We start from the raw sequence: 48,178 nt of genomic DNA, 5'->3' as shown, positions 1-48,178 counted from the left end.
ACCGAGACCCGGCGGTACTTCACCCCGTTCGGCGGCACCCGCGGCACGGCGCCCGGCGCCTGGGCCGACAACCGGGCCTTCGTCAACCAGCCCGCCGACCCGGCCTCGAGCCTGGACCTGCTCGGCGCCCGCAACTACGACCCGCTCACCGGACGGTTCCTGCAGCGCGACCCGGTCTTCGAGGGCAACGACCTCAACCAGATCGGCGGCTACGGCTACGCCGGCAACGATCCGGTCAACGGCAGCGACCCGGCCGGCCTCTACAACGACCACGCTCCCACCGACTCGCCCGCGTTCGAGTACCCGTGCTCCCTCACGCACCTGGAGAACTGCGGCGCACCGCACTACGGCAAGGGGGGTACCGATCCCCGCAAGAAGGTCCCCAACAACAAGCCGGGCTGCGCAATCAGCGTGGAGGGCTGCGCCAGCTGGACCAACTCCGAGGTCCCCGACCCGGGAAGCCGCCCCACGGCCAGCGGGCCGCTGGTCATGCCGGCCAACCCGAATCCCGGCCCGCCGGACACGGGCAGCCGGCCGACGGCGAGCGGGCTGCTGATCATGCCCAAGGGCGTCGTCGTCGCCCCGGGTGACGGCTCCGAAGGGGTCGTCGTCGAGGTGGAGGGCGGATGTCTCGTCATCCACGGCACGGGGATGTACCAATGCCGTTCCGCCTCGGGCCCGGGGACGATGGGAATCTGCCTGGCTGGTGGCGCCGCGGCCTGGTTCGGCGTCAGCGGGTCCGTCTGCATCGGCATCGACTCGCACGGCTGGGGCATCTGGGCGACCGGCGGGACCAGCCAGGGGGTACAGGCCGGCGCGGGCGTGTCCATTCAAGGCGTCCTGTCGGACGGCGACATCGCCGATCAGGCGGGACACTTCGACACGGTCGAGGCCGGCGGTGGGCCGGTCGCCGGCAGCTATGCCTGGGGAAGCAACGACGCCAAGCAGCCGGTCCATACATTGATGGGCGGCGTGGGGTTGTCCGACAAGGTCGGTGTGAAGGTGCCCAGCAAGGGGAGCGGCCTGGCCAGCGGGGACAGCGGCACGGTGATCTTGTTCTACCACAACGGCAGGTAGCGTACGGGCATGCAGACTCGGCGAGATCGAGGGAACCGTCGGGCGGGCCGCGTCGTGCTGCTGGTGGCGGCGGTCGTGTTCCTGGCCGCCGGGGCGGCGGCCGCCGGGCAGGCGATCGACGATGCCCGCGGCGCGACCGTCGACGCCACCGTAGTCAAGATCATGACGAATGCGCCGGGCCGCCGGGTGTACGAGGTCACGTTCGTGGACGCGACCGGGCGGACCTGCGAGTCGCGGGTGGACACGGGCTCGAACCCGCCGGCACGCGAGATCAGCGTCGGCGGCCGCTCCCGTGTGCACTATTCGGCGTCGGACCCGTGCGGCAAGGTGCGGGAGTCGATCGTCGCGCCGCCGTGGTTCTTCGTGGTCATCGCGGGGGTCTTCGTGGTCGTCTGCTCGTTCGGAGTGTGGCGGCTACGGCCGCCGAAGGCGGGTCCGGGCGGAGTCCGCTGCGGGGGTCGGTGACCGGCTGCTGATCGAGCTCCCCGGTCCGGCGGATCCCGGGCCGGGGAGCTCCGCCCGACGCCGCTACGGCAGGCGGGCGAAGGCCCGCACCGTGAACGTGCCGAAATCCTCCACCGCCGGCGGCGCGGCCGTGAACCGCGCGCCGCGGGCGGGCAGGGCGGCCAGGTTCGTGAGGTGCTCTACGACGTGGACGCCGGCCCGCAGCAGGACGCTGTGCGCCGGGCGCTCCCCGCCGCTCTCGGCATCGTCGATGTTTACCGAGTCGATGCCGACCAGCACCGCGCCGGCCTCGACGAGGTACTCGGCCGCCTCACCGGTGAGGAACGGCGCCCCGCGCCCGTACTCCGGCGTGCCGAAGTGCCGGCTCCACCCGGTGTCGAGCAGCACCGCGGCGCCGCGCACGCCCCGATCGGCGAGGGTCGCGGCCCGGATGCCGCGCGCATCGGCGCCCCACGCGTCGTGCAGGTGAAACACCTCGGCGGGCAGGTCCACGAGCGTGGCGAGGTCGAGCCGCGCGAGATCGGCCCCGTCGGCGTACCGGTGGAACGGCGCGTCGAGGTACGTGCCGGTGTTGCCGATCATCGTGATGATGTCCATCGCGAACTCGGTGCCGGCCGCGTACCGGGCACGCGAGTCCTCGCGCGTGAGGTGCGGCGCGATCGTCGGCGCGGGTAGCCCCGGATAGGTGACGAGCCCGGCCCGGATGCGGTGACTCAGATCGACAACGCGCGCAGCGACAGGCGCCGTCTCGACTCCCCGGCTACCCCGGTGCGTCTCCTCGACGATTTCAAGATCCCGCAGGTGTACCGATCCAACGAGCGCGAGCCCGAGATGCCGCACGAGCAGCGCGCCGATGGCCGCCTCGGACAGGTCCGGCGCGGGCAGGTCGAGCCGGAACCCCTCACCGGCCAGCGAACCGCCGTTGGCAAATGCAATGTCGAAGCCGAAGTGGGCCCGGTACTCGGTCATGATCGCATTCTCGCACCGCCGCGCGCGCCGCTCTCCCCGATCTGCGTAGGACCCGCACGTCCGGCCCCGGCGGGCAGCTTTACAGGTCCGCGCGGGGCTACCTACCATGGCGGGACCGCGAGCGGAGGTACCACACATGCCGTCACCGGTGCCGTCTCGACCGCCGACCCTCGATGAGGTCGCCGAGCGCGCCCGTGTTTCCCGCACCGTCGCCTCCCGGGTCATCAACAACGGCCCCAACGTGAGCCGCGCCAAGCGGGACGCGGTCGAGAAGGCGATCCGGGAGCTCGGGTTCACCCCCAACCGCAGCGCGCGGGCGCTCGCCACCCGCCAGACCGGCGTCGTCGTGCTGGCGGTCTCCGGCGACGGGCCCGAGGTGTTCGGTGACCCGTTCTTCGCGCAGGTCATCGTCGGCGCGTCCGCCGCGCTGGAGAAGACCGACCTGCACCTCATGCTCAGCCTGGCCACGAACGACCACGGCCAGCGGCGGTTGCGGAACTTCCTGCAGACCCGCGGGGCCGACGGCGTGATGCTTGTCGCGACGCGCGGCGCCGACCCCCTGGTCGACATCGCCGCCAAGTCCGGCCTGCCGACGGTGTTCGTCGGCCTGCCGGTGCACGGGACGCCTCCCTACTACGTCGACGTCGACAACGCCGGCGGTTCACGGACGGCGACCGAGCACCTGATCCGCGGCGGCCGCCGCCGCATCGCGATGATCGCCGGGCCCGAGGACACCGCCGTGGGCCGGGAACGTCTTCGCGGCTATGCGGAGGCGCTGCTCCTGGCCGGCCTCGAGCCGTACGCCACCGCCCCCGGCGACTTCATGGAGGCCGGCGGGGTCGAGGCCATGCGCGCGCTGCTGGGCGCGCGACCGGACCTCGACGCCGTGGTCGCCGCCAACGACAACATGGCGGCCGGGGCCATGCGGGTGCTGCGCGACGCCGGCCGCACGGTCCCCGGCGACGTGGCCGTGGTGGGCTTCGACGACATGCCGATCGCGCTGCACACCGACCCGAAGCTCACCACCATGCACCAGCCGGTGCAGTCGCTGGGCCGCGAGGCCGCCCGCATGCTGGTCGAGCTGCTGGACGGCGCCCAACCGGCGTCGCTCATCCTGCCCACGCGGATCGTCGTGCGGGAATCGGCCTGACCGGGTTTCAGTAGCTGGTGTACCGCGCCCAGTCGTAGGTGGCGGTCAGCGCGTCGCTGGGCCCGGTGTAGGTGAAGAACGAGGTCACGGTGCCGGGGTTCTTGACGGCCTTCAGCCGCGTCTCGAAACGCCCGTAGGAGAACAGGTCGTTGCTGCGGTACTCGCCGGAGGCGTAGGGCTTGCCGGAGCAGCCGCTCGGGCACGACTGGTTGTCCAGGTACCTCCAGATTTGGAAGCGCTTCCAGTCGCCAATCCAGTGACGCCGATGAAGGGTGGGATGTCGGCGCCTGCGTGTCAAGGCCTCTTTACGTCGAGGGCATCGATCGTTTAGCTTGGGGACTGGAAGCGCTACCAATCGCCGCCGTCTATCGACGGACCGCCGGGAGAGCGCTCTCATCATCGACAAGGAGGCAACATGCGGATGCGAACGCTGCTGTGTGCGGCGGCCGCCGCCGTCGCGCTGGTGGTGTCCGGCACCGGCACCGCCGCCGCGGCCGGAGCCGGCCGGGACACGCCGCCGACGCGCTACCTGGGCATGTTCCGGGAGGAGGATCCCACCACGATCGCCGCCAATGTCAGAAGCCTCTACGGTGTCACCCCCGCCAGCGTGATGTGGTTCGACAGCTGGGGGAGCGGCCGCCCCTTCCCGGTGACGGAGGCCAAGACGCTCTGGCGCCACGGCATCATGCCGCACTACACCTGGGAACCGTGGGACACCGCCCTCGGCCCGAACGACCCCGGGCAGATCCACCTGCGGGACGTCATCGACGGCTCGTGGGACGGCTACATCACGGCCCGCGCCAGGGAGTTCGCCGCCGTGGGCATGCCGATCCTGGTCCGCTGGGGCCACGAGTTCAACGGCAACTGGTACCCGTGGGGCATCGCGAACAACAACGCCGACCCGACCCTGTACGTGCGGGCGTACCGCCACGTGCACGACCTCGTCGCCGCCGCCGGCGCGCGCAACGTGCAATGGGTGTGGGCCTTCAACAACGGCTCGTCACCGGACGCGCCCTACAACGACCCGGCGGCCGCCTACCCCGGCGACGCCTACGTCGACTGGGTTGGCATCGACGGGTACAACTGGGGATTCGGCCCTTCGTGGGACCCGGCGGTCGACCACTGGACAACCTTCGACCAGACCTTCGCCGCCGCCTACGCCAAGGCCCGCACCGTCGCGCCGAACCGCCCGGTGATGATCGGCGAGTTCGCGTCGACCGAGGACGGCGGCGACAAGGCCCAGTGGCTCAGGGACATGAACACGACGCTGCGGTCGGGCGCGTACCCCGAGCTCAAGCTGCTCACCTACTTCGACCTGACCAAGGAGGAGGCGTGGTCGCCGGGCTCGTCGCCGGCCGCGCTCGCCGCCTTCACGTGCTGGGCCCGGCAGCGGTACATGCACGGGCGGGGCGACGAGCTGGCCCGCATCGCCGCGCATCCGAGCTCCGCCGGTGGATAAGAGCGGGATAAGAATCGCCAATGCCAGGTGTACGCCAGGTCCGTGCCAGGACCCTGCCAGGAACGGTCCCGACTCTGTGATTTCGTGAGCGCGGGCAGTGAGCCGGCGCCGGGGATGGCGAGGAGTTCGGTATGTCGGTGAAGGCGATTCGGCGGGTTGGTCTGGCGGCGGCCGGGGTGGTGGGCGCGGGCGTGTTCGTGTTCGGGGCGGCGTCGCTGGCCAGTGCGGAGACGGCCGCCCCGGCGCCGAGCGCCTCGGCGAGCACCGGATCGGGCGGCCACGGTCGCGGCGGCGGGGCGGCCGACACGGCGGTGACCGGCGACGAGCTGGCGAAGGTGACCGCGGCGATGAAGGCCAAGGATTCGGCGGTCACGGTGACGGCCGTGCGCAAGGACCCGGACGGCTCGTACGACGTGCTGGGCACGAAGGACGGCGCGAAGGTGTTCTACGACGTCAGCGCCGACCTGAAGACCGTCACCCAGGCCGCGGGCGGGCGGGGCGGCCGCGGCGGCCACGACATGGGCACGGCGGTGACCGGCGACGAGCTCGCGAAGGTGACCGCGGCGATGAAGACCAAGGACGCGGCGGTCACCGTGGACAGCGTCCGGAAGGGCGCCGACGGCACGTATCACGTGCTCGGCACGAAGGACGGCGCCCGGGTCGTCTACCACGCCCCGGCCGACCTGCAGACGTTCACGCTCGACACGCACGGCCCGACGAAGTAAGGACGAGGGGTGCGGGTGTGCGCCCGGCTCGAGGCGCACACCGCACCGGTTCTTGCAGGGGCAGGGTCACCGGTACCTGAGCAGCTCCTGCAGTTCCGGAAGCCGGCCGAACAGGACGGGGAGGCCGCGCACGCCGTTGCGTGCGGACTCGTGCGACAGCGCGAGGTCAGGGCCGGTGCCCGCCTCGACACCGGCGAGGCAGCGCAGGATGTTCCACCTCGTGTGCCCCAGCCAGCCATCGATCATGAACACGAACCAGCTCGGACCCCACGGCGGCGGCGCTCCGCCCCCTGCGACGTAGCCGTCGAGGACCGAGCGGAAGACGGCGGGCCGAATGTCGTCGAAGCCCGGCCCCTTCGCGAGGCTCAGCGCGGTCGAGCCGAGCTCACCGGACAGGTCGAGCATCCCCGAGAGCTCCCAGTCCAGCACCACCGGCCGGCCCTCATGGGCGAGCAGGTTCCACGGTTGGATGTCCTTGTGGGTCAGCACGACCGGGCCCGGTCGCTCGCAGGTGTCGACGAAGTGGGCGATCGCGAGGAACGTCTCGACCTGGGCGGTGAGTTCGGCGGCCCAGGGCTGTCCGGTCGCCGTCGCCCGCTCGGCGAGCTCGGGCCAGTCCCGTGACGCCGGGTCCTCGGTCGAGTCGTCGGTCCACTCCACGTCGAGCGCGTGGATGCGCGCGAGAATCTCACCGATCTCGAACGCGTACGCCGCTGGTACCGGTGCCTCGGGAATCTTTTCGCCTTCGACCCATCGATGAACGAGTGTGTGGTCACTCACCGAGATCGGCTCTGGCATCGCGATGCCGGCGGCGAAGGCCGCCCGCTCGAACCTGAACACGTCCTCGGCCCGGTAGGCCGAGCGGCGATCGAGGAGGTTCATCTCCTTCACCGCGAACGACCCCTGATCGGTGTCGAGCCGGTACAGCCGGTTGGCGAACCCGCCGTGGACGCGGGTCATCGGACCGATCGGCGCGCCGAGGTGGGCAAGGTCCACTACACGGAACCTAGGGCCGGCAGCGTCTTCTCGCCGGTGGTGGGTGCGGAAATGCCGTTCATGAAGATGTCGAGCAGCCGGGCGGCCTGTTCGCTGCTGCTGGTGATCGGGGCCACCGTGAAGATGCCGATGAGGCCGGCCGCGACGTCCTCGGAGGTGGCGTGCGCGCCGATGTCGCCGGCGGCGCGGCCGGCGGCGAGGATCTTGTCGATGGCGGCCAGCAGTTCGGTGCGGGTGTGCGCAGAGCCGAGCTGCTTGTTGTTGATCATGGCGCGCAGGGTGTCGATCATGCCGTTCTTGGTGGCCAGCCACTCGCTGAACAGGTCCATCCAGCGGCGCATGGCCTGCGCGGGCGGGTGGGCGGCGAGAAGGTGCTCCGCGCCATCGGTCAGGCGACGCACCTGGTCCTGGTAAACGGCCTCGACCAACGCCTCGCGGGTGGGGAAGTGCCGGAACAGCGTGCCGATGCCGACCCCGGCCTCGCGGGCTATCAGCCGCAGCGAGGGCTCGCCGCCGGCCCCGGCCGCGACGAACAGCCTCGTCGCCACCTCGATGAGCGCCTGACGGTTGCGCGCCGCGTCGCTGCGAACGGGTTGGGACACCACGTCACTCTAGCGGAGCACGCTCCGGTTGTGTAACGTCGCCGACGAAACGGAACGCGCTCCAATTAGCTTGCGGAGAACTACCATGCATGTGTTCCTCACCGGAGGGTCCGGCCTGACCGGTCCCGCTGTCGTGTCGGAGCTGCTGTCCGCGGGTCACCGGGTTACCGGGCTGGCCCGCTCGACCGCCTCGGCGGATCGCCTGGCCCAGCTGGGAGCGGAGCCTTTCGCCGGCTCGCTCGACGATCTCGACCGGCTGCGCATCGGCGCGGCCGCCGCCGACGGTGTGGTGCACATGGCCGCCGGCGGCGAGCCCGGCGACTGGGCCGGAATCACCAGACGTGACGTCAACGCGATCGAGACGCTGGGAGCCGCGTTGGCCGGTACCGGCAAACCGTTCGTATCGACGTCCGGAACGATGGTCATGACTCCGGGCCGCGTGAGCGAGGAGACCGACGCCCCCGACGGCGATGCGTTCGCCGCGTATCGGATCCCCGGCGAGCGGAGCTGCCTGGGCTACGCCGATCGGGGAGTGCGCGCCAGCGTGATCCGTCTCGCCCCGACGGTGCACGGTCCGGGCGACTACGGGTTCGTCGCGATGCTTGTCGCGACCGCCCGCAGGACCGGCGTGTCGGCCTACATCGGGGACGGGGCCAACCGATGGCCCGCGGTCCACCGACTCGACGCGGCCACCCTGTTCCGGCTCGCGCTGGAGAAGGCGCCGGCCGGAACCGCGCTGCATGGAACGGCGGAGAGCGGCGTCCCGCTGCGGGACATCGCCGAGAAGATCGGCCGCACGCTCGACCTGCCCGTGGTGCCGGTCGGGGTGGACGAGGCCCCGTCGCATTTCGGGAGCGCGCCCCTGGCCGCCGTGTTCGCCGCCGACGTCCCGGTCTCCAGCGCGCGCACCCGCGAGCTGCTCGGCTGGACGCCGAGCCACCACACGCTGCTCGAAGACCTCGAACACGGCGACTACTTCGCCGCCGCGGAAGCTCGCTGAGCCGTTGGTGCGCGCGGTGCGGGGCGCCGCTCCGAGTTCGGGAGAACGGCGCCCCGCCGGGTGTACCGCTAGGAGCGAACCAGCTCGCGGGCCGGTTCCGCCGCCGGCTGCGGCCGGGCGTTGGCGGCGCGGATGTAGCGGGGCAGCAGGAACGGGTCGGTCAGCCAGCCGAGCGCGAGGAGCCCGACCGTGCCCAGGTACGTCCAGCCCCAGCGCTTGCGGCCGAGGTAGAAATGGTGCGCCCCGAAGAGCCCGAGCAGAAGCCACCAGGTGTACGCCACCAGCAGCGACTTGCCCCGCCGCCCCTCCGCCACCGGCGCCGGCTCAACCGGCTCGACCGGCGCAACCCGGACCGCCGCGGGGGCGACCGCCGCAACCCGGACCGGTGCGGGGCCGACCGGCGCAACCCGGACCGGCGCCGCCTCGGCGGCCGCGATCTCGGGCTCGTCCAGCACCGTCTCCCTGAGGCCGATGAAGCCGTGCAGGCGCCGCAGCCAGGCCGGGGCCCACCAGTTCGCCCGGCCCAGCAGCGTCATCGTCGCCGGGACCAGCACGCACCGGACCAGCGTCGCGTCCACCGCGACCGCCACCGCCAGCCCGAGGCCGATCTGCTGCACCCCGCCCATCTCGCCGGTCACGAAGCAGCCGAACACGATCACCATGAGCAGCGCCGCCGACGTGATGATCCGGCCCGAGTGCTGCAGCCCGCGGCGGACGGCCACATCGGTGGGGAAGCCCTTGTCGGTGTACTCCTTGATCCGGCCCAGCAGGAAGACCTCGTAGTCCATCGAGAGCCCGAACGCGAACGCGAAGACGCTCACCACCGTGAACGGGCTCAGCCCGCCGACGGTCAGCACCCCGAGCGGCCCGGCCAGGAACCCGTGCTGGAAGACGGCGGTCAGCACCCCGAACGTGGCCCCCAGGGACAGCAGGTTCATGAGGACGGCCTTCAGCGGTACCACCACCGAGCCCGTCATGGCGAACAGCAGCACGACCATCGCCAGCAGCGTCACGCCGAGGGCCAGCGGCAGCCGGTCGGTGATCTGGCCGACCACGTCGGCGACGAAGGCACCGCTGCCGGTCACCCAGGACTCGCCGCCGCCGGGGCGGTCGGCCCGGATCCGCTCGACGAGGTCCTGGGCGGCCGGTCCCTCGGGGTCGCCGGTGGCCTCGAAGCCGATGGTGGCCAGGCCGTTGCCGGCGTCCTCGGCCGGGTGGACCAGGGCGACGCCGGGCGTGCCGTCGAACCGGGCCGCCCAGGCGTCGAGATCGGCCGGGCCGGTGTGGGCGACGACGATGACGGCCGGGGCCGCGCTCTGCCCGTAGTTGCCGGTCAGCTCGTGCTCGACCTGCACCGACTCCATCTTCGGCGGCAGCGCGCCGAGGTCGTCGAGGTGGATGCTGGTGCCGAGGGCGGGCAGCGCGACGGCGACGAGGGCGGCGCCGCCCAGGACGGTGGTGAGTACCGGCCGGCGCTGCACGATGCGGGCCAGCCCGGCGAAGAACCCCGACTCGGCGGCCCGGCGAGCGGCCCGCTTCGACGGCTTGATGCGCTTGCGGGCCAGGCCGATCAGCGCGGCGGTGAAGGTAAGCGACACCAGCATGGCGGCGATGGCCACCGAGATCCCGGCCGCGCCCAGGGCGGACAGGCCGGTGATGCCGAACAGCAGGAGGCCGCTCAGGGCGGCGGCGACGGTGAGGGCGCTGAACGCGATCGTCCGCCCCGCCGTGGCCCAGGCCCGGCTCACGGCGACCGTGGGGTCGTGGCCGGCGGCGAGCTCCTCCCGGTACCGCGCGACGAGCAGCAGGCCGTAGTCGATGGACAGCCCCAGCCCGAGCAGCGTGACGATCGTGACCGCGTTCGAGTCGAGCTCGGTGAACTTCGTGAACACGAGAAGCATCGTCATCGAGAAGGCGATCGACACGATCGCGGCCAGCACCGGCATGCCGGCCGCGATGATGCCCCCGAAGATGAACACCAGCACGACCAGGGTGATCGGCAGCGACATCGACTCGGCTTTGGACAGGTCCGCACCGGCCTGCGCGTTGGCCTGCTGGTTGAGCACCGGCCCACCACCGACCCGGATGCGGGCGCCGGGCTGTCCGTCGCCGCGCAGCGTCGCGGCCCCGGAATGCAGGGCGTCGGTGAGCGCGGTCGCCGCGGTGTCCTGGGCCTCGTCGCTGAGGTTGGCCAGGGTGACCTGGATCAGCAGGCCGCGGTGATCCTTGGCGATCAGCCCCGCCGCCTGCTCGGCCGGCAGACCGTCATCGAAGGGCGTCACCACCTGGTGCACCCCGTCGATCCCGCGCAACTTCCCGGCCAGGGCCAGCACGTCGGCACGCACCGGCGCCGCCGCCGGATCGATCCCGTCGACGACACCGATCACGGTGTCGCCCTGCGTCGACTGCGTGGCCAGCACGTTCTGCCCCCGGAAGGACTCCATCGTCTTGGGAGCGTTGTTCGCGGCGAGCGCGTCGAAGACCGGCCCGGCCGCGAGGACGCCGAGTATCACGGCGGCGAGCCACAGTCCGAGCACCCCCCACCGGTGCTGGAAGCACCACTGCCCGATGCGCGCGATGAACCCGTGAGCCATAGCCATCCCCTTAGCCGAAGCGACCCGTATCAACGGGTTTCAGCCTCGTCACCGCGGAGCCCCGGCACACTGCCGCCGACCACCGAGTCGGCCATGGCGCCAGCCCCCGCCCGGCTACGGGGGACAGCCCTACCCCGACGCCGGCTCCGTCCTGAGCGCAGAATCGGCGTGGCCGAGTGCAACGCTTCGTACCCCTCAGGCGTGTAGTGGCGGGCGCCTCGGCCGTGAGCGCGGCGCGCGGGGGAGGAATGCGTACTGTGATCACACTGCCGGGCCGCGCCGGGGGTCCAGTACCGCGGCCGGGGACACCGGGCACCCTGGCCGACTTCAGCGAATTTTACGCGGCGAATTTCCACTCGCTGGTCGTGCAGCTCCTCGCGCAGACCGGCGACCTGGCCGAGGCGCAGGACGTGGTGCAGGAGGCGTTCTGCCGGGCGTTGGACCGCTGGTCGCGACTGGCGACGTACGACGACCCGGCGGCGTGGATTCGCCGGGTGGCCTGGAACCTGGCGACGAGCCGCTGGCGCCGCGTGCGCTCGGCGATGACCTTCGCGCGGCGGCAGCGTGACGAGCCGGTGCCGGGTCCGAGCCCCGATCGGGTCGCGCTGGTCGCGGCGATCGCGAAACTGTCACCGCAGCAGCAGCGGGTCATTGTGTTGTACTACGTGGCCGACTTGACGGTGCCCGCGATCGCCGCGGAGCTGACCGTTGCCGAAGGTACCGTCAAATCCTGGCTTTCTCGGGCACGAGCGGCGCTCGCCGCCGAGCTCGGCGACTCCGGCATGGAGGCGGGCGCCGATGTCTAGCCGCGATCCGCTCGTTTCCCGATTCGCGGCACTGCGCGCGGAAGTACCGTCGACCGCGCCCGGTGTGGAGGCCGCACGCCGCACCGTCGCGACCCGGCGCCGACGCCGGCTGGTGGGCGCGGTCGCCGCGCTGGTGCTCGCGACGTCGGGCGTCGCCGTGGTCGTGGCCCGCGCGAGCGGCACTCCCCAGATGGCCACCACGCCGAGCCCGTCGGTATCGACCTCCATCGAGCCGTCTCCGGCGACGTCGAGCCGGCCGCCGGGGCCCGGGGCCGGGGCCGGCGGATCATCGGTCACCGGCTCGCCGACCAGCGCACCGGGACGGTCGACGGCGTCGTCGTCGCCGTCGTGCGTGCCGACCATGAACGCCAACGTGACCGGGGTCGTGGGCTTCGATATCGACGTGAGTCTGGCGCCGGCCAAACCGAGGTGCCCAAATGAACGGCTGCGCGTGTTCTGGGCGTCCTACACCATCGACGAGGCGGACGTCCAGCACCTGTTCCGGTCGGGCACTTCCTACCTCGACCCGGCCAACCCCACCGTGCACTTCGCGGCCGTCATGCCGACCCAGTGCCTGGGGAGGACCCTGTACGTCGCGGAGGGGCCGGCGGTGATTCCCGGCACCATCACCACCGGGACGGACATGATGAAGGTCGACCCGTTCCGGGTGCCGCGGCCCGGCATCGGGAACTTCCTGTGGGCGAGCGACCGGGTCGCCTGCCCGAGTCCGGCGCCGAGCGGGTAGCGCCGTTGCGGTACGGGCGCAACGATCCGGCCGAGCCGGGCGTGTTGTGGGTGCCTGCCGACGCGGCAGGGTCCCTCATGTACGAGGAGTCCGATGAACAGCACCTGGCACAGGCGTCGATTCATCAGCCTGGCAATGGCCGCGGGGGTCGTCGCCGGCGGGTTCGTAGCGCTCGACGCCGCCCCTGCGGTCGCGTACACGCAGGTCGGTGTCGGCGCCACCACGTGGGCGTACACCGATGCACGGCAGCCGTTGCAAACCCACGTGAACGAGGCGGTCGACGCTCCGGTCGGCGTCTGGCGCGACAGTGCGGGCAGGACGCATCTTTCCCGGTCCTACTTCACGTTCGACATCTCGTCGTTCGCCGGTGCGACCGTACCGGCGGCCGAGATCGTCACCTCGGAGAAGTCGGCCAACGACTGCACCGCGGAGCCCGCCGTCGAGCTGCGCCGGACCGCCGGCTTCACGGCGCCGACGTGGCGGCGCCCGCCGGCCGAGTCGGGCCTGGTGGACGGTACGCCCAGCACGGAAGGCTGCCCGTCGTGGCGGGACGCCTGGGATGTCCGGGACACCCTCGTCGCCGCGCTGGCCGCAGGCCGCTCCACCGTCACCCTGGAGCTGCGGGTTCCGCAACGCCTGGAGGCCAACCCACGCTACGGCCGCACGTTCGACCACGCGGTGAAGCTGATCGTGCAGTACAACCGGGCGCCTCGGGTACCCACCGGCCTGAGCGTCGACAGCCAACTCTGCGGGTCCGCGCCCTACTACCTCGGCTCGCCGCAGCCCGGGCTCAGCGCCGCCGACTCCGACCCCGACGGGGATTCGGGCTCGAGCGACGAGATGGTCAGCGTGACCTTCGCCATCGCGCCGGTGAGCGACCCGACCCGGCGCACCGAGTTGAGTACCATTCCCGGTCCGCCCCGGACCAACGCATCCGTGACCGTACCGGACGGGGTGTTCTCCGACGGCCAGACCTACCAGATCACCGCCCGGGCCGTCGATGACGACGCCGCGGTCTCGGGGTGGAGCGAGCCGTGCACGGTCGTCGCCGACTTCGTGCCGCCGGCCAACCCGCCGCTGGTGTCCTCCGTCCAGTATCCACCCGGGTTCGTGCTCCCGGGCTCCGGTGGACCGGGCATCCCGGGCCAGTTCACCTTCTCCGCGAACGGTGAGACCGACATCGTCGGGTACCTCTGGGGCGAGCTCAGTCCCACCGAGTTCGCCGGGGCCGACGCGCTCGGCGGCTCCGCGACGATCACCTGGACGCCGCAGTCGTCCGGTCCGAAACGGATGTTCGTGGTGAGCGTCGACCGGGCCGGCCACCGCTCACCACAGGTCATCTACCAGTTCCTCGTCAAGAGCGCGTCGGCCTGAGCCGGGGCTTCCCGCAGTCCCAGGCCGACACCGGGCCGGCCTGGGACTTCCGGAGGAGCGCCAGTCCTTCCAGACCACGTCGGAGCCTTCGCGAACGATCGTTACGTACAGACCACCGCAGCACCCCTCGGTGCAAAACGCCTCGGCGAGCCGGACCTCCTTGGGTTCGGCCGTGGCCCTGAGCCGCCCGCTGTAGACGAGCCGTTCCGGCTCCTCGGCGGGGCCCTTGTCGAACGCGGCCGCGACGATCGGCACCCTCCCTGCCACCTGCCGACGAGCGAGCACGAGAGCGGAGTGCGGGTGCAGGAGAACTGGTTGGTCATCCTGGCGGAGGCGGCCGCCGTCGGCATCTTCGCCTATGCCGTGGGAGCGGTGGGTCTCATGCGTTTGCCGACCGCTTCCCAGCGAGTCTGGGGAGCGCTCGGCGGGGTCGCCGCCGAGTGCGAGCTGCGCCGGCAGACGTCGGTCCCGAGCGTGCCGGGCATTGATACGCCGGAGGTGGCGCGGTGATCGCGCGGCGGGTTCAGCACGGGACGCGGTCGAGGAAGCCGTGCACCGCGGCGACGTGGCCGTCGTGGATGACGGCGACGTCGAAACCGATGGCGATCGGCTCGGCGTCCGGGTGGCCCAGGTGCCAGGTGAACCGGGCCAGGTCATGGTGCGCGTCCACCGGTCCGCCGAGGCGGAACACCAGGCCCGGGAACTGCTGCTGGACCGCGCCCACGAGGGCGTCGATCTGGTCCCGGCCGGCGACCTGGGCCAGAGGGTCGGTGTAGGTGCCGTCCTGCGCCCAAACCTGGTCGATCAGGCCGCGGCGGGAGTTCGGGTCGGTCTCGTTCCAGATGGCGAGGTACTTCTCGATCAGCTCCATGCCGGAGACGCTACGAAGAACCGGGCCGGCCGGAATCGGTATGACTTAGGTAATCCCTGCTGGGATGCCGGGCGGCGTTACTCCAGTGCGTTTTCCCGGACGACGGTACGCGGCGCCGTGGCGTGGGCGCGTTCGTCCAAGGTGTACCGGCGTTGCACCGCGATGGCGATCGTCATGAGTACCGCCGGCACGAGGGTGAAGCCGTAGCGAATGGCCGTCAGCGCGCCGGAAGACTGGGTGACGTGCTCGCCCGCGGTACTGGCCACGAACCCGCCCGCAGCCAGGCAGGCCGAGTACACGTACGGCCCCAACGCGCCGCCGGTGGCCTCGGCGGCGGTCCATACGCCGGTGTAACTGCCCGCGCTGGCGGTACCGGCCGGCCCGGCGGCGGCGACGACGTCGGGCACCATCGACAGCGGCATCAGCTGCATCGCGGCGAACGCGACGCCGAGCACGGTTACGGCGGCGATCAGCAGCGGCAGGCCGGCCGCGGCGCCCAGAGCCAGCACCAGCGAGCCGGCCACGAACGCGGCCTGGGCCGCGAGGAGGCTTCGCTGCTTGCCGAAACGCCGGGCCACCAGTACCCACAGCGGCGTGGCCAGAACCGCCGGCGCCATGAACGCCGCGATGAGCACGGTCGTGAGCGCGGCGCGGCCCAGCTCGTACTCGGCGAAGTACGGCATGGCGGCCAGTACCAGGTTCATCGTGATCGCGACGGTCAGATATGACGCGGTCAGCGCACGGAACTGCCGGTCGCGCAGCGCGACAAGCAGCCCGCCGCGGTGCCCGGGCTCGGCCGGGGTGCCCGGCGCGGCCCGGTGGAGGCGGGCGACGCCGGTGATGCCGGTCAGCATCGCCGCAAGCATGGCCGCGCCGAGCAGCAGGGCCATCCTCGTGTAGTCGCCGACGCCGGGGTCGTCGCCGGCGACCAGCGGCGCGGCTACGCCGGCGAGCAGGACGCTCACGGTGATCACGACATTGCGGTAGCCCATGAGGCGGGTCCGCTCGTGGTAGCCGATGCCCAGGTCGGCCGGTGTGGCGAGGTAGGAAACCTGGTAGCACGAGTAGAGCAGGTTGCCGGCGACCAGCGCCACCGAGACCCATATCGCGGCGGTCGTCCCGGTCAGGTCCGACGGCACGGCGAACATGGCCACGAAGGCGACCACCACGACGCAGCCGGCCAGCATCAGGCGCCGGCGGTGGCCGCTGCCGGCCAGGTTGGCGTCGGAGAGCCGCCCAACCCACGGGTGCACCACGATATCGGCGACGTTCGGCACCAGCAGCGCCAGGCCGGCCGCGTGCGGCGGCACGGCCAGGACGTCGGTCAGGAAGTACAGCAGGAAGATGCCGGGCACGGTGACCCAGATGCCCATGCCGACCGAACCGGCGGCGAACGGGACGAGCGCGCGGAGGGGGAGCCGAACGTCGGTCATGAGTGCCTCCCGGGAATCCACCATGGGGACTGCCTTTCGCGCATGTGTCCTCAGAAGGCCAGAGCCAGCCGGCGTACGGCTTCCCGCAGCTCTTCGGGAGTGCGGTCGCTGTAGGCGAACCGGAGGTGCCGGGTCGAAGACCGCAGCCCCGGGTCCGCCGCGAAGAACTCGCCCGGCTGGTAGATCACGCCGCGGGCGGCCGCCCGCTGGAACAGCGCGGCGGGGTCCACGGCGTCGTCGGTGAGCCGCGGCCAGAGGAACAGCCCGCCTTCGGGGGCCACGACCTGGAGGGCGCCCGGGAGTTGTTCCCGCAGGGCGGCGATCAGTACACCAGCGCGTTCTCGGTACAGCGCGGTCGCGCTGCGTACGATCCGGTCGAACCATTGGGCGTCGTCGGTGAGCAGCCGTTCGACGATCGCCTGGGTCACCGAGGATGTGTGTACGTCGAGGCGGTTGCGCAGCCGGATCACGGGGTCCACGAGGTGGTCCGGCAGCACCAGCCAGCCCACGCGCCAGCCGGGGCCGAGGGTCTTGGTGAAGGTGTTGACGTGGATCGCCCGGTCCGACTGGTTGAAGACCGCGACGCCTTGGTCCTGGCCGGCGAAGCGCAGTTCACGGTACGGGTTGTCGACGATCACGTAGAAGCCGTACCGCTCGGCGAGGTCGACAAGTGCCCGCCGCTTCGGCGCCGAGAGGCTGACCTGGGCGGGGTTGTGGAAGTCGGGCACCGTGTACGCCGCGGCGATCCGGGCGCCGGCGGCGAGCTGCCGGGCGAGGTGTTCGACATCGAAGCCGTCGGCCAGGACCGGTACCGGCAGGATCCGCTTCGTCGATACCTCCAGGGCCCACAGGAATCCCGGGAACACCGGATCGTCGACGGCGACGGTGGCACCGCGCTCGACGACGGTCAGCACCGCCAATGCCAGGCCGTGCATGCCGCCGTTCGTCACCACGATCCGGCTCGGGTCGACGCCCTCCCGTTTCGCAATCCAGTCGCGTAGCGCGGCGGAACCGTGCGCCGGCGAATACTGCAGGCATGCGACCGCGGCGTCGGCGTCCGGCCACAGCTGCGCCGATGCCCGGCGGATCGCCTCGACCGGCAGGGCCTCGGGCGCAGGAATCCCCCCGAGCAGGCGAATCGTTCCGGGGACGGGTGCGGCCAGGCTGGCGTCGACGAAGCCCTTCGGCGCCGAGAGCCCACGGGCCAGGGTCGTCAGCCCGGGCTGTTCCTCAGGTCCTGCGGTCATGTATCGCCTCCAAGTTCCGCGAGGAATCGTTCGGCGCGCCGCGCGAACAGGTGCGCCTCACATGCGGTGGATTGCGTGTAGGCGAGCTCGGCGGCGGTCCGGACAGCGGTGAGGGGTGCACCGCGGGCCTGCAGCAGGCGCGCCTTCAGCAGCAGGAGCAGCCCTTCGGCGTATCGCTGGCCGTAGCTCCACACCGCCTGGTCGGCCCGGTCGAGAGCGGCGTCGGCCCGGTCGGGCGACCCGGCGGCCAGCCACATCTCGGCGATCAATGCGTAGTGGTAGGCGATGCCCCACTGCGGTGGATGGAGCAGGTTGGCGACCAGGAGGGCCTCGGCCTCGGCCGCCGCGCCGGCCGGATCCTCGCCGGTGAGGGCACGTGCCCAACACCAGCTCTGCCGGATGTAGTGGTCGATCTGGGCGCGAAGACGGGCGAGGCCGGTGGCGACCCAGCGCTCGCCGGCTCGCCGTGCCGGCGCAGGGTCCCCGGCCATGGAAGCGATCATGGTCGTGTAGTAGACCCAGACCGAGGCCGCGTACGGATCGCCCGGGGTGTCCCAAGTGTCGACGAAAGCCAGCGCGGCATCGACGTCACCGTGCAGCGCGGTCATGACGGCCCGCCAGCCGGGCCCTTCCCCGGGAATGCTGCCATCCCGCCGGAGTGGTGTCTCCTCGTCCAGGGCGGCGGTGACGTCCTCCTCGGCGAAGGACCGGTACGCCTCGCCGATGTTGCCGACGTCCCACTGATGCAGGCCCCAGGCCTGCCGGCCGTAGCGTCGGACGGCGGGATCGGGGGACACCTGACCGAGCTCGTGCATTCGGCGGGCCAACTGCCCACGGCCCTTCTCGATGGAGGTGTACGCACCCATCAGACGGATGAAGAGGAAGTCGGCCGCCTCCGCCTCCCGACCGAGGGTGCGGGCCAGGTACTCGGCCCGCTCCAGCAGATCGAATGTCGAGGCGTCGTACCCCGACTGCCGTCTGACGACGATGGCGAGCAGCGTGAGGGCGGAGAACTCCAGCTCCATGAGTCCTGACGCCCGGGCGGCCTGTACGGCGGAGCGCAACTGCCGATTGGCGGACTCGAACGCAAGTTTGGCTGCGGCGCGGCGCCCGGCACGGATCAGCGCCTCCGCGACGCGTACGGGCTCGGCGAGGGGGCCGGCGGCCCACAGGTGGTACGCGAGGCGTTCGGCGACGTCGTCATCGTCGGCATGGATCTGTTCGAGCGCGTCCGCGACACGTAGATGCAGGTGGGTGACCTGCTGTGTCGTTGCGGTCTCGGAAACGGCCTCGCGAACCAGGTCGTGCGCGAAGCGGAGCGAGGACGGGTCCTGCGGCCCGGATTCGAGCAGCCCGAGCGTATGCAGCGGTTCCAGGCGATGGAGGCAGTCCGCGACGCCGACACCGGTGGCGCGGGACAGCAGCCTGAGATCGACGTCGCGGCCGATGAGCGCGGCCACGTGCAGCAGGTCGCGGGCGCGTTCGTCAAGCCCGGCCATTCGGTCGCGGACGACGTCATGGACGGTGGACGGCACCCCGGCCGATACGGACGTTTCGCCGTCGCCGATCGCGCCGGCCTCGCTGAGGAGCCGGGACAGTTCGCGGACGAAGAACGGGTTGCCCGAGGTACGGGCGTGGATGGCGCGGGCCACGGCGTCGCCGGGATCCTGGCCGGCCTCGTGGCGGATGAGTTCGGCCACGTCGGCCAGGCCGAGCGGGCCGAGCCGGAACCTCCGGTGACCGGGCCGCCGGCTGACGGCGGCCAGCACCCGGGAGAGGTTCGAGCTGACTGTGGGCGCGCGGTCGCGCAGCGCGCCGATGATCGCGGTGCCCTGGGGCAGCCGCCCGGCCAGGTGATGCAACAACTGCAGGGATGCGGCGTCGGCCCATTGGAGATCGTCAAGGATCAGGAGCGTCGGCCGCCGCGCCGAGGCTTGTCCGACGAGGGCGACGACCTGCTCGAACAGCCGGAACTGGGCGTTGCCGTCGGGAAGGTCCCGGGTCACGTCGTCCCGCGCGGCAAGGAGGCTTCCCAGCTCGCCGGTGAGCCACTGCTTGCTCGCCGGAGCGGGCAAACTGGACACGATCGTGCCCAGCGCCTGCTCCCACGGCCACATCGCCGGTGTCCCGTCGCCCTCCAGGCAGGAGCCCCAGGCGATGATTGCGCCAAGCCGGCCCGCCACGGCGGCGGCCTCCTCCAGCAGGCGGGTCTTGCCCGCGCCGGGCTCGCCTTCGACAACGCCGATCGCGGTGTGGCCGGCGGCTGCGTGCTCGACAATGCGCCGCAGCGTGGCGAGCTCCTCGATCCGGCCGATCAAGGTGGCCGCTGTACCCCGCCCGGCCTCCTCGTCCGCCGCCCGCACCAGCAGCGACGCTGCGGGCTGCACCAGAACCCGCCGCTGGGCTTCCTCCAGCGCCGGACCCGGGTCGATGCCCAGCTCGTCGGCGAGCCGGTCGCGGACCTGACGAAACAATGCCAGCGCCTCCGCCTGGCGTCCGGTCGCGCCGAGAACACCGACGAGACCGGCCAGCACGGGCTCATTGAACGGTGCCATCGAGGCGGCCAGTTGCAAGGCTGCGAGCACCCGCTCCGGTTGGCCCGTCGACATGGCGAGCTCCGCCGCCGCCGTGCAAGCGTCGTAGAACTCGTTGTCCAGTGCGGCGAAGACCGTCGTGGCGATCGTCCCGTCGGCGTTGCCGTCGCCCGCCGGGCCACGCCAGAGCCCGATCGCTCCGACGTAATGATCGAGCGCCACCTCGTGATGGTGCCGGGCCAGCGCGGCCCTCGCGGCATCGACGAGTTCCCGGAAGGCGACGAGGTCCAGCGTGGCGGGGCCGGCGGCGAAGAGATAGGAATTGCCGCGACGGTGAATGAACGAGCCGGTTTCGCGTACGGGTAGCAGAGGCTCGAGCAGCCGTCGCAACGCGCCGATGTACTTGTGCAGAACGTTCAAGGCGCTGGAGGGGACGTCATCGCCCCAGATCAGGTCGATCAACTCGCTCGCGCTGGTCGGCCGGCCGGTGCGGGCCAGCAGCAGAGCCAGGAGGTATGCCTGCTGCCGAGGCCCGGCGTCCAGTTCCACACCGTCGCGCCAGATTCGCAACGGACCGAGAATCTGCAGATACGGTGCGGATCCCTCAGCCGGCTCGTCTTCACCGCCGGACGGAGCTGCAAGGACTGGCACCGCTACGCTTTGACGCGGGTAGGCATTACAGGTCCCCTTGGGTCGACGTACAAGGAGACCAAGGCTAGTGACAGGCACTGAATGAAAACTTGACGCCGACTGAACCTGGACGGCGGGCATCCACGCAGGTCAGGCTAGCCGTGCTCCGTGTGCGGGCCCCGTATGTGCTCGTCGCCGCGGCCGGGGAGTTCGGCGAGCAGGCCGCCGGCGCGCGCCGCGAAGAGCAGGGCCCCACGCTCCTGCGAAACGCTGAGCGCTCGATAGGCCGCTTGCCGGGCGGACCGGACGTCGCCGCCGGCTCGGAATGCCTTCGCGCGGATGAGGAGCACCAGTCCCTCGGCATACCGTTCGCCGTATCTGTCGATGAACGCCTCGGCCTTGTCCAGCGCGGCCATGGCGGCGACGGGGTCGTCGCCACCCAGCCGAACCTCGGCCAGCAGCGCGTACCAGGTGGCCAGGTTCGATCGCGGTGGGTCGACAAGTGTGGTTTCAATGATGCGCTGCATCTCCGCGGCGGCCGCAACCGGATCGCCGCCGGACATGGCCGCCGCCCAGTGCCTTGCGAGCCGCGGGTAGCTGCCCGAGAAGGTGAAGGAGAAGTCCGGATCAGCGTCGATGGCCGTCTCGGCCGCCCGTAGCGCCCAGGCGGGGTCTCCCGCGGCCGCTGCCGCGGTGACAGCAAATGAGCCCCAGATGCTGAGGGCATAGGGATCCTCGCCGGCGTCGAGCTCCACCCTGTCGAAAAGTTCACGCGCGGCGACCAGGTCGCCGTGCAGCGCGGTGTTCAGCGCGAGCATGACCGGCGTCATCATCTGCAGCCGGTGTCGCAGCGGCTCGGCGTCCCGCTGGGCCCGGATGAGCACGTCGGATCGGCTGAGGTTCCGGTAGGCCTCCCCGATGTTGCCCGTGCTCCACTGGTGGACTCCCCACGCATGATGGCCGGAAGCCTCGACCACGGGGTCCGAGGAGTGCCGGCCATGATTCAGCAGCCGGCGGGCGAGACGCCCGGCCGCCTCGAGTTGGATGCCCTGGGCGTAAGCCAGGAACTGGGTGAAGAGGAAGCCGGTAGCCTCCCGGTCGTGGCCGAGCGACCGAGCCACCTCCTCGGCCCGGTTCAGATGGTCCATGGTGGCGCCGACGAAGCCGGTGTGGATGCCGGCAATGGCCGTCAACTCGGTCAGCGCGGTCAGCTCGAGGTCGAGGAGTCCGGCACCGCGCGCGATGCGGCTCGCGGTATTGAGGTCCTTCTCCGCCGATTCATAGGCCGATCGTGTTGCCGCAATGCGTCCCGCCACAACGAGTGCTTGCGCGGTCTGTTTCGGCTCGGCGAGCGGCCCCGCCGCGCACAGATGGTGGGCCAGTGCCTCACCGTGGCGTTCGGCCGGTTCCTGGTTCTGCGCGAGCGCGGCGGCGATCTGCAGATGGAACCGGCCCGCATCTGATCGCGTCGCCGAGCGCGCCACCGCCTCGCGGACGAGATCGTGTACGAACCGCCAGTCGCCCAGGGAGCCGGACGCCGTCTCGACCAGGCCGAGGGCTTCGAGCACCTCCAGGCGAGCAAGGCACTGCGGTACGTCGAGGCCGGACGCGCTCGCCAGCAGGCGGACGTCGATGTCGCGGCCGATCAGGGCCGCGATTTCGATGAGGCGGCGGTCTCGGTCGTCGAGCACGCTCATCCGGTCGCGGACAATGTCCCGCACCGTCGACGGGACGGCAGCCTGGGCGGCGGCCTGGTCGGACAGGTGGTTCTCCTCGGCGAGGAATCTCGCGAGCTCGCGTACGAACAGCGGGTTGCCTTCGGTGCGGGCCTGGATGCTTCGGGCGACGGCGGGGCTGGGCGCTCTTCCGGTCTCCTGGCGGACCAGCTCGGCGACATCGGCCGGTTCGAGAGGACCGAGAACGATGCGTCGATGGTGCTCCAGCCGCGCGACCGCCGCCAGCATGCGCTGCACGTGTTGGCCGGGTACCGGGGCATGGCCGCGGAAGGTGCCCATCAGCACGCTCCTGAGCGGTAGCGACTCGGCCAGGTGGGCGAACAGCTGCAGCGAGGCCTGATCTGCCCAGTGGAGGTCGTCCACGACCACGACCAAGGGCCGCCGAGCGGCGGCCGCGCTGCACAATGCGACGATCTGGCCGTACATGTGGAACTGCGCTCTGGCATCCGGCCGTGCCGGGACGTCGACCCCGCGGGCCGGGTGCTCCAGCAGGTCGCCGAGTCCGGCCGTCCAGCGTGCCTGCTCGTCCTCCGGCAGTACCGAAATCAAGGCCTCGGCAATCCGGATCCAAGGCCACATCGACGGCGCCCCTTCACCGGCCTGGCATCGGCCCCAGAAGGTGAGCGCACCGTTCGCGGCGGCTTCGCCGGTGATTTCGGCGAGCAGACGGGTCTTGCCGACTCCCGGAGGTCCTTCGATGAGTAGGACCTGCGCCCGGGTGGAGCCGGCCGAGTCGACGGCTTGACGGAGGATTGCCAGTTCCTCGTGCCGGCCCACGAGACGATCGGACCCGCGGCCGGGACCTTCCCGCGCAGCGAACTCCAGCGCGGAGCGCGGCGCAGCCACCGGCCCGACCTGTCGAAGAGCTTGCCGGTGCGCCTCGCGGAGCACGGGACCGGGATCGATGCCGAGCTCGTCGGCCAGCCGGCTCCGTACCGTGTCGAACACCGACAGTGCCTCCGGCTGCTGCCCCGACGCCACCAGTGTGGTCATGAGCGTCGCCTGGATCATTTCGTCGAAGGGCGCGATCCAAGCGGCCAGCCGTACCGGCTGCAAGATGCGTCTGGCCTGACCGCCCGGCACCGCGACACGAACGGCCTCGACGCAGGCGTCGAGCAACTCCTGGTTGGCCGAGGCGAACAGCCGGCCGGCGGTCGCGCTGAGGGGCAGCCCGTCGCCCGCGGGCCCTCGCCACAGCGACAGCGCCTGGTCGTACGCGTCGACGCAATCCTCGCGCCGGCCTACCTCCAGTGCGTTGCGGGCGACGCCGAGGAGCTGGCGGAACTCGGCCAGGTCGAGCGTCACTCGGCTGACATCGAACTGATAGCCGCCGCTGCGCCGGCGAAGGTAGGAGCCGGGGTCCCGGTTCGAGAGGTTCGGTTCGAGCAGCCGTCGCAGCGCCCCGACATATTTCTGCACGATGTTCAATGCCGAGGCGGGCATGCCGTCGCCCCAGACGAGGTCGATGAGCTCCGCCGCGCTGACTGGCCGGCCGGCGTGCATCAGCAGCAGGGTCAGCAGGTACGTCTGCTGCGGCGGTCCGGTATCGACCTCGACGCCGTCACGCCACATCCGCAAGGGACCGAGGACCTGGAAGGCGAGCGAAGCGGGGCCGCCCTCCGGATCGGCCCCGGCGCTCGGACGGGCGCCGGACTCAGCCATCGAACCCTTCCTGGGATGGATCGTTGATCAAATCCTACGCGCCGGCCTCGGCCGGGTTTGACCGCTTTGTTCGGTCGAGAGCGAGCCAGTCGGCGCCTTGACGGACTTTACGGGCAGTGGAGCACGGCCCGAAGACCGTCCACTCCGCGTCAAGTGGAGGGCGCCAGTCTCTCCCCATGAGCCCAACGCAACCGTTCCGGAGAATCGTGACCGGCCATGACGCGTCCGGCCGAGCGGTGATCACGCAGGACGCGGCGCCGACGCGCGTGGTTGAGATCGGCGGGTCCGGTGGCCCGATCTTCTACGAGGTATGGAATACACGCGAGACGCCGGCCGTCATCGACCGGCAGTCGGGTGAGCCGGCGGAGGACGGTCTGATCCTCGGACCTCCCGAGCGTGGTACTCGAATCCGGGTGATCGACTTCCCTCCGGAGGACGACCGCATCAGAAACCTGACGGGGGCCGAGGCGGCCGAGAAGTTCGGGGAGATGGGCGGCGCCGATGCCGCGCGGTCCGCCGCCGGCGCACCGCATCCGTTGATGCACCGCACGCAGACGATCGACTACGGGATCGTCATCGAGGGCGAGCTCACGCTGGTTCTCGACGATGGTGAGACCACCGCCCGCACCGGAGACATCGTGATTCAGCGGGGCACCAACCACGCATGGGCGAACCGGTCGGCGACGAACTGCCGGGTTGCCTTCGTACTCATCGCCGGCCAGTACACCGACGGACTCTGAGGCGGAGGCACCGCATGCGTATTCGACCCATCCCGCCCGACGAGCTCAACCCTCGACTCCGCGAGGTGCATGACGGCATCGCCGGCCTCGTCACCGAAGAGCAGGGCCGCGTCGTCATCCTCGACGACGACGGCGCGCTCGTCGGGCCGTTCGCGGCGATGCTGCACTTCCCTACGTTCGGGGTTCCGGCTCTGTTCCTGCAGCGGGCGGTCGCGGCCGAGGCTCGCCTCGACCCGATCGTTCGCGAGGTGGCGATCCTCACCGTCGGCGGCGCCTACGGAGCTCGATACCTGCTGTACGCGCACGAGCAGACGGCCGACGGGGTCGGTCTTGCGGCGGCGCAGATCGCGACCCTGGCGGTCGGCGGGCGACCCTCCGGGCTGAGTGACGAACAGGCCATCGCCCACGACGTCGCGATGGCGTTGACCTCCGGGCGCATCCTGCCGGACTCCACATACGACCGGGCCACGCAACTGCTGGGTCGTGACGGGGTCGGCGAGCTGGTGTTCCTCATCGGCAGCTACTGCCTCATCGCGATGGTGCTGAACTGCTTCGACGTACCGGTCCCGGATCAGGGCCAGTCAAACGTCAAACACGAAAATCCGGCCGGCCGGAGAGGGGAAGTCCACAATGGATGAAAAGGTGAAACCGACGATCGTGCTGGTGCACGGCGCATTCGCCGACAGCAGCGGCTTCGATGCGATCATCCGTCGGCTGCTGGCCGGCGGATATCCGGTGCTCGCCGCACCGAACCCGTTGCGCGGAATTGCCGCCGACGCGGCCGGCGTGCGGGCGCTGCTGGACAGCGTCGAGGGACCGATCGTGCTGGTCGGGCACTCCTACGGCGGGGCTGTCGTCTCCGCGGCCGCGGCCGCGAGCCGGCAGGTGCGCGCTCTGGTCTACCTCGCGGCGTTCGTGCCGGACACGGGGGAGGCCGTTGGAGAACTGGTCGCCCGGTTCCCGGGCAGCACCGTGAACGAGTCGCTCAAGGCGGTGCCGTTGCCCGACGGACAGGTCGACCTGTACATCGATCCGCGGGCCTACCACGACCGGTTCGCGGCCGACGTGCCGGCCGCGGACGCCGCCGTGTACGCGATTACCCAGCGCCCGGCCGGCGCGGCCGCGTTCTCCGAGCCGGCGGCCGGTGTGCCGGCGTGGGCAACGATTCCGAGTTACCACCTCATCGGCGCGGCCGACCAGATCATCCCGCCGGAGGCCCAGCAGTTCATGGCCAAGCGGGCCGGCGCCGTCGTGCAGGTCATCGAGGGCGCTTCGCATCTGCTGTTCGTGTCACACCCGGACGCCACGGTCGCCTTCATCGAGCAGGCCGCCCGGGAGACCGCCGGCTGAGCGCTCCGCTCGGCATTTGAAGTGGTGCCGCCGGCTCGCATGCGCCGGCGGCACCGCTTTGTAACAGCGCTGTGGGTGATCACCACCGGTGGCTGACCCGGGACCGGGGCGGTGCGCCGGCCAGCAGCAGGTGGAAGGCCAACCCGATGCCCCAGGCGAGGATCGACCACAGGGGCCAGAAGAAGTGGTCGGGCGTGTACAGCCACCACACCACGACCTGGATCACGTTGGCCACGAGGTAGCACAGCAGATGAATTCGCTTACCCCACTTGATTTGCGCGCCGCTCTTCGTCGATGTCATGCCGGCGACGCTAGGTCGGCGGACTTGACGCGGACTGGATCGACTCGTTCACCGATCATCAACTGCCCCACGCCTACGGTGACCGCGTTCAAGGCCATCCCACACCGTTCTTTGCGAAGGGCATCCTGATGACGACGACTCGACGGACACTACTGAGCGGATCGGCCGCGGTTGCGGCCGGCGCACTCCTCGGCGTGCCGGCCGCGCACGCCCAGCCCGGCTCCACCGGCCGGCCGAAGCCCACCGTGGTACTCGTTCACGGCGCATTCGCCGATGCGTCCGGCTGGAACGACGTCGCGGCCCGGCTCATCCACGACGGCTACCCCGTCCTCGCGCCGGCCAACCCGCTGCGCAGTGTGTCCACCGACTCCGCCTACCTGGCCGGCTTCCTCGCGACCATCAGCGGCCCGATCGTGCTCGCCGCGCACTCCTATGGCGGGATCGTCACCACCAACGCGGCCGCCGGGAACGCGAACGTGAAGGCGCTGGTCTATGTCGCGGCGTTCGTGCCCGACGCCGGTGAGACCCTGCTGGGCCTGCAGACCAAGTACCCGGGAAGCAGGCTGAGTGAGTCGGCGCTGGACTTCCGTCCCGCCGGCGAGAGCGTCGACGGCTACATCAAGAAGGAGCTCTTCCGGGGCGTCTTCGCCGGCGATCTGCCCAAGTCGACCGCCGAGCTGATGTGGGCCGGCCAGCGACCGGCGGACGTCCGCACACTCGGCGAGCCTTCCGGCGCGCCGGCGTGGAAGAGCATTCCTTCCTGGTACCTCGCGGCCCGCGACGACCAGGTGCTGCCGGTCGCCGCACAGCGGTTCATGGCGCAGCGGGCCGGCGCGCAGGTCCGGGAGATCGACGCCTCCCACGTCGCCATGATCTCCCAGCCCGCTGCGGCGGCGGACCTCATCCGACGGGCGGCCCGCTGATGCGCCGGCGACCCGGCCGGCTCGGCTGACGGCCATGCTGCAGCTTGCATACGAAGGGCAGTGTGCCGCCGAGGAGCGGCGGCACACCGCGGCCGCCTCGGCCATCCGCAATCCGAAGCTGACGCTGCTCGCCCTGGCGATGGGTACTTTCGCGATCGGCACCGGCGAGTTCGGCAGCAACGGCATCATCCAGCTGTTCGCCGCCGACCTGGACGTGTCGATCCCGGTGGCCACCTACGCGATCACGGCGTACGCCGTCGGGGTGATCGTCGGCTCCCCGGCCATCACCCTGCTCGCCGCCCGCGTCAACCGGCGGACCCTGCTGCTCGGCCTGGTCGCATTGTTCCTGGCCGGGAACGGGCTCTCCGCCGTGGCGCCCGACATCACGCTGCTCGTCGTCTTCCGGTTCCTCGCGGGCAGCGTGCAGGGTGCGTTCTTCGGCGCGGGGGCGGTCGTCGCCGCCTACGTGTACGGGCCGGGCCGGGGCGGCAAGGCATTCACCACGGTCATGGCCGGGCTCACGGTCTCCACCATCGTCGGGTCCTCGCTGGGTACGGTGATCGGCCAGCACGCGGGCTGGCGGGTCATGTACTGGACCGTGGTCGCCGCCGGCTTGCTCGCCGGCGCCGCTCTGGTGGCGTGGCTGCCGCGCACCGACGACCTGCGCGGCGGCTCCATCGGCGGCGAACTCGGTGCGCTGCGCCGGCCCGGCGTCTGGTGGATGGTGGCCGTGGCGTCGCTCGGGATCTCCAGCATCTTCGCCGTGTACACGTTCATCGGCCCGTTCGTCACCGACGCCGCGCGGCAGGACGCTTCGGTCATTCCGTTCGCGCTCGCGGTCTTCGGGCTCGGCATGACGGCCGGCAACCTCGCCGGCGGACGCCTCGCCGACCGGTTCGAGCATCGCGGGCTCATCATCGGCTACGGCGGTGTGCTGCTGCCGTTGGCGTTGATCGGCGTAGCCGGCGGTAGTCTGGCCGTTCTGCTGCCGTGCCTGTTCGCCGTCGGCGCGACCATGATGGCCGCGATCCCGACGATCCAGGTCCGGCTCACCGGCTTCGGCCCGGACGCCCCGACGCTCATGGGCGCGCTCAATCTCGCTGCCCTCAATCTCGCCAACGCCCTCGGCGCGATCGGGGGCGCGGCAACCCTCACTGCCGGCTGGGGTACGTTGTCCACCGTCTGGGCCGGCTTCGCGCTCACGGCCGCCGGCCTTGTCCTGTACCTCGTGCCGCTCGCCCGCCGGCCAACCGTGGCGGCGAGGTGAGCGAGCGGCCCGCGCCGCGGGGACCGGTCCTCGACGAGGAGCAGCTGGACCGGCTCGCCCGCTACGGTGCACCGGAGCGCGTCGAGGCGGGCCGCCGGCTCTACGCGACCGGCGACGACTCCTACGACTTCTTCGTGCTCCTGACCGCTTCGGTGGACATCATCCGGGACGCCACGGCCCTCGAGCCGGAGCGACTGATGTACCGGGGCGGCCCCGGTGACTTTCTCGGCGAGCTGAACCTGCTGACCGGTCAGCGCGTCTATCTGACCGCCCGCGTGGTGTCCGCCGGAGAGGTCGTGCGGCTCGGGTCGGCGGCGCTGCGCCGGGCCCTGGCCGAGCAGGGTGACATCGCCGAGTCGTTGCTCGCAGCGTTCCGGCAACGGCGCGACGTCTTCCGGGACCTGGCCGGTAGCGTCCTGGAGATCGTCGGCCGGCCGGACACCGCGGACACCCGCGAGCTTCGTACCTACGCCGAACGGATGCTGCTGCCGCACTCCTGGCACAGCACGACCTCGGACCACGGGCACTCGCTGATGGCGTCGGCGGCGCTCACCACGGACGATCTTCCAGCCGCCGTCGTCGGTGGTTCGGTGCTGCGGCGTGCGAAGCCCGCAACCGTCGCCGGGGCCCTCGGCCTCACGTACCGGCCCGACGACCGTCCGGTCGACATCGTGGTGGTGGGCGCCGGCCCGGCAGGGCTCGCCGCCGCGGTGTACGCGGCGTCCGAGGGCCTCGTCACGGTGCTGCTGGACCGCCATGGGCCCGGCGGTCAGGCCGCCAAGAGCCCCCGCATCGAGAACTACCTCGGATTCCCGGACGGCATCAGCGGGGCGCACCTGACCCGGCTGGCCATGCTCCAGGCGCTCAAGTTCGGCGTCCGGATCTGTTCACCCAGCATCGTAACCGGGCTCGAACTCGACGATCGCGGCCAGCCGGCCGTGCTGCTGGACGACGGCGTACGCATTGCCTGCCGGGCTGTCATCGCCGCCAGCGGGGCGCGCTACCGCCGCCTCGACGTTCCACGATGGGCGGCGTTCGAGGAGTCCGGCTGCATCCGGTACGCCGTCACCGAACTCGACATCCGGCAGCTGGAAGGTCAACCGGTGGCGGTCGTCGGGGGAGCCAACTCGGCCGGGCAGGCGGCTCTGTCGCTCGCGGCCGGCGGCGCGACGGTGCACATCATCACCCGCGGCGCAGACCTTGCGGCGCGGATGTCGGCGTACCTCACCGACCGGATCCGGGCTCATCCCCGGGTCCGGGTGTGCACGGGCACGGCGATCCGGGAGCTGGCCGGCGATGCCACCCTCACCTCGGTCGTCGTCGAGCGGCCGGACGGCCGCCGTGCGGAGCTGGACTGCCGGGCCCTGTTCTGCTTCATCGGTGCCGACCCGGCTTCGGCCTGGCTCACCGGCGTCGCCAGGGACGACGACGGCTTCGTCCGCACCGACAGCCGCCTGGTCGCCGGAGGGTCGGGAGTACCTCTGCCGTTCCAGACGAGCGCGCCGCGCGTCTTCGCCATCGGCGACCTGCGCTCGGGTTCCACCAAACGCGTCGCCACGGCCGTCGGGGACGCCGCGGCGGCCGTCTCGTCGATCCACGCCGTACTCGACCAGGACGGGCGCCCGGCGGCGCGGCAGGAGTGAACAACCAGTGGATCCGAACTGCGTGGACCGTCCAGCCGATGTCAAGTCGGCCCCGTCAATCTCGGCGCATGGTTGCTGACGAAGCGTTCGATGTCGTGGTGATCGGCTCGGGTATGGGGGGTCTCGCGGCGGCCCGTACGATCGCGCAGTTCGGTGGCGAACGGGTTCTTGTCCTGGAACAGCACTACACGCTGGGCGGGATGACGCACGAGTTCTCCCGGGCCGGCCGGTATCGGTTCGGTACCGGCGTGCACTATCTCAGCGCCGACGCCGGACCGTTCCTCGATTTCATGACCGACGGCAGGGTGCAGCTGCAGCCGCTTCCGGACGACTTCGACGTGCTGCATTTCCCGGGGTTCGACTTCGCTGTGCCGTCCCACCGCGAGCGGTTCCAGTCCCGGCTGACCGAGCTGTTCCCGGACGAGGCCCGGGCGATCCAACGGTACTTCGGTGCCGTACGCCGGGCCGTGGCCGGACTCGCCGCGCGCAACGTCATCGCATCGTTTCCCGCACCGCTGCGCCGGTTGGGCCTGCCGATCGTCGAGCGGCTCTCCCCGGCGACGTACCGTCCGCTGCAGGAGCAGATCGACCGCAGTTTCCGCGATCCCCGGCTGCGCGCGATTCTGGCGGCGCGCTGGGGTCTGTACGGCACGCCGCCCGCGTCCAGCGCATTCGGCTACCACGCCGCGGTGCCGACCACCTTCTTCATGAACGGGACCGCGCACCCGGTCGGGGGTCCGAAGGCGATCAACGAGATCACGCTGGAGATCCTCGGCCGGCAGGGCGTCGAACTGCGCGCCCGCCAGCGGGTCCGCCGCATCGTCGTCGAGCGCGGCCGGGTGACCGGCGTCGACGTCGAGGACGGCGTGACCGGAGACCGCTATCACGTGCGGACGGCGACGGTCGTCTCGGCGGGCGGGGTACGCAACACGTATGCCCTGCTCGGGCCCGAGCTGCGGCCACGTTGGGCGCGCGCGCTGGCCGAGCTGCCGCGTGAACCCTCGGCGATCATGCTGTTTCTCGGGCTCGACAGGTCGCCGGCCGTGTTCGGTCCGCGCGGCGAGAACCACTGGTTCATGCCGGAGCTGGACGATCGCGACGGCGCTCGCCCGCCGCTCGGCAACGGCCTCCTGTACGTCTCGTTCGCCTCGCTGAACAACCCGGCGGCCCGCTTCCACACGATCGAAGCGCTCGAGCTCGTCGATCCGGCGGCGTTCGACGAATGGCGGGACACGACCGGCGACGATCGGCCGGACGCCTACCGCCGGCTCAAGGAGGAGCTGACCGAACGCCTCCTCACCCGCCTGGAGCAGCGGTGGCCGGGCCTGCGCGACACGGTCGCGTTCGCCGAGCTCGCGACGCCGCTGTCGTTCGAGACCTACCAGCGCAGCGTGCGGGGATCGTTCTACGGTCTCGCGGCCACCCCCGAGCGGCTGAGATCTCCGCTGGCGGGTCCGCGCACACCGGTGAAGGGACTGTTCGTGGCCGGGCAGGACGCCTGGGGCCCGGGTGTGGTCGGCGCACTGGCCGGAGGGCTGATGGCCGCCACCGCGGCGCTGCGACCCCGGCAGGCGGGCACCATGTGGCGGACGATACGAGCGCGCCGCCCGGCCGCCGCGCCGGGGACGATCTGGCGGGGCTACCTGCGCGTAGCCCGGATCCAGGCGGTAACCCCGTCGATTCGCAGCATTCGCCTCGAACCGATGGATGACGGGCCGCTGCCGTTCACGTTTCTTGCGGGGCAGTACCTCAAGATCGACCTGCCGGTGGCGGTCGAGCCGATCGAGCGTTCCTATTCGATCTCCAGTGGTCCGGGTGCCGGCCGTTACGTCGACATCGCGGTGAAGCGCGAGCCGAACGGGCTCGGCTCGGGCTTCCTGCACGACGACCTGGAGGTCGGTCTGGCCCTGCGGGTGACCGGCCCCCAGGGCGAATTCACCTGGAGCGCCGGGGTCGACGCGGCCGGCGGTACCCTCCTGCTGATCGCCGGTGGCGTCGGGATCACGCCGTTGATCAGCGTGCTGAGCGCGGCCGCGGACGCGAACCACCGAGGGCGGGTCGTGCTGCTGGCCGGCTACCGTACCGAGGACGAGATCCCGTTCCGTGACGAGTTGGAGCGGCTACGCTCGCGTCTGCCGGGGCTCGAGGTGATGGTGTTTCTCACCCGGCCGGGCGAGGGCTGGACGGGCGGTCGCGGCCGGATCGGCCTGGATGCGCTGTGCCAGCACGCCGTGGACGCGGACCGGGTCCACGTCTGCGGCCCCGCGCCGATGATGCAGGACGTGATCGGCCTGCTGATGAAGCTGGGCGTACCCCGCACCGCCGTCCGGACCGAGGCGTTCGTGTCGGATGGCGGCCGGCAGACCCGCCGCGAGAAGGCGCACGCGGTCGCCCTCGCCGCCGCCGAAGCAGGCGTCGACCGGTTCACGATCGACGTCAAGGACGGGGACGCAGCCTTCCCCTGCGCGCCCGGGCAGACCGTCCTGGACGCGGCGAACGAAGCCCGTTTCCCGTTGCCGCAGTCGTGCGGCGAAGGGGCCTGCGGCACCTGCCGGGTGCGGGTCCTGTCCGGCCGCTACGAGACCGAGACCCGCGGGTTGTTCTCCACCGAGGAGATCGCCGCGGGCTGGCTGCTGGCCTGTCAGACCCTGCCCACGGAAGACCTGCTGATCGCCTCCTAGAAGGACAGCCATGCCACTTCGCGCGTTCCGTAGCCCACGCATCTGGGCGACACCGGTCGTCATGATCATCCTGTTGAGTCTGGCCCTGCCGGCGTGCTACCTGAGCGGCATCACGGATCCACAGGCCAATGTGCGCCGGCTGCCGGTAGCGCTCGTGGCCGGACCGCAGCGGGAAGGCGGAGCGCTCGACGGCACCGCCCGATCGGTCGCCGACGCGGTACGGACCGGTACGGACCAGGAGAAGATCCGGATCATCGCCATGTCACCCGCGGAGATGGCAACCGCGATGCGGGACAACGCCGTCTACGGCGCCGTCGTCATCCCGGAAGACTTCGACCACGCGCTGGCCGGCCTCGTCACGGCAACGCCCGGCACCGTGCCGGCGCGACCGGTGGTGAGCATCGTTACGAACGCCGGTGCCGGAAACCTGGCCGCAGGCCTCGTGAACGGCGCGATGAGCCCGGTGCTGGCAGCCGTGCAGCACAGTGTGGCGGAGCGGCTGGGGGTGTTCGCCGATCCCTACCGGGCGCTGGTGCTGCGGGAACCGTTCGCGGTACGGACCGTTCCGGACCGGGTTCTGCCACCCAGGTCAGGCTCGGGTCTCACACCGTTCTACCTGGCGCTGGTCACGATCCTGATCGGCTTCATCGGCGCGTCCACCATCCATCCGGCGGTCGACGCCGCCATCGGGTTCGCACCAAGTGAGGTCGGACCGTTCACCACCCGCCGCCGTTACCGTCCGGCCAGCCGTACGACCACGCTGCTCGCGAAACTCGCGGTACTGCTGGCCGTCGCCCCGATCGCCGCGGCGCTGCTGAACCTGACGGCCGCACGGGTGATCGGTGTGCCGATGGACCATCCGCTCGTCATGTGGCTCCTGCTCACCTCGGCCATCACGGCGGTCGGCATCGGCGCGCTGTCGGTGTTTGCCGTCTTCGGCAGCCCCGGCGCGCTCGTCAACACCTTCTTCTTCGTCGCGATGTCCCTGGCCACCGGCCCGTCCGTGCCGACCGAGGCGCTGCCGGCCTGGCTACGGGCGTGCACCTCGATCACCGCCATGCCGCCGATACTCGACGGCGTCAGGGCCGTGCTGTTCTTCGACGGCCGGGGCGCGGCCGGCCTGACCGACGGCTGGACCCACATCGCCGTCGGGGCGACGGTGGGCCTGGCGCTGGGACTGACAACCACCTGGTGGTACGACCGCAACCCCCGCCTGTCCCGCCACCCGGCCGAGGCCGAGGCGACGGCGGGCGCTCTTCTACGACGGTGACCGGCCGCTGCGTGCGGCGGAGGTTACGGACCCGTACCGGCGGGGCATGCTGCTCACCGCCCGCGCCACCAGCCGCGCGGACCGCGTCACTCGACCGGATGGCCCAGGCCCGCGGTCCTGCTTACATGCCCGCATGACCACTACGGAGGAACACGTGCCACTACCCGAACTCGTCGTCCGTTTGGCCAAGGGTGCGAACCTCGCCAGCGTCGTCACGCTGATGCCCGACGGCCGGCCCCAGGCGCAGTACACCTGGATCGACACCGACGGCGAGCATCTGCTCGTCAACACGGTGCCCGACCGGCAGCGCTACAAGAACATCCGGCGCGACCCGCGAATCACCGTCCTGGTCCCGGGCAGGCATCCCTGGGAGTATGCCGAGGTGCGCGGCCACGTCGTCGACACCGTGGGCGGCCAGGAGGCCCGTGACCACATCGACCTGCTGGCGCGGAAGTACCTGGGCGTAGAGCACTACCCGAACCCGGTCGGCCCCGAGGGCCGGGTCATCCTCAAGATCGCCCCGGACAAGGTGAACGCGCGGGCCGGTGAGGACCAGCGGCCGCCGGCCCGATGAGCGCTGGCAGCAGGAACGACAGTAGTGGACGGTGGTGACCGGCGCGCCGGTTGACCGCTGCAGTGGCCGCGCACCGTGAAGGTCTGTCTCAGGACGGCACGCCGGTGGCTCGGCGAATGAAAGCGTCGAAGGTGCGGTCGGGTAGCGCGCCGTGCAGGAAGATCATGGGCTTGGCGCCGAATCCGACGGCGTAGCGGGTCCGGGGGCGTCGAGAGGTCACGGCCTTCCTGATGGTCTCGGCGACGAGCGCTGGCGGGGATGAGCGGCGCTCGGTGGACTCGGAGGTGAGCGTGCGCGCGACGGCATTGCCCTGCGGAGCGTAGGGGCCGCTGCCGGAGACGGCGCGGACCTTGTCCGCGGCGATGGCGGGCCACCCGGTCCTGATGCCGCCGGGCTCGATGACCACGACGTCGATCCCGAACGGTTGGACCTCCATGCGCAGGCAGTCGCTCAGGGCTTCCAGCGCGAACTTGGTGGCGTGGTACCACGCGCCGAGCGGTGTGTAGATCTTGCCGCCCATCGAGGTGATGTTGACGATGGTGCCGGAGCGCCGGTGCCGCATGTGTGGCAGGACGAGCTGGGTCAGCCGTGCGGCGCCGAACACGTTTACCTCGAACTGGTAGCGGGCCTCTTCCATCGGTACGTCCTCGAGGGCGCCGTAGGAGCCGTAACCGGCGTTGTTCACCAGGACGTCGATGCGGCCTTCCGCGGCGATGATCTCCTCGACTCCGGCACACATCGACTCGTCGTCGGTGACGTCCATCTCCAGCAGCCGGATGCCCCGTTCGGTCAGGTGCCGCATGCGCTCGACCCGCCGCGCCGCGGCGTAGACGACGTAGCCGGCCTCACAAAGGTTCGCGGCGGTGGCCTCGCCGATACCGGACGAGGCGCCGGTGATGAGAGCAACGTTCGTCGCCATGGTCATGACGTCCTTTCGCGCAGGTGCCGAACTCCGGCAACGCTAGATGTCGAGCGGTCAGCTTGACTTGCGCAAGACGCCGATCTACTTGCATTCGGCGCCAACCGGGCATCGCCGCGCAGGCGGGATCGGCGGCCCCGCATCGGACGCGGCTCCCGCCACTAGGCTCACCCGTGTGAGTGGCGAGCGATTCACGCTGGACCCGAACTTCAAGGCGTTGCTGTACGACCTGCGGGTCTCTCCGGCTCGCGTCCTGCGCCGGGCCTCGCTACCCGGTGACCTGCTCTCTCGCGGGCCGGTGGCGCTGCTCCCGGAGGAGTACTTCAGGTTCTGGGACGCGCTCGACGCCGAGGGCGGGGACCCGAACCTGCCGGTACGCATCGGCCAGGCGATCTCCGTCGAGATGTTCAACCCGCCGATCTTCGCCGCCCTGTGCAGCCCCGACCTTGAGACCGCCGCCCAGCGCATTGCCACGTACAAGCCGCTGATCGGCCCGATGCATCTGGGCGTCGAGCAGAACAGCAAGGGGTTGCGGATCAGCTATCACTGGCCCGCGGGCATGCGCCCGCCGCAGCTGTTGGCCATGTCCGAGCTCGTGTTCTGGGCCGCCCTTGCGCGGATCGGGACCCGCCACAACGTACGGCCGACCCGGATCAGCGTCCCGCAGCTGCCGGAGGCCCCCGACGTCGTCGGTGACTTCCTCGGCGCCCGCGTGCGGAAGGAAGCCGCACACGCCATCACCTTCGCTACCGTCGACGCCACTCGCCCCTTCGTGACCGAGAACGAACAGATGTGGCGGTTCTTCGCTCCTGAACTCCGCCGGCGGCTGTCGGACCTGGAGGGCGCGGCCAGCATCACCGATCGCGTCCGCGCCGCGCTGCATGAGACCCTGCCCGCCGGCGATCCGTCCATGACCGCGGTCGCCAGACGCCTCGCCGTCAGCTCCCGTACCCTGCAGCGCCAGCTGCACCTGGAGGGCGCCACCTTCCAGGTGATCCTGGCCCGTACTCGCGAGGACCTGGCCCGCCACTACCTGGGCCACGGCGCCATGAGCCCCGCAGAGATCGCCTACCTGCTCGGATACGACGACACCAACTCGTTCTACCGCGCCTTCCGGACCTGGACCGGCACGACCCCGCAGGCCCTTCGCAGCGCCGGCACCGGCTGATCCCCGCCTGGCCCGGACGCCTGCGCGCTCGGCACGCCCACGAGCGCACCGGCGGCAGGCCGGGCGGCGCGGCCGGGGGGCTGAACCTGACGGCCGCACGGGTGACCGGTGTGCCGATGGACCATCCGCTCGTCTCGTGGCTCCTGCTCACCTCGGCCATCACGGCCGCCGGCATCGGCGCGCTGCCGGTGTTCGCCGCGTGGTGATGGCGACGGCGATGGTCCAGGCGAGCCAGAAGGAACCGACGGCGAAGGCCGCAAGGCCGCCAGCCGCCAGCAGGAAGAAGTGGCTGCCCGGGTAGCTCAACGACCACAGCACGGCACCGGCCACCGCAACGGCGATGAGATGGAATGCCCAGATCCACCGCCGGCCAGGGCCGGCGTTCAGCGCAGCGTCGTCGCTGGTTGCAGTCTCCGACATGGTGACATCCTGCGGCTCGATCGGGCTCGGATCGAAGGCGCGCACCGAATCTTCACACACGGGCTCGTCAGCCGCGAACATCCCTCCTCATGAAGGCGGTCGGCGGGCCTGGCAGAGCACGATCGCCGAGTAGCCATGGGCGGTGTCCTGGCCCGTCCGGTGGACCTCGATCGTGCCGTCGAGCGGGGCGAACTCGGGCTGGAGCAGCGCGCGTAGGTCGTGTTCGTCGATGTTGGCGCCGGGGAAGGTTTTGCCCGCCACGGTGTAGCCGCGGCATCGGCGCAGGGCGGCCGTGACGAACAGGCCCCCGGGCTCGACCAGGCCGGTGATGTGGCGCATGAACAACTGCCAGGTGGCCCGGTCGCCCGTGGCGGAGTCCGCGCAGTATGGGCTGATCACCGTGGCGTACGCGCGGTCGAGCGGGCGGGGATGGCGGGCATCTACGAGTACCAGATCCGTTATTTTGCTTCTGGTCAGGTCTTCTCGTGCGGCGAGCTCCTCCTCGGACGGGTGCGCGATGCCCTCGCATTGCAGGGTGTAGCGGACGAACGGGCGCCAGTCGTGGGCGCCGGGATCGCGGTCGAGCCAGCGCTGGATCTCGGTCAGGTTGGCCGGGAGGTAGTCGCCCAGGTGGATCTCCGAGGCGGTCTCGGCCGCGGCGAACACGTGGTGGAGGGTGGGGCCGATGCCGAAGAACAGCACGGGGCGGTCGCGTTCGGCGTGGCGGATCGCGGCGACGAAGAAGGCTATGGTGGCGACCTCGTCCGGCTCGACGGTCCGGTAGTAGCCGGTCAGGTACTGCGCCGGCACCCAGTCGGTCTCGAAGGACGCGTACCGGCGGCGGCCGAGGAAGGCGCGGGTGAGGCGGGCGAGGCCGTATTCGTACAGCCCGGCGGCGAGGTTCGCGCCCGCGAGGAAGACCACGGCCTCGTCGGTGCCGACCGTGTCGCTGAGCGCGGCGGTGCCGAACGCGCCCGCGTAGTAGGGGACCTCCGCCGCGACCTGCGTGCCGGCGTAGCCGATCGCCGCCGCCAGCCGCGGTGCGCGGGCGTTGGCCGTGATGCGCCGGGTGAGGTCGTGGGCGGCCTTGGAGATGACATTGGTACTCGTACCGGTGCTCGCCAGCAGGGACCAGTTCGCCCGCAGGTTGGTGCGCAGTCCGAGCCCCCAGGCCACATAGGTGCCCACGAGCAGGGCCACCGCCCAGGGCCGAGCGACGTCGGCGAGCAGACCCGACGCGACCAGGGCGACGCCGGCCGCCGCCGCCCAGGCGTCCAGCGCATAGCTCGACACCGCGGTCGCGGCGACGCTGGCCGTCCATCCGCTCATCGCGACACCGAGGCGCCGGCCTGGCTGTCCGTGAGCCGTCCCGTGCGGTGCAGCCATCGGATCGTGTCGCCGTAGGTCTCGATCAGCGGGCGCGGCTCGATGCCGAGCTCGTCGCGGGTGCGGGAGTCGTCGCAGCGGGTCGCGGCACCGATGAAGACCACCCCTTCATGGTCAGCCGGAAGGTGGAACGGGGTCACGCGCTGGAGGGTGGACATGGTCCAGCTGAGCGGCAGCATGGCGGCGGAGGGAACGACGAGGCACGGCAGACGGCGGCCGGTCAGCGCACGCAGGGTGGCGAACATGGTTGCGCCGTCGACGAAGTGGCCGGGGACCAGGTAGCGGCGCGGCTTGGCTCGGGGCGTGAAGACGGCGGCGTGCACGTCGGCGACATCGCGGACATCGACGACCTGGAGGCCGCCGCTGGGCCACACCGGGTACCGCCCGCGCAGGATGTCCCGCAGCCGGCGGGCCTGGTCGCCGCAGTGTGGGTCGTCCGGGCCGAGGACGGCGCCGGGTTGCACGATCACCACCGGCGCACCGGCGTCCTGCAGCCCGCGGGCGACGGCCTCGGACGCGGCCTTCGACTGGATGTACGTCCCCGGCGTGCTCGACAGCGCGGAGTCCGGCGTGACGGTGGCCCGCCGCTGCAGCAGCGCGGCGGTGCTGGAGACGTGCACGACCGGGTCGCAGCCGGCCTCGACGGCGCCCCGGAGCACCGTTTCCGCGCCGGCGACGTTGGTCCGCGCGATCGCCGGCCGGGCGCGGGCGTCCAGGTCGTACACGGCGGCGGCGTGCAGTACCGCGTCGCAGCCGCGCAGCGCTCGTGCGACGGAGTCCGGGTCGGTGACATCGCCGACCGTGTGATCCACCGTCGCGCGCACGCCGAGCGGTTCCAGGGCCGGGCCGATGCGGCCGGGCGAGCGGACGAGGAGCCGGACGTCGTGGCCCGCGGCGATGAGCGCCGCCACGCTGTGTGAGCCGACGAAGCCGGTACCCCCGGTAACAAGGATCTTCATGCCGTCGGCCCTTTCCGATGATGGCGACCGTCGAGGCGAGGATCGGGCGGGGCAGCGCTCAATTGCCAGGTCAGATAGTTGTTAATCGCTGTCCAAACCGCACCGCGGCGGTGGAGAGTGCAGGTGGAGGTGACGACATGTCGACGTCTCTCGGCGACGTGCTCGAGACCGCCCGGCGGCAACGGTTCGTGGGACGCCGGGTCGAGCTCGCGGGGTTCGACGCCGCCGTCGGCGGGCGTTCGGCGCGGCGAGTGCAGTTCGTGCACGGCCAGGGCGGCATCGGCAAGACGACGCTGCTGGCGGAGCTGGGCGCCCGGGCGCGCGCGGCCGGCCGGACCGTGGTCCAGGTCGACGGGCGCGATGTCGATCCCTCCCCGGACGGGCTGCAAACGGCCGTCGGGTGGCCCCTTCCCGCCGGCGCGGTCCTGCTCGTGGACGGCTACGAGCAGCTCACCCCGATCGACGGGTGGCTGCGCGAGCAGTTCATGCCGAGCTTGAGCGCCGACACCGTGGTCGTCCTGGCCGGCCGGGAGCCGCCGGCCGCGCCGTGGCGCTCCGACGCCGGGTGGCGAGAGCTGATGACGGTGTACCGTCTCGACCTCTTCGGTCCCGACGAGACCGCGCAGCTGCTGGCCCACGCCGGCGTCGAGGAGTCCGTGCGGCCCCACCTGACCGCGCTCGGCGCCGGGCATCCGCTGACCATGGCGCTGCTGGCCGACCTGGCCGCCCGCGGGCAGGTGCCCGACACCCTCGCCGACGCGCCGGACCTGATCTCGACGCTGTTGCAGTCGTTCGTCGGCGAGGTCCCGACCCAGCCCCAGCTGACCGGGCTGGCCACCTGCGCGATCGCCTGGTCGACCACCGAGGACCTGCTCGCCCGGACGGTCGGCGCCGACGCCCCCGCGGTGTGGCAGTGGCTGGCCCGGCTCCCGTTCGTCACCAGCGGCCCCGGCGGACTGTCCGTCCACGACCTGGCCCGCGACGTGCTCAACGCCGAGTTCCAGCGCCGCGTCCCCGAGCAGTACCGGACCCATGAGCGCCTCGTCTTCGACCACGCGGTCGCCGCCCTGCGCACCGCCAGCGGCCTGGACCGGCAACCCGAGGCGCACCAGCTCCTCTTCGTCCACCGCCACGGGCCGTTCGGCGCCGTGATCGCGGCGCTCCGGACGCAGGGTTCGGCGGCAGTTGTACCGGCCCGCCCCGACGAGCACGACCAGGTGTGCGCCACCATCGAACGTTTCGAGGGACCGGCCAGCGCCGACCTCGCCCGCGCCTGGCTGTCCGAGCAGCCCGAGCGACTGTCCGTGGTGCGCACCGGCGATCGCGTCGCCGGTTTCGCCCACCACCTGCTGTGCCCGAGCGGCTCCCCGCTGGAGGACCGCGACCCGGTCGTCCGCGCCGTGCTCGACCACGTCGCGCGGGAGGGCCCGATCCGCCCCGGCGAACACGTGCTGATCAACCGCTTCGCCGCCGGAGTCCGCGAGCACCAGCACGACCCGTACATGGTGGTGGCCGGCCCGGTGTCCAGCATCATCGAATGGCTCACCCGCCCACTGGCCTGGTCATTCGTGGTCGTGGTCGACGACGCGTTCTGGGCGCCGAAGTTCGACTACATCGCCTTCGCGCCCCTGGTCCGCATCGAGGTCGGCGGCCTGCCCCACGTCGCGTTCGGCATCGACTGGCGTCGCCTGCCGGTCGGCAGCTGGCTGGACCTGATGTACGAACGCGGCCATACGGGCGGCACCGGCCCGGCCCCGGCCGCACTGCTGCGCCCGCCGCCACTGAGCCGCGTCCGCTTCGACGCTTCCGTCCGGGTCGCCTTGCAGTCCCTGCACCGCCCCGAGCAGCTCGCGGCCAACCCGCTGCTCGGCTCCACTCTCGCCGCGGACGCCATCCAGTTGCGCGCAGCGATCGAGGAGGCCGTCGGCCAGCTCGGCAACCTCCCGAAGGGCCAGCAGCTCCAGGCCGTCCTGCACCGCACCTACGTGCGGCCGGCTCCTACGCAGGAGGCGGCGGCGGAGGTGCTCGACCTGCCGTTGAGCACATATCGCCGATATCTGGCCAAGGCCGTCGAACACCTGACCGACATCCTGTGGACGATCGAGGTCGGCGGCGGGCGCACCGGGTAGTGCCTGCGGTGATAGTCAGCTACCCATGGCGGCCAGGAGCGCGACCGCGGTTCTGCGGTCTCCTTCGGTCTGGATGCCGTTGTCCCGCAGGCTGTTCGAGGTGGCGGTGAGGCCGTGCAGGAACGGCCGCAGGCGGCCTGGGCTGGTGATGATCCGCGCGTCGGGTTGGCCGCTTGTCGCTCCGGTGACCAGCAGCCGGCCGTCCTGCGGGAAGGCGTGGAAGACCTCACCGTCGAGCTGCAGTTCGACCAGGCCGGTCAGGTTCTTGACCCTGGCCGGATTGGCGAATCCCTTGAGCGCGAGCGCCATGCTCGCGGGGGTGACCGGCGCCTCGCAGTTGAACTGCGGGGATTGGTTGCCCCACTGGCCTAGCGCCATGATGATCGGCTCCAGCTGGTGGCCCCACTCGGTCAGCTCGTACACCCACGAGGCCGCCGGCGGAGGCAGCTTGCGGCGAACGAGGACGCCCGCTCCGGCGAGCTCCTGCAGCCGCTGGGACAGCACGCTCGTGCTGACGCCGGCGAGCCGGCCGTCCAGATCCGTGAATCGCTTGGGCCCGAACAACAGCTCGCGGACCACCAGCAAGGCCCAACGCTCACCAACCAGGTCCAGGGCGTGTGCCACGGCGCAGCCCTCGTCGTAAGCCCGTCGCGTAACCATGCCCGCAGTCTAACCTGCGAACGTCGAATTGATTGCTTGTAAATCCGAAGTACTGACTGCTAGCTTCGCAGCATGACGGCTCAACCTCGGAAGCTCGTCGTCTCGTTCCTCACCACCGTGGACGGCGCGCACCACAACCCCATGTCCTTTGCCGGGCCGTACTTCGACGACGCGGCCGCGGCCCGGTCCTTGGCCGAGCTCGAAACATGCGACGCGATGCTGATGGGCCGCAACACCTACGAGTACTTCGCGCATGGGTGGTCGAACGCCACGGACCCCTACTCGCAGCGCATCAACGACATCGCCAAGTACGTGTTCTCCTCGACGCTGACCGCTGCGGCGTGGAACAACGCCAAGGTGCTGCCGGGCGACGTCGCCACGACGGTCGCCGAGCTGAAGCAGCAAGGCGGCGGCGACCTCATGATCTACGGAAACGGCCGGCTCTCCCGGACCCTGCTCGATCACGGCCTCGTGGACGAGCTGAAAATCGCGGTCTTTCCGGTCATCGCCGGCGCAGAAACGCCGTTACCGCGGCCAGGACGGACCGCATCCCTGCGGTTGGTGTCCACGCGAACCTGGACCAACGGGACCGTGCAGCTGACCTACGCCCCAGAAGGCGGAACACCACGATGACACTACTGATCGCCGGCGCGGCAGGGCGCCACGGCGCGACCGGCAACTACGCCGCGCGGCAGCTGCTCGCGCGAGGACTGCCCGTTCGCGCTTTCGTCCGTCACGACGATGACCGGGCCGCCGAACTCAAGGCGCTGGGTGCCGACATCGTCGTCGGCGACCTGCATGACTTCGGCAGCGTGCGCCCCGCCCTCGACGGGGTGACCGGCGCGTACTTCACGTATCCGCTCGCGGAAGGCCTCTTGGAGGCGACGACGACGTTCGCAGCCGCCGGAAAACAAGCCGGCCTGCAGTCGATCGTGAACATGTCGCAAATCACCGCCCGTCCGGATCATTCGAGCCCGGCCGCTCGCCGGCACTGGCTCGCCGAGCGCGTGCTCGACTGGTCAGGGATCGCTGTCACACACCTGCGCCCGCCCTACTTCCTGGAGAACCTGATCACAATCGCCAGCGCGGCGACGATCCGGGCCGAGGCCAGGATCTATCTGCCGTACGGCAACGGGCGGCACGCCCCCATCGCCGGCCACGATGTCGCGCGCGTAGTCGCCGGTGTGCTGGCCGATCCGGCCGCGCATCAGGGCAGGACGTACGTGCCGACAGGGCCCGCATCGTTGTCCATGGCCGAACAGGCTGACGTGTTCAGCCACGAGCTCGGCCGTCCCGTGGAGTACGTGGACATCCCCGTCGAGCGGTGGCGGCAGATGCTGTCCCAGGTGGACGGCGTGTCCACGTACCTGATCGAACACCTCTCACGGGTGGCTGAGACACACCAGCGGGGCGAGCAGGACATGGTCACCGATGTCGTCGAGACGATCGGCGGCGCGCCACCGAAGTCGCTGGCGACGTTCATCCACGAGAACCAAGGTGTGTTCGAGCGGTGAGGCACCGGGGACGGCGATGCGCCGTCCCCATCCAACTGAGGCCAAGCATGAGAGCACGCCGGCGACGTGGAACGCCTCGACGGCGTGGCGGCGTGCGCCGCAGGGCGGCGAGACCGGCCACGGACCGGGATACGCCGACGACAACGCGGCGTTCGCATTCGACCGCAGCTGTGACGTAGAGCCCATCGAGGCACCGACGGCATCAAGGAACCGTTAAGAAACCCGGCCGCCGCGTAGGGATTCCGTCAAGACGCCTGGGCAGCGAATGCGGTCCGGTCTTCACTTGCACCCGAGCCGGATGGAAGGCGGGTGCTCGATGAACGGGACATGGTGGTTGGTGCGGCTGCATGCCGCCCCGACCGGTCTCACCCTGGCGGCCGGGTCGGCCGCGGTGGTTGCCACGGCGCTGTCCGCCGCGGCGCTGACCGCGCCGTCGGATCTGGTCGCGCGGCTGGTGGCGATGGCGCTGTGCGTCGCCGCGGTCGGGGCGTTCGGCGGGGACCTGCTCGCCGCGCTCGCGACGGCCGGCATCGCCTGGTCGGTGCTGGACGGGTTCCTGGTGAACCGGTTGGGCGTGCTGACCTGGCACGGCGCGGCGGACATCGTCCGTCTCGGCGTGCTGGCCGGCATGGCGCTGGCCGGCTGGCTGGGCGCGCTGTCGTACCGACTGGCCCGGCACCGCCGCGACGTGGTCCGGATGCGCGTCTGGCTCTACGGCGACGGGTTCGCGTCGTCGGTCCGTGCACACAAGGAGGCTAGCCCCAGTGGCTGATGTTGTGTTCGTGCTGCTGACGATCGCGCTGTTCGCGGTCCTCAGCCTGGCGGTGCGGGCGGTGGAGCGGCTGTGAACGCCGAGAACCTCGTCGGCCTCGTCCTCGCGGTCGCCCTGACCGCGTTCCTGATCGCGGCCCTACTCTTCCCGGAGCGGTTCTGATGTCCCCAACCTGGGCGGGCGTGCTGTTCATCGCCTCGCTGGTCCTCGTGCTGGTGCTGCTGTACCGGCCGTTCGGGGACTACATGTACCGGGCGGTCACCTCGGTCCGGCATCTGCGCGCCGAACGCGTCCTCTACCGCGCCGTCGGCGTCAACCCCGACGGCGAGCAGTCGTGGGGCGTCTACGCGCGTAGCGTGCTGGCCTTCTCGGCGGTGTCGATCCTGTTCCTGTACCTGTTCCAGCGCCTGCAGAACCACCTGTGGCTCAGCCTCGGCTTCGACCCGGTCAAGCCCGGCCAGGCCTGGAACACCGCGGTCAGCTTCGTGACGAACACGAACTGGCAGTCGTACTCCGGCGAGTCGACCATGGGCCACCTGGTGCAGATGGCCGGCCTCGCGGTGCAGAACTTCGCCTCGGCCGCGGTCGGCGTGGCCGTCGCGGTGGCACTGGTGCGCGGCTTCGCCCGGTCGAAGACGGACCAGCTGGGCAACTTCTGGGTCGATCTGGTGCGCATCTGCGTGCGCATCCTGCTGCCGATCGCCGTGCTGGGCACGATTGTGTTCATCGCCGCGGGCATGGTGCAGAACCTGTCCGGCGGCGCCGACGTCACCACCTTGGCCGGGGCCTCGCAGCACATCACCGGCGGGCCGGTCGCCTCGCAGGAGGTCATCAAGGAGCTGGGCACGAACGGCGGCGGCTTCTACAACGCCAACAGCGCGCACCCGTTCGAGAACCCGACCGGCTGGACCAACTGGCTGCAGATCTTTCTGATCCTGCTGGTTCCGTTCTGCCTGCCGCGGGTCTTCGGCCGCATGGTCGGCGACAAGCGCCAGGGCCTGGCCATCGCCTCGATCATGGCGATCCTCGCGCTGGGCAGCGTCATCACCCTCACCGCGCTGCAGATCCACCACGCGGGCACCGTCCCGACCGCGGTCGGCGCGGCCGGCGAAGGCGTGGAGACCCGCTTCGGCGTGCCGCAGTCGGCGACGTTCGCCGCCGCCACCACGCTGACGTCCACCGGTGCCGTCGACTCGTTCCACGACTCGTACACGGCGCTGGGCGGCATGGTGACGATGCTGAACATGATGCTCGGCGAGGTCGCGCCCGGCGGCACGGGCTCCGGGTTGTACGGCATGCTGATCCTCGCCATCATCACGGTCTTCGTGGCCGGGCTCATGGTGGGGCGCACCCCCGAGTACCTGGGCAAGAAGATCGGCGCGCGGGAGATCAAGTTCGCGTCGCTCTACCTGCTCACCACACCGGCCCTCGTGCTGGTCGGCACCGCGATCGCGATGGGCTCGGAAAAGGCCCGCTCCTCGATGGCCAACCCGGGCGCGCACGGCCTGTCCGAGGTCCTCTACGCCTTCACGTCGGCGTCGAACAACAACGGATCAGCGTTCGCCGGCATCAGCGTGAACACCGACTTCTACAACACCGCATTGGGGCTGTGCATGCTGCTCGGCCGCTTCCTGCCCATCATCTTCGTCCTCGGCCTGGCCGGCTCCCTCGCCCGCCAGCAGCCCGTGCCGGCGTCGACGGGGACGCTCAAGACGTACCAACCCTTGTTCGTCGGCATGGTCGTTGCGGTGACCGTCGTCGTCGTGCTGCTGACCTACCTGCCGGCGGTTGCGCTCGGCCCGCTCGCGGAGGGCATCCAGTGACCACCTCGACCCTGACCCCAGTCCCGTCCACCGGGCAGAGCGAACCGCCGCGGCGGATCGCCGGTGGCCTGCTCGACCCGAAACAGCTGTGGCGGTCCACTCCGGACGCCCTGCGAAAGCTCAACCCGGCGACCCTGTGGCGTAACCCGGTCATGTTCATCGTCGAGGTCGGCTCGGTGTTCACCACCGTCCTCGCCGTCGTCCACCCGAGCGCGTTCGCGTGGACGATCAGCGTGTGGCTGTGGCTGACCGTGCTCTTCGCCAACCTCGCCGAGGCCGTCGCCGAGGGCCGCGGCAAGGCCCAGGCCGACACCCTGCGCCGCGCCAAGCAGGACACGATGGCCTTCCTGCAGGACGGCACCACCATTCCGGCGAGCGAGCTCAAGCAGGGCGACATCGTCGTGGTCGAGGCGGGCCAGGTCATCCCCGGCGACGGCGACGTCATCGAGGGCATCGCCTCCGTCGACGAGTCGGCGATCACCGGCGAGTCGGCTCCGGTCATCCGCGAGTCCGGCGGCGACCGGTCGGCGGTCACGGGCGGCACGAAGGTGCTCTCCGACCGGATCGTCGTGCGGATCACCCAGAAGCCGGGCGAGTCGTTCATCGACCGCATGATCGCCCTGGTCGAGGGCGCGAACCGGCAGAAGACGCCGAACGAGATCGCGCTGAACATCCTGCTCGCCTCGCTCACGATCATCTTCCTGCTCGCGGTGGCGACGCTGCAGCCCCTTGCCATCTTCTCCAAGAGTGTCCAGGCGTTCGCGCCGGACAGCGCGGCCCTCAACGGCAACGGCGTCACCGGCATCGTGCTGGTGTCCCTGCTGGTCTGCCTCATCCCGACCACGATCGGCGCACTGCTCTCGGCGATCGGCATCGCCGGCATGGACCGGCTCGTGCAGCGCAACGTCCTGGCCATGTCCGGCCGCGCGGTCGAAGCCGCCGGCGACGTCAACACGCTGCTGCTCGACAAGACCGGCACCATCACGCTGGGCAACCGGCAGGCCGGCGACCTGGTGCCCGTCGACGGCGTGACGGCCGCGGACCTCGCCGAGGCCGCACAGCTGTCCAGCCTCGCCGACGAGACCCCCGAGGGCCGTTCGATCGTCGTGTACGCCAAGGAGCACCACGGACTGCGCGAGCGTGACGTCGCCGGGGCCGTGTGGGTGCCGTTCACCGCGCAGACGCGGATGTCCGGCGTGGACCTCGACGGCCGGCAGGTCCGCAAGGGCGCCGCCACGGCCGTGATGAAGTGGGTCCGCGAGCACGGCGGCCGCCCGACCGAGGAGGTCGGGTCGATCGTGGACGCCGTGTCGACGTCCGGCGGCACGCCCCTGGTGGTGGCCGAGCACGTCGAGGGCCAGCCGGCCCGCACGCTGGGCGTCATCCACCTCAAGGACGTCGTGAAGCACGGCATGCGGGAACGGTTCGACGAGATGCGCCGGATGGGCATCCGCACCGTGATGATCACCGGGGACAACCCGCTGACGGCCAAGGCGATCGCGGAGGAGGCCGGCGTCGACGACTTCCTCGCCGAGGCCACCCCCGAGGACAAGATGGCCCTCATCAAAAAGGAGCAGCAGGGCGGCAAGCTCGTCGCGATGACC

43 protein-coding genes are annotated in these 48,178 nt (G+C 71.0%); 27 read left to right on the top strand and 16 right to left on the bottom strand.

Annotation, left to right across the window (positions count from 1 at the left end; translation table 11 throughout):
• Positions 1 to 1,077: RHS repeat-associated core domain-containing protein (locus AB0B76_RS53130; protein WP_360392196.1), on the top strand; the 1,077-nt coding region annotated here is incomplete at its 5' end.
• Between the two features lie 9 nt (positions 1,078 to 1,086).
• Positions 1,087 to 1,542, top strand: coding sequence for a DUF3592 domain-containing protein (locus AB0B76_RS53125; RefSeq protein WP_360392193.1), 456 nt, complete (start codon positions 1,087 to 1,089; stop codon positions 1,540 to 1,542).
• 63 nt (positions 1,543 to 1,605) lie between these two features.
• On the opposite strand, the gene AB0B76_RS53120 is transcribed toward AB0B76_RS53125, so the two are convergent.
• Positions 1,606 to 2,511 (bottom strand): cyclase family protein, encoded by a 906-nt coding sequence (locus tag AB0B76_RS53120; protein WP_360392191.1) that lies wholly within the window; start codon positions 2,509 to 2,511, stop codon positions 1,606 to 1,608.
• A gap of 136 nt (positions 2,512 to 2,647) precedes the next feature.
• On the opposite strand from AB0B76_RS53120, the gene AB0B76_RS53115 reads away from it, so the two are divergent.
• Positions 2,648 to 3,661: a LacI family DNA-binding transcriptional regulator gene (locus tag AB0B76_RS53115; protein ID WP_360392188.1), complete on the top strand. Its 1,014-nt coding sequence runs from the start codon at positions 2,648 to 2,650 to the stop codon at positions 3,659 to 3,661.
• A gap of 7 nt (positions 3,662 to 3,668) precedes the next feature.
• On the opposite strand, the gene AB0B76_RS53110 is transcribed toward AB0B76_RS53115, so the two are convergent.
• Positions 3,669 to 3,959 carry a family 16 glycosylhydrolase gene (locus AB0B76_RS53110; RefSeq protein ID WP_360392185.1) on the bottom strand — a complete coding sequence of 97 codons (291 nt, stop codon included), beginning with the start codon at positions 3,957 to 3,959 and terminating at the stop codon, positions 3,669 to 3,671.
• A 117-nt stretch (positions 3,960 to 4,076) separates the two neighbouring features.
• Between AB0B76_RS53110 and AB0B76_RS53105 the strand changes: the two genes are divergently transcribed.
• Complete coding sequence (locus tag AB0B76_RS53105) at positions 4,077 to 5,120, top strand: glycosyl hydrolase (protein WP_360392182.1); 1,044 nt, start codon at positions 4,077 to 4,079, stop codon at positions 5,118 to 5,120.
• Positions 5,121 to 5,251: 131 nt separating this feature from the next.
• Positions 5,252 to 5,845: a hypothetical protein gene (locus AB0B76_RS53100; RefSeq protein WP_360392179.1), complete on the top strand. Its 594-nt coding sequence runs from the start codon at positions 5,252 to 5,254 to the stop codon at positions 5,843 to 5,845.
• A 66-nt stretch (positions 5,846 to 5,911) separates the two neighbouring features.
• Here the strand turns inward: AB0B76_RS53100 and AB0B76_RS53095 are convergent, their stop codons facing one another.
• Together AB0B76_RS53095 and AB0B76_RS53090 are read right to left on the bottom strand one after the other, a co-directional pair.
• Positions 5,912 to 6,841, bottom strand: a complete 930-nt coding sequence (locus AB0B76_RS53095) for an aminoglycoside phosphotransferase family protein (protein ID WP_360392176.1) — start codon at positions 6,839 to 6,841, stop codon at positions 5,912 to 5,914.
• On the bottom strand, positions 6,841 to 7,443 hold the full coding sequence (locus AB0B76_RS53090; RefSeq protein ID WP_360392173.1) for a TetR/AcrR family transcriptional regulator: 603 nt from the start codon (positions 7,441 to 7,443) through the stop codon (positions 6,841 to 6,843). Before AB0B76_RS53090 ends, AB0B76_RS53095 begins: the two co-directional genes overlap by 1 nt.
• Positions 7,444 to 7,528: 85 nt before the next feature.
• Between AB0B76_RS53090 and AB0B76_RS53085 the strand changes: the two genes are divergently transcribed.
• Positions 7,529 to 8,443, top strand: coding sequence for an SDR family oxidoreductase (locus AB0B76_RS53085; RefSeq protein WP_360392170.1), 915 nt, complete (start codon positions 7,529 to 7,531; stop codon positions 8,441 to 8,443).
• A 68-nt stretch (positions 8,444 to 8,511) separates the two neighbouring features.
• Here the strand turns inward: AB0B76_RS53085 and AB0B76_RS53080 are convergent, their stop codons facing one another.
• Positions 8,512 to 11,037, bottom strand: a complete 2,526-nt coding sequence (locus AB0B76_RS53080) for an MMPL family transporter (protein ID WP_360392167.1) — start codon at positions 11,035 to 11,037, stop codon at positions 8,512 to 8,514.
• Between the two features lie 266 nt (positions 11,038 to 11,303).
• On the opposite strand from AB0B76_RS53080, the gene AB0B76_RS53075 reads away from it, so the two are divergent.
• The 4 genes from AB0B76_RS53075 (at position 11,304) to AB0B76_RS53060 (ending at position 14,472) form a co-directional block, all read left to right on the top strand.
• On the top strand, positions 11,304 to 11,843 hold the full coding sequence (locus AB0B76_RS53075; RefSeq protein ID WP_360392202.1) for a SigE family RNA polymerase sigma factor: 540 nt from the start codon (positions 11,304 to 11,306) through the stop codon (positions 11,841 to 11,843).
• Entirely contained in the window at positions 11,836 to 12,588 is a 753-nt protein-coding gene (locus AB0B76_RS53070; RefSeq protein WP_360392164.1) for a hypothetical protein, read from the top strand. The genes AB0B76_RS53075 and AB0B76_RS53070 overlap by 8 nt, the downstream gene beginning before the upstream one ends.
• A gap of 93 nt (positions 12,589 to 12,681) precedes the next feature.
• Positions 12,682 to 13,962, top strand: a complete 1,281-nt coding sequence (locus tag AB0B76_RS53065; protein ID WP_360392161.1) for a hypothetical protein — start codon at positions 12,682 to 12,684, stop codon at positions 13,960 to 13,962.
• 300 nt (positions 13,963 to 14,262) lie between these two features.
• Positions 14,263 to 14,472, top strand: a complete 210-nt coding sequence (locus AB0B76_RS53060; protein WP_360392158.1) for a hypothetical protein — start codon at positions 14,263 to 14,265, stop codon at positions 14,470 to 14,472.
• Positions 14,473 to 14,485: 13 nt separating this feature from the next.
• Here AB0B76_RS53060 and AB0B76_RS53055 read toward each other — a convergent pair whose 3' ends face one another.
• The 5 genes from AB0B76_RS53055 to AB0B76_RS53035 form a co-directional block, all read right to left on the bottom strand.
• Positions 14,486 to 14,833: a nuclear transport factor 2 family protein gene (locus AB0B76_RS53055; protein ID WP_360392155.1), complete on the bottom strand. Its 348-nt coding sequence runs from the start codon at positions 14,831 to 14,833 to the stop codon at positions 14,486 to 14,488.
• Positions 14,834 to 14,910: 77 nt separating this feature from the next.
• Complete coding sequence (locus AB0B76_RS53050; protein WP_360392152.1) at positions 14,911 to 16,266, bottom strand: MFS transporter; 1,356 nt, start codon at positions 16,264 to 16,266, stop codon at positions 14,911 to 14,913.
• Positions 16,267 to 16,316: 50 nt separating this feature from the next.
• Complete coding sequence (locus AB0B76_RS53045; RefSeq protein WP_360392150.1) at positions 16,317 to 17,513, bottom strand: PLP-dependent aminotransferase family protein; 1,197 nt, start codon at positions 17,511 to 17,513, stop codon at positions 16,317 to 16,319.
• Positions 17,510 to 20,617: a BTAD domain-containing putative transcriptional regulator gene (locus tag AB0B76_RS53040; RefSeq protein ID WP_360392147.1), complete on the bottom strand. Its 3,108-nt coding sequence runs from the start codon at positions 20,615 to 20,617 to the stop codon at positions 17,510 to 17,512. Before AB0B76_RS53040 ends, AB0B76_RS53045 begins: the two co-directional genes overlap by 4 nt.
• A gap of 215 nt (positions 20,618 to 20,832) precedes the next feature.
• Positions 20,833 to 24,075: an AAA family ATPase gene (locus AB0B76_RS53035; RefSeq protein ID WP_360392145.1), complete on the bottom strand. Its 3,243-nt coding sequence runs from the start codon at positions 24,073 to 24,075 to the stop codon at positions 20,833 to 20,835.
• A gap of 206 nt (positions 24,076 to 24,281) precedes the next feature.
• On the opposite strand from AB0B76_RS53035, the gene AB0B76_RS53030 reads away from it, so the two are divergent.
• From AB0B76_RS53030 to AB0B76_RS53020, 3 genes are read left to right on the top strand one after another with little or no spacing between them, the layout of a single operon-like run.
• Positions 24,282 to 24,815, top strand: coding sequence for a cupin domain-containing protein (locus AB0B76_RS53030; RefSeq protein WP_360392142.1), 534 nt, complete (start codon positions 24,282 to 24,284; stop codon positions 24,813 to 24,815).
• Positions 24,816 to 24,829: 14 nt separating this feature from the next.
• On the top strand, positions 24,830 to 25,453 hold the full coding sequence (locus AB0B76_RS53025; RefSeq protein ID WP_360392140.1) for a hypothetical protein: 624 nt from the start codon (positions 24,830 to 24,832) through the stop codon (positions 25,451 to 25,453).
• Positions 25,454 to 25,457: 4 nt separating this feature from the next.
• Complete coding sequence (locus tag AB0B76_RS53020) at positions 25,458 to 26,165, top strand: alpha/beta hydrolase (protein WP_360392138.1); 708 nt, start codon at positions 25,458 to 25,460, stop codon at positions 26,163 to 26,165.
• Between the two features lie 79 nt (positions 26,166 to 26,244).
• Here AB0B76_RS53020 and AB0B76_RS53015 read toward each other — a convergent pair whose 3' ends face one another.
• On the bottom strand, positions 26,245 to 26,466 hold the full coding sequence (locus tag AB0B76_RS53015) for a 2TM domain-containing protein (RefSeq protein WP_360392135.1): 222 nt from the start codon (positions 26,464 to 26,466) through the stop codon (positions 26,245 to 26,247).
• Between the two features lie 128 nt (positions 26,467 to 26,594).
• Between AB0B76_RS53015 and AB0B76_RS53010 the strand changes: the two genes are divergently transcribed.
• The 6 genes from AB0B76_RS53010 to AB0B76_RS52985 all read left to right on the top strand — a co-directional run bounded on the left by AB0B76_RS53010 (position 26,595) and on the right by AB0B76_RS52985 (position 34,824).
• Positions 26,595 to 27,389: an alpha/beta hydrolase gene (locus AB0B76_RS53010; protein ID WP_360392132.1), complete on the top strand. Its 795-nt coding sequence runs from the start codon at positions 26,595 to 26,597 to the stop codon at positions 27,387 to 27,389.
• A 34-nt stretch (positions 27,390 to 27,423) separates the two neighbouring features.
• The gene (locus AB0B76_RS53005) at positions 27,424 to 28,656 is read left to right on the top strand and encodes an MFS transporter (RefSeq protein WP_360392129.1); all 1,233 of its coding nucleotides are present in this window, start codon (positions 27,424 to 27,426) and stop codon (positions 28,654 to 28,656) included.
• The gene (locus AB0B76_RS53000; RefSeq protein WP_360392126.1) at positions 28,653 to 30,299 is read left to right on the top strand and encodes an FAD-dependent oxidoreductase; all 1,647 of its coding nucleotides are present in this window, start codon (positions 28,653 to 28,655) and stop codon (positions 30,297 to 30,299) included. Before AB0B76_RS53005 ends, AB0B76_RS53000 begins: the two co-directional genes overlap by 4 nt.
• A 68-nt stretch (positions 30,300 to 30,367) precedes the next feature.
• Positions 30,368 to 32,980, top strand: coding sequence for a 2Fe-2S iron-sulfur cluster-binding protein (locus AB0B76_RS52995; protein ID WP_360392123.1), 2,613 nt, complete (start codon positions 30,368 to 30,370; stop codon positions 32,978 to 32,980).
• A gap of 61 nt (positions 32,981 to 33,041) precedes the next feature.
• The gene (locus tag AB0B76_RS52990) at positions 33,042 to 34,250 is read left to right on the top strand and encodes an ABC transporter permease (RefSeq protein ID WP_360392120.1); all 1,209 of its coding nucleotides are present in this window, start codon (positions 33,042 to 33,044) and stop codon (positions 34,248 to 34,250) included.
• A gap of 133 nt (positions 34,251 to 34,383) precedes the next feature.
• Positions 34,384 to 34,824 (top strand): TIGR03618 family F420-dependent PPOX class oxidoreductase, encoded by a 441-nt coding sequence (locus AB0B76_RS52985; protein WP_360392117.1) that lies wholly within the window; start codon positions 34,384 to 34,386, stop codon positions 34,822 to 34,824.
• Between the two features lie 88 nt (positions 34,825 to 34,912).
• Here the strand turns inward: AB0B76_RS52985 and AB0B76_RS52980 are convergent, their stop codons facing one another.
• Entirely contained in the window at positions 34,913 to 35,743 is an 831-nt protein-coding gene (locus AB0B76_RS52980) for an oxidoreductase (RefSeq protein ID WP_360392114.1), read from the bottom strand.
• Positions 35,744 to 35,918: 175 nt separating this feature from the next.
• Between AB0B76_RS52980 and AB0B76_RS52975 the strand changes: the two genes are divergently transcribed.
• Positions 35,919 to 36,911 carry an AraC family transcriptional regulator ligand-binding domain-containing protein gene (locus tag AB0B76_RS52975; RefSeq protein ID WP_360392112.1) on the top strand — a complete coding sequence of 331 codons (993 nt, stop codon included), beginning with the start codon at positions 35,919 to 35,921 and terminating at the stop codon, positions 36,909 to 36,911.
• Between the two features lie 159 nt (positions 36,912 to 37,070).
• Here the strand turns inward: AB0B76_RS52975 and AB0B76_RS52970 are convergent, their stop codons facing one another.
• Genes AB0B76_RS52970 through AB0B76_RS52960 form a run of 3 tightly spaced genes read right to left on the bottom strand, consistent with a single transcriptional unit; the run spans position 37,071 to position 39,676 of the window.
• Positions 37,071 to 37,412, bottom strand: coding sequence for a hypothetical protein (locus tag AB0B76_RS52970; protein ID WP_360392109.1), 342 nt, complete (start codon positions 37,410 to 37,412; stop codon positions 37,071 to 37,073).
• Between the two features lie 6 nt (positions 37,413 to 37,418).
• Complete coding sequence (gntF, locus tag AB0B76_RS52965) at positions 37,419 to 38,660, bottom strand: guanitoxin biosynthesis pre-guanitoxin forming N-methyltransferase GntF (protein WP_360392107.1); 1,242 nt, start codon at positions 38,658 to 38,660, stop codon at positions 37,419 to 37,421.
• Positions 38,657 to 39,676, bottom strand: a complete 1,020-nt coding sequence (locus AB0B76_RS52960; RefSeq protein ID WP_360392104.1) for an NAD-dependent epimerase/dehydratase family protein — start codon at positions 39,674 to 39,676, stop codon at positions 38,657 to 38,659. Before AB0B76_RS52960 ends, gntF begins: the two co-directional genes overlap by 4 nt.
• A 137-nt stretch (positions 39,677 to 39,813) precedes the next feature.
• Between AB0B76_RS52960 and AB0B76_RS52955 the strand changes: the two genes are divergently transcribed.
• Positions 39,814 to 41,805: an ATP-binding protein gene (locus AB0B76_RS52955; RefSeq protein ID WP_360392102.1), complete on the top strand. Its 1,992-nt coding sequence runs from the start codon at positions 39,814 to 39,816 to the stop codon at positions 41,803 to 41,805.
• A 15-nt stretch (positions 41,806 to 41,820) separates the two neighbouring features.
• Here the strand turns inward: AB0B76_RS52955 and AB0B76_RS52950 are convergent, their stop codons facing one another.
• Positions 41,821 to 42,465 (bottom strand): helix-turn-helix domain-containing protein, encoded by a 645-nt coding sequence (locus tag AB0B76_RS52950; protein ID WP_360392099.1) that lies wholly within the window; start codon positions 42,463 to 42,465, stop codon positions 41,821 to 41,823.
• A 72-nt stretch (positions 42,466 to 42,537) separates the two neighbouring features.
• On the opposite strand from AB0B76_RS52950, the gene AB0B76_RS52945 reads away from it, so the two are divergent.
• The 6 genes from AB0B76_RS52945 to kdpB form a co-directional block, all read left to right on the top strand.
• On the top strand, positions 42,538 to 43,098 hold the full coding sequence (locus tag AB0B76_RS52945) for a dihydrofolate reductase family protein (protein WP_360392096.1): 561 nt from the start codon (positions 42,538 to 42,540) through the stop codon (positions 43,096 to 43,098).
• A complete protein-coding gene (locus AB0B76_RS52940) occupies positions 43,095 to 43,979 on the top strand; it encodes an NmrA family NAD(P)-binding protein (protein ID WP_360392093.1) in 885 nt (294 codons plus the stop codon). The genes AB0B76_RS52945 and AB0B76_RS52940 overlap by 4 nt, the downstream gene beginning before the upstream one ends.
• 337 nt (positions 43,980 to 44,316) lie before the next feature.
• Positions 44,317 to 44,751, top strand: a complete 435-nt coding sequence (locus tag AB0B76_RS52935; RefSeq protein ID WP_360392091.1) for a hypothetical protein — start codon at positions 44,317 to 44,319, stop codon at positions 44,749 to 44,751.
• A 72-nt stretch (positions 44,752 to 44,823) separates the two neighbouring features.
• A complete protein-coding gene (kdpF, locus tag AB0B76_RS52930) occupies positions 44,824 to 44,913 on the top strand; it encodes a K(+)-transporting ATPase subunit F (protein ID WP_344617409.1) in 90 nt (29 codons plus the stop codon).
• Positions 44,913 to 46,574, top strand: coding sequence for a potassium-transporting ATPase subunit KdpA (gene kdpA, locus AB0B76_RS52925; RefSeq protein WP_360392088.1), 1,662 nt, complete (start codon positions 44,913 to 44,915; stop codon positions 46,572 to 46,574). Before kdpF ends, kdpA begins: the two co-directional genes overlap by 1 nt.
• An 11-nt stretch (positions 46,575 to 46,585) precedes the next feature.
• Positions 46,586 to 48,178: potassium-transporting ATPase subunit KdpB (kdpB, locus tag AB0B76_RS52920; protein WP_360392199.1), on the top strand; the 1,593-nt coding region annotated here is incomplete at its 3' end.

Source organism: Dactylosporangium sp. NPDC049140 (assembly GCF_040648435.1).
This window is presented reverse-complemented; position numbering and strand designations above follow the sequence as displayed.

Excerpts from the sequence above, each read along its gene's own strand:
- AB0B76_RS53085 (WP_360392170.1), top strand. The coding sequence starts at position 7,529 with ATGCATGTGTTCCTCACCGGAGGGTCCGGCCTGACCGGTCCCGCTGTC.
- AB0B76_RS53100 (WP_360392179.1), top strand. The coding sequence starts at position 5,252 with ATGTCGGTGAAGGCGATTCGGCGGGTTGGTCTGGCGGCGGCCGGGGTG.
- AB0B76_RS53050 (WP_360392152.1), bottom strand. The coding sequence starts at position 16,266 with ATGACCGACGTTCGGCTCCCCCTCCGCGCGCTCGTCCCGTTCGCCGCC.
- AB0B76_RS53025 (WP_360392140.1), top strand. The coding sequence starts at position 24,830 with ATGCGTATTCGACCCATCCCGCCCGACGAGCTCAACCCTCGACTCCGC.
- AB0B76_RS52990 (WP_360392120.1), top strand. The coding sequence starts at position 33,042 with ATGATCATCCTGTTGAGTCTGGCCCTGCCGGCGTGCTACCTGAGCGGC.
- AB0B76_RS53035 (WP_360392145.1), bottom strand. The coding sequence starts at position 24,075 with ATGGCTGAGTCCGGCGCCCGTCCGAGCGCCGGGGCCGATCCGGAGGGC.
- AB0B76_RS53125 (WP_360392193.1), top strand. The coding sequence starts at position 1,087 with ATGCAGACTCGGCGAGATCGAGGGAACCGTCGGGCGGGCCGCGTCGTG.
- AB0B76_RS52945 (WP_360392096.1), top strand. The coding sequence starts at position 42,538 with ATGACGGCTCAACCTCGGAAGCTCGTCGTCTCGTTCCTCACCACCGTG.
- AB0B76_RS52960 (WP_360392104.1), bottom strand. The coding sequence starts at position 39,676 with ATGAAGATCCTTGTTACCGGGGGTACCGGCTTCGTCGGCTCACACAGC.
- AB0B76_RS53120 (WP_360392191.1), bottom strand. The coding sequence starts at position 2,511 with ATGACCGAGTACCGGGCCCACTTCGGCTTCGACATTGCATTTGCCAAC.
- AB0B76_RS53105 (WP_360392182.1), top strand. The coding sequence starts at position 4,077 with ATGCGGATGCGAACGCTGCTGTGTGCGGCGGCCGCCGCCGTCGCGCTG.
- AB0B76_RS52970 (WP_360392109.1), bottom strand. The coding sequence starts at position 37,412 with ATGTTCGCGGCTGACGAGCCCGTGTGTGAAGATTCGGTGCGCGCCTTC.
- AB0B76_RS52980 (WP_360392114.1), bottom strand. The coding sequence starts at position 35,743 with ATGGCGACGAACGTTGCTCTCATCACCGGCGCCTCGTCCGGTATCGGC.
- AB0B76_RS52955 (WP_360392102.1), top strand. The coding sequence starts at position 39,814 with ATGTCGACGTCTCTCGGCGACGTGCTCGAGACCGCCCGGCGGCAACGG.
- AB0B76_RS52995 (WP_360392123.1), top strand. The coding sequence starts at position 30,368 with ATGGTTGCTGACGAAGCGTTCGATGTCGTGGTGATCGGCTCGGGTATG.
- AB0B76_RS53010 (WP_360392132.1), top strand. The coding sequence starts at position 26,595 with ATGACGACGACTCGACGGACACTACTGAGCGGATCGGCCGCGGTTGCG.
- AB0B76_RS53080 (WP_360392167.1), bottom strand. The coding sequence starts at position 11,037 with ATGGCTCACGGGTTCATCGCGCGCATCGGGCAGTGGTGCTTCCAGCAC.
- AB0B76_RS53015 (WP_360392135.1), bottom strand. The coding sequence starts at position 26,466 with ATGACATCGACGAAGAGCGGCGCGCAAATCAAGTGGGGTAAGCGAATT.
- AB0B76_RS53005 (WP_360392129.1), top strand. The coding sequence starts at position 27,424 with ATGCTGCAGCTTGCATACGAAGGGCAGTGTGCCGCCGAGGAGCGGCGG.
- AB0B76_RS52985 (WP_360392117.1), top strand. The coding sequence starts at position 34,384 with ATGACCACTACGGAGGAACACGTGCCACTACCCGAACTCGTCGTCCGT.
- kdpA (WP_360392088.1), top strand. The coding sequence starts at position 44,913 with ATGTCCCCAACCTGGGCGGGCGTGCTGTTCATCGCCTCGCTGGTCCTC.
- gntF (WP_360392107.1), bottom strand. The coding sequence starts at position 38,660 with ATGAGCGGATGGACGGCCAGCGTCGCCGCGACCGCGGTGTCGAGCTAT.
- AB0B76_RS53115 (WP_360392188.1), top strand. The coding sequence starts at position 2,648 with ATGCCGTCACCGGTGCCGTCTCGACCGCCGACCCTCGATGAGGTCGCC.
- AB0B76_RS53070 (WP_360392164.1), top strand. The coding sequence starts at position 11,836 with ATGTCTAGCCGCGATCCGCTCGTTTCCCGATTCGCGGCACTGCGCGCG.
- AB0B76_RS52940 (WP_360392093.1), top strand. The coding sequence starts at position 43,095 with ATGACACTACTGATCGCCGGCGCGGCAGGGCGCCACGGCGCGACCGGC.
- AB0B76_RS53065 (WP_360392161.1), top strand. The coding sequence starts at position 12,682 with ATGAACAGCACCTGGCACAGGCGTCGATTCATCAGCCTGGCAATGGCC.
- AB0B76_RS52950 (WP_360392099.1), bottom strand. The coding sequence starts at position 42,465 with ATGGTTACGCGACGGGCTTACGACGAGGGCTGCGCCGTGGCACACGCC.
- AB0B76_RS53045 (WP_360392150.1), bottom strand. The coding sequence starts at position 17,513 with ATGACCGCAGGACCTGAGGAACAGCCCGGGCTGACGACCCTGGCCCGT.
- AB0B76_RS53055 (WP_360392155.1), bottom strand. The coding sequence starts at position 14,833 with ATGGAGCTGATCGAGAAGTACCTCGCCATCTGGAACGAGACCGACCCG.